47 protein-coding genes, 1 other RNA gene and 1 pseudogene (1 of these 49 cut by a window edge) are annotated in these 57,671 nt (G+C 50.9%); 24 read left to right on the forward strand and 25 right to left on the reverse strand.

The features are described from left to right. Positions 1 to 639: 639 nt before the first annotated feature. From AC286M_RS19225 to AC286M_RS19255, 7 genes are all read right to left on the reverse strand, one after another. Positions 640 to 2,043: a ferredoxin:protochlorophyllide reductase (ATP-dependent) subunit N gene (locus tag AC286M_RS19225; RefSeq protein WP_488205920.1), complete on the reverse strand. Its 1,404-nt coding sequence runs from the start codon at positions 2,041 to 2,043 to the stop codon at positions 640 to 642. A gap of 143 nt (positions 2,044 to 2,186) precedes the next feature. Then, on the reverse strand, positions 2,187 to 2,729 hold the full coding sequence (locus AC286M_RS19230; RefSeq protein ID WP_488205921.1) for a DUF5331 domain-containing protein: 543 nt from the start codon (positions 2,727 to 2,729) through the stop codon (positions 2,187 to 2,189). 65 nt (positions 2,730 to 2,794) lie between these two features. Then, positions 2,795 to 3,151 (reverse strand): DUF5331 domain-containing protein, encoded by a 357-nt coding sequence (locus AC286M_RS19235; RefSeq protein ID WP_488205922.1) that lies wholly within the window; start codon positions 3,149 to 3,151, stop codon positions 2,795 to 2,797. Between the two features lie 122 nt (positions 3,152 to 3,273). Next, positions 3,274 to 4,140, reverse strand: coding sequence for a ferredoxin:protochlorophyllide reductase (ATP-dependent) iron-sulfur ATP-binding protein (gene bchL, locus AC286M_RS19240; RefSeq protein ID WP_488205923.1), 867 nt, complete (start codon positions 4,138 to 4,140; stop codon positions 3,274 to 3,276). A 422-nt stretch (positions 4,141 to 4,562) separates the two neighbouring features. Next, a complete protein-coding gene (locus tag AC286M_RS19245) occupies positions 4,563 to 4,733 on the reverse strand; it encodes a hypothetical protein (protein ID WP_488205924.1) in 171 nt (56 codons plus the stop codon). Positions 4,734 to 4,901: 168 nt separating this feature from the next. Continuing rightward, a complete protein-coding gene (locus AC286M_RS19250) occupies positions 4,902 to 5,984 on the reverse strand; it encodes an alpha/beta hydrolase family protein (protein ID WP_488205925.1) in 1,083 nt (360 codons plus the stop codon). A gap of 65 nt (positions 5,985 to 6,049) precedes the next feature. After that, a complete protein-coding gene (locus AC286M_RS19255; protein WP_488205926.1) occupies positions 6,050 to 6,730 on the reverse strand; it encodes a response regulator transcription factor in 681 nt (226 codons plus the stop codon). 255 nt (positions 6,731 to 6,985) lie between these two features. On the opposite strand from AC286M_RS19255, the gene AC286M_RS19260 reads away from it, so the two are divergent. Beyond that, on the forward strand, positions 6,986 to 8,362 hold the full coding sequence (locus AC286M_RS19260; protein ID WP_488205927.1) for an IctB family putative bicarbonate transporter: 1,377 nt from the start codon (positions 6,986 to 6,988) through the stop codon (positions 8,360 to 8,362). Positions 8,363 to 8,637: 275 nt separating this feature from the next. Next, entirely contained in the window at positions 8,638 to 10,383 is a 1,746-nt protein-coding gene (locus AC286M_RS19265) for a cation:proton antiporter (RefSeq protein WP_488205928.1), read from the forward strand. A gap of 195 nt (positions 10,384 to 10,578) precedes the next feature. On the opposite strand, the gene AC286M_RS19270 is transcribed toward AC286M_RS19265, so the two are convergent. Further along, on the reverse strand, positions 10,579 to 13,029 hold the full coding sequence (locus tag AC286M_RS19270) for an endonuclease MutS2 (protein ID WP_488205929.1): 2,451 nt from the start codon (positions 13,027 to 13,029) through the stop codon (positions 10,579 to 10,581). Between the two features lie 154 nt (positions 13,030 to 13,183). Next, entirely contained in the window at positions 13,184 to 13,852 is a 669-nt protein-coding gene (locus AC286M_RS19275) for a Fe2+-dependent dioxygenase (protein WP_488205930.1), read from the reverse strand. Between the two features lie 88 nt (positions 13,853 to 13,940). Here AC286M_RS19275 and AC286M_RS19280 point away from each other — a divergent pair, with 88 nt between their 5' ends. Then, positions 13,941 to 15,194: a sensor histidine kinase gene (locus tag AC286M_RS19280; RefSeq protein ID WP_488205931.1), complete on the forward strand. Its 1,254-nt coding sequence runs from the start codon at positions 13,941 to 13,943 to the stop codon at positions 15,192 to 15,194. A gap of 50 nt (positions 15,195 to 15,244) precedes the next feature. Here the strand turns inward: AC286M_RS19280 and plsY are convergent, their stop codons facing one another. Beyond that, entirely contained in the window at positions 15,245 to 15,907 is a 663-nt protein-coding gene (gene plsY, locus AC286M_RS19285) for a glycerol-3-phosphate 1-O-acyltransferase PlsY (RefSeq protein ID WP_488205932.1), read from the reverse strand. 163 nt (positions 15,908 to 16,070) lie between these two features. On the opposite strand from plsY, the gene AC286M_RS19290 reads away from it, so the two are divergent. Continuing rightward, complete coding sequence (locus AC286M_RS19290; protein WP_488205933.1) at positions 16,071 to 17,408, forward strand: Na+/H+ antiporter NhaC family protein; 1,338 nt, start codon at positions 16,071 to 16,073, stop codon at positions 17,406 to 17,408. A gap of 6 nt (positions 17,409 to 17,414) precedes the next feature. On the opposite strand, the gene ffs is transcribed toward AC286M_RS19290, so the two are convergent. From ffs to AC286M_RS19310, 4 genes are all read right to left on the reverse strand, one after another. Then, positions 17,415 to 17,511: signal recognition particle sRNA small type (gene ffs, locus AC286M_RS19295), an RNA gene on the reverse strand. Positions 17,512 to 17,644: 133 nt separating this feature from the next. Then, positions 17,645 to 19,150, reverse strand: a complete 1,506-nt coding sequence (locus AC286M_RS19300) for a M16 family metallopeptidase (protein WP_488205934.1) — start codon at positions 19,148 to 19,150, stop codon at positions 17,645 to 17,647. Positions 19,151 to 19,244: 94 nt separating this feature from the next. Further along, the gene (locus AC286M_RS19305; protein ID WP_488205935.1) at positions 19,245 to 20,786 is read right to left on the reverse strand and encodes a M16 family metallopeptidase; all 1,542 of its coding nucleotides are present in this window, start codon (positions 20,784 to 20,786) and stop codon (positions 19,245 to 19,247) included. Between the two features lie 482 nt (positions 20,787 to 21,268). After that, complete coding sequence (locus AC286M_RS19310) at positions 21,269 to 21,508, reverse strand: hypothetical protein (protein WP_488205936.1); 240 nt, start codon at positions 21,506 to 21,508, stop codon at positions 21,269 to 21,271. A gap of 351 nt (positions 21,509 to 21,859) precedes the next feature. Here AC286M_RS19310 and AC286M_RS19315 point away from each other — a divergent pair, with 351 nt between their 5' ends. The 4 genes from AC286M_RS19315 (at position 21,860) to AC286M_RS19330 (ending at position 25,008) form a co-directional block, all read left to right on the forward strand. After that, complete coding sequence (locus tag AC286M_RS19315) at positions 21,860 to 22,663, forward strand: MlaE family lipid ABC transporter permease subunit (protein ID WP_488205937.1); 804 nt, start codon at positions 21,860 to 21,862, stop codon at positions 22,661 to 22,663. A 129-nt stretch (positions 22,664 to 22,792) separates the two neighbouring features. Next, complete coding sequence (locus tag AC286M_RS19320) at positions 22,793 to 23,209, forward strand: DUF3119 family protein (protein ID WP_488205938.1); 417 nt, start codon at positions 22,793 to 22,795, stop codon at positions 23,207 to 23,209. Between the two features lie 2 nt (positions 23,210 to 23,211). Then, the gene (locus tag AC286M_RS19325; protein WP_488205939.1) at positions 23,212 to 24,393 is read left to right on the forward strand and encodes a DUF3086 domain-containing protein; all 1,182 of its coding nucleotides are present in this window, start codon (positions 23,212 to 23,214) and stop codon (positions 24,391 to 24,393) included. Positions 24,394 to 24,396: 3 nt separating this feature from the next. Continuing rightward, on the forward strand, positions 24,397 to 25,008 hold the full coding sequence (locus tag AC286M_RS19330; protein ID WP_488205940.1) for an L-threonylcarbamoyladenylate synthase: 612 nt from the start codon (positions 24,397 to 24,399) through the stop codon (positions 25,006 to 25,008). A 68-nt stretch (positions 25,009 to 25,076) separates the two neighbouring features. On the opposite strand, the gene pgsA is transcribed toward AC286M_RS19330, so the two are convergent. Beyond that, complete coding sequence (gene pgsA, locus AC286M_RS19335; protein ID WP_488205941.1) at positions 25,077 to 25,619, reverse strand: CDP-diacylglycerol--glycerol-3-phosphate 3-phosphatidyltransferase; 543 nt, start codon at positions 25,617 to 25,619, stop codon at positions 25,077 to 25,079. 281 nt (positions 25,620 to 25,900) lie between these two features. Between pgsA and AC286M_RS19340 the strand changes: the two genes are divergently transcribed. Then, positions 25,901 to 27,235, forward strand: coding sequence for an ATP-binding protein (locus AC286M_RS19340; RefSeq protein ID WP_488205942.1), 1,335 nt, complete (start codon positions 25,901 to 25,903; stop codon positions 27,233 to 27,235). 241 nt (positions 27,236 to 27,476) lie between these two features. Further along, positions 27,477 to 30,518 carry an nSTAND1 domain-containing NTPase gene (locus AC286M_RS19345; protein ID WP_488205943.1) on the forward strand — a complete coding sequence of 1,014 codons (3,042 nt, stop codon included), beginning with the start codon at positions 27,477 to 27,479 and terminating at the stop codon, positions 30,516 to 30,518. On the opposite strand, the gene AC286M_RS19350 is transcribed toward AC286M_RS19345, so the two are convergent. Then, the gene (locus tag AC286M_RS19350) at positions 30,457 to 31,062 is read right to left on the reverse strand and encodes a pyroglutamyl-peptidase I family protein (RefSeq protein WP_488205944.1); all 606 of its coding nucleotides are present in this window, start codon (positions 31,060 to 31,062) and stop codon (positions 30,457 to 30,459) included. The genes AC286M_RS19345 and AC286M_RS19350 overlap by 62 nt on opposite strands. Before the next feature lie 35 nt (positions 31,063 to 31,097). After that, complete coding sequence (gene lgt, locus AC286M_RS19355) at positions 31,098 to 32,009, reverse strand: prolipoprotein diacylglyceryl transferase (protein ID WP_488205945.1); 912 nt, start codon at positions 32,007 to 32,009, stop codon at positions 31,098 to 31,100. Positions 32,010 to 32,157: 148 nt separating this feature from the next. Between lgt and rlmN the strand changes: the two genes are divergently transcribed. From rlmN to AC286M_RS19385, 6 genes and pseudogenes are all read left to right on the forward strand, one after another. Continuing rightward, on the forward strand, positions 32,158 to 33,273 hold the full coding sequence (gene rlmN, locus AC286M_RS19360) for a dual-specificity RNA methyltransferase RlmN (RefSeq protein WP_488205946.1): 1,116 nt from the start codon (positions 32,158 to 32,160) through the stop codon (positions 33,271 to 33,273). Positions 33,274 to 33,715: 442 nt separating this feature from the next. Beyond that, a pseudogene (locus tag AC286M_RS19365) lies at positions 33,716 to 34,614 on the forward strand (ISAzo13 family transposase). A 58-nt stretch (positions 34,615 to 34,672) separates the two neighbouring features. Next, the gene (locus AC286M_RS19370; RefSeq protein WP_488205947.1) at positions 34,673 to 35,278 is read left to right on the forward strand and encodes a CAP domain-containing protein; all 606 of its coding nucleotides are present in this window, start codon (positions 34,673 to 34,675) and stop codon (positions 35,276 to 35,278) included. A gap of 120 nt (positions 35,279 to 35,398) precedes the next feature. Next, the gene (locus AC286M_RS19375) at positions 35,399 to 35,644 is read left to right on the forward strand and encodes a UPF0175 family protein (RefSeq protein ID WP_488205948.1); all 246 of its coding nucleotides are present in this window, start codon (positions 35,399 to 35,401) and stop codon (positions 35,642 to 35,644) included. Beyond that, positions 35,641 to 36,135 carry a PIN domain-containing protein gene (locus AC286M_RS19380; protein ID WP_488205949.1) on the forward strand — a complete coding sequence of 165 codons (495 nt, stop codon included), beginning with the start codon at positions 35,641 to 35,643 and terminating at the stop codon, positions 36,133 to 36,135. Before AC286M_RS19375 ends, AC286M_RS19380 begins: the two co-directional genes overlap by 4 nt. Before the next feature lie 93 nt (positions 36,136 to 36,228). After that, complete coding sequence (locus AC286M_RS19385) at positions 36,229 to 36,588, forward strand: hypothetical protein (RefSeq protein WP_488205950.1); 360 nt, start codon at positions 36,229 to 36,231, stop codon at positions 36,586 to 36,588. A 75-nt stretch (positions 36,589 to 36,663) separates the two neighbouring features. Here AC286M_RS19385 and AC286M_RS19390 read toward each other — a convergent pair whose 3' ends face one another. After that, entirely contained in the window at positions 36,664 to 37,476 is an 813-nt protein-coding gene (locus tag AC286M_RS19390) for a hypothetical protein (RefSeq protein ID WP_488205951.1), read from the reverse strand. 637 nt (positions 37,477 to 38,113) lie between these two features. After that, positions 38,114 to 38,596, reverse strand: a complete 483-nt coding sequence (locus tag AC286M_RS19395; protein WP_488205952.1) for a GNAT family N-acetyltransferase — start codon at positions 38,594 to 38,596, stop codon at positions 38,114 to 38,116. Positions 38,597 to 38,750: 154 nt separating this feature from the next. Between AC286M_RS19395 and AC286M_RS19400 the strand changes: the two genes are divergently transcribed. The 7 genes from AC286M_RS19400 (at position 38,751) to AC286M_RS19430 (ending at position 48,415) form a co-directional block, all read left to right on the forward strand. Next, positions 38,751 to 40,619, forward strand: a complete 1,869-nt coding sequence (locus AC286M_RS19400; RefSeq protein ID WP_488205953.1) for an ABC transporter ATP-binding protein — start codon at positions 38,751 to 38,753, stop codon at positions 40,617 to 40,619. 205 nt (positions 40,620 to 40,824) lie between these two features. Then, the gene (locus AC286M_RS19405; protein WP_488205954.1) at positions 40,825 to 41,241 is read left to right on the forward strand and encodes a cupin domain-containing protein; all 417 of its coding nucleotides are present in this window, start codon (positions 40,825 to 40,827) and stop codon (positions 41,239 to 41,241) included. Between the two features lie 174 nt (positions 41,242 to 41,415). Next, positions 41,416 to 41,856, forward strand: a complete 441-nt coding sequence (locus AC286M_RS19410; RefSeq protein WP_488205955.1) for a response regulator — start codon at positions 41,416 to 41,418, stop codon at positions 41,854 to 41,856. Between the two features lie 223 nt (positions 41,857 to 42,079). After that, positions 42,080 to 44,458, forward strand: a complete 2,379-nt coding sequence (locus tag AC286M_RS19415) for an EAL domain-containing protein (protein WP_488205956.1) — start codon at positions 42,080 to 42,082, stop codon at positions 44,456 to 44,458. A 98-nt stretch (positions 44,459 to 44,556) separates the two neighbouring features. Next, positions 44,557 to 45,099 (forward strand): hypothetical protein, encoded by a 543-nt coding sequence (locus AC286M_RS19420; protein WP_488205957.1) that lies wholly within the window; start codon positions 44,557 to 44,559, stop codon positions 45,097 to 45,099. A 606-nt stretch (positions 45,100 to 45,705) separates the two neighbouring features. Beyond that, the gene (locus tag AC286M_RS19425; RefSeq protein ID WP_488205958.1) at positions 45,706 to 46,293 is read left to right on the forward strand and encodes a LemA family protein; all 588 of its coding nucleotides are present in this window, start codon (positions 45,706 to 45,708) and stop codon (positions 46,291 to 46,293) included. A 118-nt stretch (positions 46,294 to 46,411) separates the two neighbouring features. Continuing rightward, positions 46,412 to 48,415 (forward strand): M48 family metallopeptidase, encoded by a 2,004-nt coding sequence (locus AC286M_RS19430; RefSeq protein ID WP_488205959.1) that lies wholly within the window; start codon positions 46,412 to 46,414, stop codon positions 48,413 to 48,415. Here the strand turns inward: AC286M_RS19430 and AC286M_RS19435 are convergent. From AC286M_RS19435 to AC286M_RS19445, 3 genes are all read right to left on the reverse strand, one after another. Further along, positions 48,330 to 50,399: an adenylate/guanylate cyclase domain-containing protein gene (locus AC286M_RS19435; protein WP_488205960.1), complete on the reverse strand. Its 2,070-nt coding sequence runs from the start codon at positions 50,397 to 50,399 to the stop codon at positions 48,330 to 48,332. The genes AC286M_RS19430 and AC286M_RS19435 overlap by 86 nt on opposite strands. A 275-nt stretch (positions 50,400 to 50,674) precedes the next feature. Further along, positions 50,675 to 51,136: a DUF4079 domain-containing protein gene (locus tag AC286M_RS19440; RefSeq protein WP_488205961.1), complete on the reverse strand. Its 462-nt coding sequence runs from the start codon at positions 51,134 to 51,136 to the stop codon at positions 50,675 to 50,677. A gap of 241 nt (positions 51,137 to 51,377) precedes the next feature. Next, on the reverse strand, positions 51,378 to 51,962 hold the full coding sequence (locus AC286M_RS19445; protein ID WP_488205962.1) for a PEP-CTERM sorting domain-containing protein: 585 nt from the start codon (positions 51,960 to 51,962) through the stop codon (positions 51,378 to 51,380). Positions 51,963 to 53,121: 1,159 nt separating this feature from the next. Between AC286M_RS19445 and AC286M_RS19450 the strand changes: the two genes are divergently transcribed. Further along, positions 53,122 to 53,961 (forward strand): SDR family NAD(P)-dependent oxidoreductase, encoded by an 840-nt coding sequence (locus tag AC286M_RS19450; protein ID WP_488205963.1) that lies wholly within the window; start codon positions 53,122 to 53,124, stop codon positions 53,959 to 53,961. A 580-nt stretch (positions 53,962 to 54,541) separates the two neighbouring features. Here AC286M_RS19450 and AC286M_RS19455 read toward each other — a convergent pair. The 3 genes in view from AC286M_RS19455 to AC286M_RS19465 are tightly spaced (each overlapping or abutting the next) and all read right to left on the reverse strand, a layout consistent with a single transcriptional unit that may run on beyond the window. Further along, positions 54,542 to 55,714 (reverse strand): hybrid sensor histidine kinase/response regulator, encoded by a 1,173-nt coding sequence (locus tag AC286M_RS19455; RefSeq protein ID WP_488205964.1) that lies wholly within the window; start codon positions 55,712 to 55,714, stop codon positions 54,542 to 54,544. Next, a complete protein-coding gene (locus AC286M_RS19460) occupies positions 55,677 to 57,116 on the reverse strand; it encodes a GAF domain-containing protein (RefSeq protein ID WP_488205965.1) in 1,440 nt (479 codons plus the stop codon). The genes AC286M_RS19455 and AC286M_RS19460 overlap by 38 nt, the downstream gene beginning before the upstream one ends. Continuing rightward, positions 57,113 to 57,671 carry the 3' portion of an ATP-binding protein gene (locus tag AC286M_RS19465; protein WP_488205966.1) on the reverse strand. Its footprint extends 3,392 nt past the window's final position, so only the last 559 of its 3,951 coding nucleotides appear in the window; its start codon lies off the right edge, out of view; its stop codon occupies positions 57,113 to 57,115. Before AC286M_RS19465 ends, AC286M_RS19460 begins: the two co-directional genes overlap by 4 nt.

A 57,671-nucleotide genomic window follows, 5' to 3' on the forward strand; every position in this document is an offset into this window, starting at 1 on the left:
GCTACTGTTTCCCAAAAGCCATCTAGCCTATAGCTGGGTGAACTGCCCTTGCTCTTAGCTCCATCAGCACCTGCGACGACGGTATTCAGGCAGCTACTGGAATGCCTGACTCGTCAACGTTTTGAGTGGGTTGCAAGGTGCAATCGCACCTTGAAATCACCATATAAACTAGTGCAAAACGGGTGTATGAAAACTAGGTGGAGAAAACTAGCTCAAGGTAGATTTATATGAAACAAATATGAAAGTCATAATAAAACTATTGGCCAATTATCGAAAACAAAATATTGATTAGTCTATTGATAAAGTCTGTCTATTATTGTGTAGATAAAATCAGCATTTTTTCAAAAATGCCAAGTTGGCGGCTGCATTTATAGAATTTTATTGCTTGAAGGTCTTGCTGGATAAATTCTACGGAGCAGCCATTTTTATACTATTGGTGAAATGTGACAGCATGGTGGCATCAGTAATGCCTCGCTCATTGATGGAGAATGGGACAAGATGGCGACAGGTGCGACAGGTGCAACAGGTGCAATCGCAACTCAGCATCAAAAAATAGTATCAAAAAACCCCTGCCGAAGCAGGGGCACACGCATCAAAAGATAGTCTCAGCGAAACTTATAGAATCTGAGGTAGCAGGCTCTAAACCTTGGCTTCTTCCTTCACCAGCTTGTCCCAACCGAGTTCCTTCAGGTTGTTGTTGCGGCGCAGGGGACGAGTCACCAGTTCCAAAATGTCGCGGGCATTGGTGAAGCCGTGGATTTGGGCGAAGGTAAACTCCACCGACCACTTGGTGCTGATACCACGAGCCTCTAGCGGATTGGCATGGGCCATACCTGTGATTACCAGATCTGGCTGCATCTCCTTGATGCGCTGGAGCTGGTTATAGTTATCCGGCTTCTCGATAATCTTCGGTAGCGGCACGCCCATCTCGTGGCAGGTTTGCTCTAGGAACTGAAGCTCTGCACCTTGATAGCGCTTATCCATGTAGGGAATACCAATTTCGGGCACGGTCATGCCGCAGCGGACGAGGAAACGAGCCAGTGAAATTTCCAGCAGGTTGTCGCCCATGAAGAAGACCGACTTGCCGCGAATCAGAGAAACGTAATCTTCGAGTGACTCCCAAATCTTTTGCTCCCGCTCTTCTAAACCCTGGGGTTCGATCTCAAAAACCGAGCAGATTTTCTCAATCCAGGCGCGGGTGCCGTCGGGCCCAATCGGGAACGGTGCGCCAATCACCTTACACTTGCGGCGACGCATCAGGGTCGTAGCCGTGCGCGACAGGAAGGGGTTCATGCCAGCCGCATAGTAACCCTCGCCAATCACAGGCAGTTCTGTATAGCGCTTGGCGGGTAGCCAGCCAGATACTTTAATGCCCTGCTTTTTCAGCTCCAGGGTCATCTGGGTGACGATTGGGTCAGGTACAGAACCAAACAGCACCAGCGGTGGATGGTCTTTGTACTCGCTTTCCTCAGCCGCCACGTCTTCCTTCTTGCGGCCAAAGTTGAGCAGCTTGGTGATGCCACCGCGCTCTTCTTTCTCTTCTTCCTGAACCGGAGTTTCGCTGGGGCAGCGGTGCGCCATTGCTGCAAGAACGGTATCTTCCCCTTGGGTGAAGGCGTAGTCGAGACCGTTGGCCCGTGCAACCACGATGGGAATGCCGATTTCAGCTTCTAGCTTCGGCGCGAGTCCTTCCAAGTCCATCTTGATGATTTCGGTGGTGCAGGTGCCGATCCAGACAATCACGCTGGGGTTGCGATCGCGTTTAATTTGCTCACACAGCCGCTTCAGTTCTTCGTAGTCGTTCAACTGGGCGGAGATGTCGCCTTCTTCCAGTTCGGCCATTGCATAGCGAGGTTCTGCGAAAATCATCACGCCCATCGCATTTTGCAGAAAATAGCCGCAGGTTTTGGTGCCGATTACTAAGAAGAAGCTATCTTCAATTTTTTGGTAGAGCCAAGCAACGCAGCTAATCGGGCAAAAGGTATGGTAGTTGCCAGTGTCGCACTCAAACTCTAGTTGGGGTTGGGGATTCGCAAGGGTCATAGTGATTTTGATAGGAGTGTTCAGTAGTTGTGAAGAAGGGTAGGAACGTGGGTAGGGGCGGGTTTTGTGAAATCGTTTTGGTTTGAATGTTCAACGTGTCGGCTAAACCCGCCCTTACACAGGGTTATGTTTTATAGAGCGTTCTAGTCGCAGAAATCCTGCGATCGCGGATATCCTCCTGGCTCGGATTTTCCTTGGCGATGGACGCCTTGGCAGGAGTCATCATCGCGGGGGGAAGTGGACATGGCGACTGCCGAAACTTCCCAGTCCTGGACATTCTTCTGACTTTGAACCCTGTTTTGAACGTCTGCGTAAGCGACTTCTGGTACGGCTCCACTGGGCAGCATTTTGACCTCTTGCCCGTTGATCTGCCCATTGGTCTGGTGAGTGTTCAACAGCTCATCGGGATCAAAGTCTAATCCCAACGCCTCAACAACCTGATCGGGATCGTGGCTCAGTTCAACAATGAGCGGGAAAAGCTCCGCCAGTTGGGGTTCCAGTACCGAGACCGTCGCCAGAATGAAGCTAGAGGACGGACGGCGATAGCCGTCGTAGCTCACCCAGATCCCAAGCTTGACCAACCAAGACCGATTTTCGCGGTAGTAGTTGAGCCATTTACGCTTTAGGTTCCGACGCAGTCGTTCAATCTTCACGGTGTTGCCCTTTGCGATCGCAAATATCTCCATAAGAGATTGTGAGGATGAATTCTAAATCCGGCAACTAACTCAGATACAAGTGCATTAACCGTGACTTACATGTCAGATTCAGCATCCGGCAACATCGGTGAAGAGGATTCGCTGGTGGCGTCAATCGTGGGTCGCACATTGCCGCCATCCAGCACCATTTCCGGGTCAAAGTTTAGGCCCAGGACATCGACGAGGGCATCCTCATCCGAATTGAGCTTGTAGAACGGCACCATCAGGTTACCGAGCTTTGGCTCTAGGGCATTGACCACGCCCAGGATGAGATAGGAGGAGGGACGGCGACCCCCATCGGGGGTGCGAACAGAGGTGTTATTCATCTGGAGAGTGAGCCAGCCACGATTCGCTTGCACGTAGTCCAGCCACTTATCGCGAATAACGGTGGTGAAATTCTCGAAGAATGCCATAATCTGCTTCTTTCCGGTTGCGAAATTTAACTTACGAGTCTATCGGCTCGATGACGTACAGCATGATACTGCAAACTTTCGCAACCCAATCGCCATCCCAAGTGCGATCGCGTAAAGATTTCTTAGACCATCATCAAATCTTCCACCTCAGCCTGCTGCTGGGGCGCATCCGCAGGCGGATTGAGATAGAAGTCAGATAGCAAAGCAAACAGGTCGCGATCGGGCGAGTCATTGGGCACCACGCCTTCCGGATTGGCCAAAATCTGGTCGGCAATATTCAGGTAATACTGCGCCACAGGCTCCAGCATCGGATCGGTTTCCGCCATTTCAAAGATGGTCTTGCCTTTTACGCGCGAAATCCGAATATCTTCAATCAGCGGCAAAATTTCCAGCACGGGCATCGGCACCGCTTCAATGTACTTATCGATCAGATCCCGCTTGGAGGTGCGATTGCCAATTAGACCCGCTAAACGTAGAGGATGCGTCCGTGCTTTTTCCCGTACCGATGCCGCAATCCGATTGGCCGCAAACAGCGCGTCAAAGCCGTTATCGGTAACGATCATGCAGTAGTCTGCATAGTTCAGGGGAGCCGCAAAGCCGCCGCAGACTACATCGCCCAGTACGTCGAACAGGATGACATCGTATTCATCAAACGCATTCAGCTCTTTCAGCAGTTTGACCGTCTCACCCACCACGTAGCCGCCGCAGCCTGCCCCCGCCGGCGGACCGCCTGCTTCAACGCAATCCACGCCGCCGTAGCCTTTATAGATGACGTCCTCTGGCCAGACATCCTCATAGTGGTAGTCCTTCTCTTGCAGAGTATCGATGATGGTGGGAATCAAAAATCCGGTCAGGGTAAACGTGCTGTCGTGCTTGGGGTCACAGCCAATTTGCAAGACCTTTTTGCCTCGACGGGCGAGGGCGACGGAGATATTGCAGCTTGTCGTGGATTTGCCGATACCGCCTTTGCCATAAACTGCTAGTTTCACGCTTTTCCTCTCCTAATGAGTCTTCTTTTGATGCGTTGTTATGGGGTTAGGTGCTCGTCCGCGAATCAATATGGTCATTTAGATGAACTTGTTGCGTTAAGCAAAGCGTTGAACAGGTTGATGTGGATTCAGAGTTCACGCTGTTTTGATTCACGGGTCAGAGCCGAACAATCAAATTATGGGTGATACCTCCTAGTAACGGAAGGGTCGCAAAAAATAGATAAGAGCGTAATCAAGAGCTGTAGTTCTCTAAATATCAATATATGAATCAAAAGCCTATAGAAAACTTGCTAGCTAGCTTAAAATCCAAAAACAGACTTTTATCATCAAAGCTATATAAAAATAAGAACAAAAGACAAAAACGATATAAGCCTTGTTCTTTAGAGATTCCAAAGGTTAGCGGGTTGAGCCGAGTCTGTTTGCTATGTGCAGCTCTTGTAGGGTGGGCACTGCCCACCAGTATGAATATCAGCAGCAGAAAGTGCGATCGCACCTTTTCCACTCCTGTAGGTTGGGTTGAGCCACGCGAAACCCAACAGATTCAACCGTTCATCGGATAAACCCATCAACGATATGTAGGGGCGAATGGCCATTCGCCCCTACAGGTATCTGATAATTGCTGCTGGATTTCGTGCCGCAAACCAACCGACGGGTAGGTATTAGTTCCTGGTTGTGAAGTGCGATCGCACTTCAAGCCTCGATCTCTATTACGAAAGATAACGTTTTCGAGTTTGTATCAATTGCTTAACATGAGCCGCGCATTATGGGGTTTCGCCGGGATTTGAGATCACCTCAACTCGGTCGTCCTGAGCGTCGCCCATGTCATAGATGTAGTCAAACGCGGCTTGATCGTTCCACAGATGGGCCCGCAGAAATAAACCCGTCCAATCTGCGATCGCGCTAATACTAGCCTCGGATGAAATGGTGGGAGCGCTTTCGTCCGGCTGTGATCCAGTTGGGTTGTTGTCGTTGGTAATGCCGTAATGATTCGCGCCCTCTACGGTGACAAACACTTTGGGCGCATCAGCAATCTGCTCGTAGGTGGCAAGTCCTTCATCCGGCGTTGAGACACCCTCGGCACCACCTTGAATCAGCGCCACCGGAATGCCGTTATTATCAATTGCGCCAAACTCGCCCGTTTCCGGATTGAAGGTATTTACGCCGTAAAACGCTCCGGCCATTACGGCTTCCGGTCGCTCAAACTCGCCCACGCAAAAGGGAAACATGCAGATATCGCCGATGGCCATCAGTCCCACCGCGCCGCCGTGAGAGTGACCGAGCAGCGCCAGTTTGTCAGGCATGAGTCGTCCAGCCAGCGGCGAGTCTGGATCAGTCTGAGCCGCTGCCATGTAGTTCAGTACGCTGGTAATCTGAGCAGCTTCAGCCAGTTCACCTTCAAACCCAAACTCAGGTAGCGATCGCACATGACTGGGCACGACGACCACAAAGCCATATTTGGCAACCTGGCTGGCAAAGTCAGAATACTGATCCGGGTCAACCAGCGCACCAGGCAGCATCAGCGCAATCGGTAGCGATACCGCCACCTCGGTCTCAGCGACAGAACCAAAGTCGCTTTCAGGATTGATCGGAATATAAATATCGGTTGGATCGCCCGCAATATTGGTTTCGTACTGCTCAACATCGGTAAATAGAACCGGAGCCGCAGAGGGTGCTGCTTGAGTCGCATCAGACGGCAGCGCTGGCGGTAACTCGTCTGTGGCACTGTCGATCAGATCGGACGTGGTCGGAACTGGAGGCTGAGCGATGGCGGTGTTTGTTAGCCAAGGTGCGATCGCGCTGATGCTAATTCCAACTGCAAATCCGATGCCAACTTGACGCAACATGGTTCATCTCCGTACAGGTTTTCCATGTCTATTACTGCACAAAGTTCAGCAAACTGGACAATGTACTAATTGACTTCTTCCAGTTTGACTGGAGCTTGATGACCATGTTCAAATGCGTATCGAATGAGCTGCGAACGATTTTCGAGTTCTAGCTTGTTCAAAATATTGCTGAGATGGGTTTGAACAGTACGGGGACTAATGAAGAGATGCTTACCGATTTGTTTGTTAGTAAAACCTTGAATTACTTCCCAGAAAACCTTTTCCTCTGCTGGTGTCAGCGGCAAAGGAGCAGTGATTTCCGCTGGAGCTGGTGTAGCTGTACTGGACTGAGCAGGTTGAGCTGTCTGCATTAGGCGCAAAATTTCAGCATGGGTACGTCGCACTCGCTCCAAATGCGCTTCGATTTTGGCAATTAGCTCCTTGGGCTCAAAGGGTTTGACTAGATAATCGTCGCCGCCCATTTGATGACCCTGGACGCGATCATCGGTTTCAGTGCAGCTCGATAGAAAAATCAGCGGCACCAGCTGTCCCTGTCGAGTCGCCCGCAGCCGACGGCAAAATTCAAAGCCATCCATTCCTGGCATCATGACATCGGATACCACCAAATCCGGTGGATCTGCTTCAAACTGAGCCAGGGCTTTTTCCCCAGAATCGACACTTTGCACGAAGTAGCCTCGGTTTTCCAGATGCCGCTTGAGAACAATCCGCAGCGTAGCGTCATCATCTACAATTAGAATCTTTTTCATCAGGCTGCTCAACAGGTACAGACTACGGTTGGGCCGAATTTGTTGGCAAAAACAACTTTAGTTTGAGCAAACATACACAGCGCGTGCTTTTTGCTCAAACAGCCTAGAGTGTTCCAGCTTAATTCGGTACTAGGCTTAGCATTCCCGGTTTGGCTGACCAACGCTAAGGTGAGCCAAAAATTTTCGGGAAAATACGGAGAATCACCGCTAGAATCGGTGAAGTTTATTGGCTACTTTGCGGTACTCTGATTGCTTATGAACTCTGTCCTACAGCGGGTAACACTCTCAACGATTTCGCTGGAGCCGTGGCGCGGTGCGAGTCTCATCCATCGAGGCTTGTTCCCATTTCGGCAGTGGCGGCAGGGAAGCTGTTTGCTCCAGTGGGCCGATGCGATCTCAGTTCTATTAGCCGCCTGTGTATTTGGTCTAGCGCCCTATGTTTCCACAACACTGATTGGGGTGCTGCTGCTCTGCTGTGCGGCGTTTTGGGCATTGCTGACGCTGACTGACGAGGCGGAAAGCGGCTTGTCTACGCCAATTCACCTCCTCGTGCTGCTCTACTGGGGCGTGGCAACGGCAGCAACGGCCTTATCTCCTGTACGCTCAGCGGCAATTTCGGGCTGGGTTGAGCTGACCTTATTTTTAGTATTCTTTGCGCTGCTGGCTCGCTGTTTGCGATCGCAACCGCTCCGCACGGGGCTAATTGTCATTTACCTGCTGACAGCGATGATCGTCAGCATTTATGGCCTGCGGCAGTGGTTCTTTGGGGCAGAAGCTCTGGCTACCTGGGTTGATCCAGAGTCTCCCCTGGCTGAAACGACGCGTGTTTACAGCTATCTGGGCAATCCCAACCTGCTGGCGGGTTATCTGGTTCCGGCCATTCCATTTAGCATGGCGGCACTGTTTGCTTGGCGTAGTTGGCTACAGAAGGCGCTAGCGCTGCTGCTGCTTGTGGTTAACTCTCTCTGTCTGATCTTGACCTTTAGCCGGGGCGGTTGGTTAGGGTTCGTTGCCGCAGGCTACGTGATGACGGTGCTGATTGTTTGGTGGTGGTTGCCGCGAATGCCCTATTTTTGGCGACGGTGGGCGCTACCGATGGTGCTAGGTGGTTCAGCCGCCTTTATTGTCGTAGCGGTAGCCGCTTTAGAACCCCTGCGCGATCGCGTTTTGAGTATCTTTGCTGGCCGAGACGACAGCAGCAACAATTTCCGCATCAACGTCTGGATGGCCGCGATTGAAATGATTAAAGACCGTCCGGTGCTGGGCATTGGCCCCGGTCACGATGCTTTCAATCAGGTTTATCCGCTCTACCAACAGGCTCGCTACAGCGCGCTCAGTGCCTATTCAATTCCGCTGGAAATTGCCGTTGAAATGGGGCTGATTGGTTTAGCCGTGTTTGGCTGGCTGGTGCTGACGGCCATCATTCAAGGCTTTGTGCAGGTGAATCGGCTGCGCCAGTCGGGACAGATTCAGGGCTACTGGTTACTAGCTGCGATCGCAGCCATGATTGGTTTGTTGACCCACGGCTTAGTTGATACCGTCTGGTATCGGCCTCAAATCAATACGCTCTGGTGGCTCTGCCTAGCCATTGTCGCTAGCTACTGGCCCAAGTCAGAACCTCATAAGGTGTGATGCCCAATCAGTAGCAATCTTGAGTCTGTTGTGACTAGCCTGATTAGAGGTCTGGAGTTTCCCAGCAAATTAGTTCATTTCCAGTTAGCCTAATAATAGAAACTCCTTCTATGCCTCCGTAATATCAAGCTCTCGAAAGAAAATAAACGATGGGCTTTTAACCGGACTGCATATAAGTAAGGCTTCAGGTTTGCTGTGAGGGGCGAATTTCTCAAGAAATTCGCCCCTCACAGTGACTTTGCAGACCACTCGCTTTTTCCGGTAAACCCTAATCTATGGCCGCCGATACCCGCTTTATTCTTGACGTTACACTAGCTCTCGGCACGTCTGCCGTTGGTGGATATATCGCCCACCGCTTCAAACAACCTGCTTTACTGGGTTATCTGGTCACGGGTTTGCTGATTGGCCCGTTTGGCTTTGGATTGCTACAAGACATTGGCCAGATTGAAACCCTGGCCGAGATTGGCATTGCTTTTTTGCTGTTTGCTCTGGGAGTTGAGTTTTCCCTGACCGAACTGAAGCAAATGAGGAGTATCGCCCTGACGGGTAGCCTGTTGCAGATGGGTCTAACCACCCTACTGGTGACGGGCATGACCCTGCTGGTCGGTTGGGCTGCTTCTCCCCTAGAGGGAATCTTTTTGGGACTCGTGCTGTCCCTATCGTCTACTGCCGTGGTGTTGAAGACCTTAAACGACAAGGTTGAAACCACCACTGCCCACGGTCAAATTATGCTGGCTCTGCTAATCGCCCAGGATCTAGCTTTGGGAATTATCCTGGCTTTACTGCCAGTACTGGATCAGCCAGAGGCACTCTGGCCCACCCTGGGGCTGGCCCTGCTGAAGATTGCGATTTTTCTGGGAGGGGCCATTGTCCTAGGACGCTGGATTGTTCCTCGACTGATGCAGCATATTGCCGCCACTGAAAGCAACGAGTTATTTCTGTTAACGGTAATTGCCCTCTGTCTGGGGGTGGCCTGGATCACGTCTCAATTGGGCTTGTCCATTGCGATGGGCGCATTTGTAGCAGGGCTGATGATTTCAGAAGTTGACTATTCTGAACAGGCCCTAGGCAAAATTCTGCCGCTGCGAGATACGTTTGCCTGCATGTTTTTCGTCTCTATCGGTATGCTGATTGACCCCAGGCTGTTACTAAGCGAACTGTGGATTATCCTGGGGCTGGTCACGCTGGTGATGGTGGGCAAAGCCGTGATTATCTTACCGATTGTGTTGCGCTTTGGCTATTCCCTTAAAACCGCCATCCTTTCTAGCTTTGGACTGAATCAGATTGGGGAATTTTCCTTTGTATTAGCCCTAGTAGGCTTCGAAATGGATCTGATTTCAGAACAGCGCTACTCACTGCTGTTGGGCACCACCGCCATTACCCTGATGCTGACTCCCCTCTGGTTTAGCTTTGCGCCTAAATTTGTCACCTGGCTACAAAAGCGACCCACTCTAGCCCTATATCTGAAGCAGTTTGTCGAACCCAATCTATTTTCTGTCCCTGAAGTGATGAAAGATCACGTGATTGTAGCGGGCTATGGGCGAGTAGGACAGGTGCTAGTCAACATCTTGCTCAATCAGGGATACCCAGTCCTGGTCGTAGACAACAGCGAATCGGCGGCGCAGGGACTGCGCCATCGCGAAATCCCTTTTATCTTTGGGGATGCCGATAGTGAACTAGTCCTGGAAAAAACCTGTCTAGAAACCGCCAAAGCTCTTGCGATCGCACTTCCTGATCCCACCAGCACTCGCCTACTGCTCCAGCGAGCGATCGCCAAGGTGCCCGAACTAGATATCATTGCTCGCTCCCACAACGATGAAGAAATTGATTTGCTGACCCAACTGGGCGCAAGAGAAGTGGTGCAGCCTGAGTTTGAAGCGGCCCTAGAACTTGGCTCTCACCTGCTGCGTACTCTGGGCGAACAGCCTCAGGTGATTCAAGCTGAGCTAGAGAGCATTCGCAATGATCGTTACCACAGCATCTGGCCTCAAAGCCCGCTGAGTGAAGCACTCACTGTATAGGTATTAAAACCCAGTTGTTATTTTTGGTGAAAGTTAGGCATAGCCTAACTTTCACCAAAAATATAGCGGTTCTAGATAAAAAAAGAGAGAGGAGAGTGCCTCAGGATGAGGCACTCTCCTCTCTCTTTTTCTCACTTTTAACTGGAATCACTATAACAACTGGGTTTTAAGCGCTTGAAAAACGCTGTAGGGCGATTAATAGGACGGTAACGTCACGTATGCTACCGTCACGCCTTTGCCGCCATCGGACTGATCGGCATATTCAAACCGCTCCACCTGGGGATGGCGCTTGAGAAACTCATGTACGCCGCGCCGCAGCTTGCCCGTGCCGTGACCGTGAATTACCCAAAGTGGGCCTTGAGCAGATGCGATCGCATTTTCTAACACAGATTCGGCCTCAGACACGCGTTGACCGCGCAGGTCAACCGTATTGCGCTGGGTGCGAATTGCAGGTGCAGAGGGCGTTGCCACGGTGGTGGTTGCAGCTTGGGGTGCGGCTTTAGGCTCCGGCTTGCTGGGCATCTCGGCCTTCTCACCCTGGAGCGATTCCACATCCGCTAGGCTGACGGTCATTTTCATTAGACCAAAGCGGACATTGATTTCGCCGTCTTCATCCGGCTCGGTTAGCACTTCAGCGGTTTGGCCAATGCGCGGAATCCGCACCCGCTCACCCACCGTCGGTCGATAGCCTGGCTTGGGTTTGGCAGGCTGCTGACGCGAGGGCAGCTTTTTCTCAGCCAACTTGTCAATTTGCTCGGTAGCGGCTTGAGCATCCTGGGCCGTAGCGTTGCCGCGCTGCAATCGCCGAATCACTGCCGCAATTTCGCCCTTAGCTTGAGCAATTGCCTGCTGCACCGCCTGCTCCTGCTGCTGCTTCAGCTCCTGCTCCCGCTCCTTCAGTAGGGCCGACTTGCGCGACACCTCTTTGTAAAGCTGTTCCGCCTGCTGCAAGATTTTTGAGGTTTCGTCCGCAGAAGATTCCTGGCGGCGACGCTGTTCTTCTAGTCCAGCAATCACCTGGTTCACGTCTTGATGATTGGTTGCGCCAATCAGCGACTGGGCCTGTTCAACGACCTCTGACTCTAAACCCAAGCGCTGAGCAATGGTCAGCGCATTGGAGCGACCAGGAATCCCCCACAGCAAGCGATAGGTGGGCGATAGCGTCTGGTCATTAAACTCCACCGACGCATTTTCAAACCGCTCGTCTTCGTACTTGAGCGCCTTTAGTTCGCCAAAGTGAGTCGTGGCAATCGTCAGATGGGCTTTGGTCGCTAGATGGCGCAAAAGTGCGATCGCAAGGGCGCTCCCTTCTGATGGGTCGGTTCCGGCCCCAACTTCATCCAGCAGCACCAGCGCATTAGCTGATTGTTCGACATACTCGTCCACATTGGGAATTGCGTCTAAAATCCGGCTAATCCGCCGAATATGACCGGAAAACGTCGAGAGACTCTGCTCTAGCGACTGTTCATCACCAATGTCGGCCAATACTCGCTCGAACCAGGGCAGTTCTACAGGTTCGCGGGCAGGGATAAACAGTCCCACTTTGGCCATCAGCACCGCTAGGCCCAGCGTCTTGAGCGTGACGGTTTTACCGCCCGTATTTGGCCCAGTGATGGCGACAACTCGGATTTGGGGCTTGATCAGCAGGTCAATCGGCACGACGGGTTGCCCCTGCTCATGCTGTTCCTGCCAAACCAGCAGCGGATGCCGCAGTTGGCGCAGGGTAACGGTTTCCTGATCGACCTGTTCAATGAAGCGGGGTGGATTGCCCTCTAGCCAAAGCGAATAGCGGGCGCGAGCGGCAGCTAGATCCAGCGTCGTCACAATCGCCAGCAGTTGCTCTAAATCCGGCTTCACTTCGGCAACTTTTTCTGTCAGTTGCCGCAGGATAGTCTCAATTTCCGTTTGCTCCTGACGGTTGAGCTGCCGCAGGCGATTGCCCGATTCCACCACCCGATGCGGCTCAATGTACAGCGTTGCCCCACTGGCCGACGCATCGTGAACAATCCCCGGAATCGCGTCCTTTTGGGGCGCTTTGACGGGAATAACGAACCGATCGCCCCGCTGGGTAATCAACTGCTCCTGTACCGCGTGACCGTTGCGCTGCATCAGTCGCTGGAGCGTCTGATAAATCTGGTCGCGCACCTGCTTTTGCTTGCTGCGAATTTCACCCAGCTTCAGACTAGCTCGATCGGCCACTTCACCCCGATCGTCGATACAGTGGTGAATTTCCTGCTCTAGCTCAGGATAGGTACGCAGTTCTTCCACCAGCTCGGCCAGTACGGGCACATCTTCGGGTTCTTGGGCATCAATTACCCGCCGCAACTGGCGGGTGCTGGCCAGCGTCGTGGCAATACCAAGCAGCGATTCAGCCGTCAAAATCCCCTGGCGTTCGGCCCGTTCCAGGTCGTCACCAATGTCCTGAATGCCATTGAACTTCAGCCCAGAAGTGAGTCTAGCTTCCAGTTCATAAACCTCTTTGGTCTGCTGCAACAGCTGCTGGCTGTCGGTGACGCGGGTGGGAATGCGGAGCTGTCGCGCCACGCGTGCGCCCAGCTTGGTACTGGCAAACGTCGATAGGTGGTCACATAAGCGTGACCATTCCAACAAATTTAGCGTTTCGGATTGAATATCAGGTGCGCTCAAAGGTCTAAACAATTCTAAGAATTTGGTGCGATCGCACTGGCAAATCAAGACACCTCTTCATTCTAGATTGCCTTAAGATCTGTAACAGTCGGCTACCCGAAAATCTAACGTGGGAGTGAGCCGCCCATTAAGCGATACTACATATGCTACATTTTTACTCGCCCCACTTCCGCAAAAGATTTGAATGAGTTTTGGTCAGCAGGTCAAATTCATCGGTTTTACCGTCTTTGGCAAACAGGGCTCGCCGCACCGTATCGATTTCAAACAGGATTTCTCGCTCAGCCGGATCACGGATTAAACTCGCTACCCAGCCAACTACAACCCAGCGCTCTCCCTCGGTAACAGGCTTGACCTCGTGCAGTGTTGAAGAAGGATAGGCAAACGCCGATCCAGCTGGTAGCTTGATGCGGCGACCGCCGCCCACGTCATCAATTTCCAGTTCGCCACCCTGATACGATTCTGGGGCACTCAGAAATAGCGTAAACGATACGTCGGTGCGCAAATGTTGACTGCCACCCATGTAGGCATTGTCCACGTGGCTACCATAGGACATCCCCTTTTCGTAGCGACTAAACCGTAAGGAGTGAATGACTTTAGGGCGTATGGCCATTTGAAACAGCGGGTTGTTCCCCAAAGCAGAGGCTACTTTTTGCTGTAGGGAAGCCGCATGGGGATCGCTGGTATTCAACTGCAAATTATGTTTGACTAGTTTGGCATTCCAACCCGCTGTCGCTTTACCATCAATGAATTCAGCTTTACTCAACTGCTCCAGAATGTCGTCAACTTCTGCTGGGCTCAGCACGTTGGGAATTGTCAACATCATGGCGAGAATTAATAAAATCTAACGAGAATAATTTTCAAAGCTGCGATCGCACTCCTCATCCTGCCATAAATCAGCCTGAAATCACCGTATGCGGCATGAAATTACCATTCATAACCATCCATTTCCCTTCCTGCTGTACTTGGAATGGAGTCTGCTGGGGTTAGCTGTTTTGAGCGAGCTGCTGCCCGAACCCATTCCCCGGCCACCGCATCTCATTTTGTCTATTACAACGATCGGCTGCGTGTTGGGATTTGGCCTGATGGGACTGCGGATTCCGACTCGTCCTCTGTGGCTGAAGCTGGCCTATACCTCGTTAGAGTTTGGTCTGATTCTGCTGGTTACAATTGCTGGATTTCCAGGCCTGCGGCTGTTTCCGTTTCTGTACTTGATCCTAGTCATTCGCGGCTGCCTCATGTTTGAGCTGATGGGGCGACTCTTCGTAACGGGCACAACCTACCTCACATTCTTGGTGCTGCTCATCTATCGGCTGCAATCGCTGCGTCCGCTGCGCCGCCCTCCGCCCGTTATGCGGGATGGTATGCGGGACGGATCGTTTTCTCCATTTATTGTCAATTTCAGCTTCAACTTGGCAGCCTTGTTTGGCCTAGCGCTGGTTTTTGTGCTGTTACTCGTGAATGCGCTCCTGGCCGAACGCCGCAACCAGGAACAACTGGTAGAGGCGAATCAACAACTGCGGGACTATGCCCTGCGGGTGGAAAATTTAGCGATGGAACAAGAGCGATCGCGGATTGCCCGCGAAATTCATGACTCGCTGGGGCACTCTCTGACTGCCTTGAACATTCAGCTCGAAGGGGCACTAAAGCTCTGGCAGACCAATCCTGAAAAGGCGCAGCAGTTCCTGCGGGCATCCAAACAGCTTGGCTCAACCGCGCTGCAAGACGTGCGGCATTCGGTGTCTGCTTTGCGCACGAATCCTCTACAGGACAAGGGACTACAGGCTGCAATTAGCGAGTTGGCCCATGCCCATGCCCAAGCAACAGGTGTGACACCCACACTGGAGCTGGATTTGCCAGAACACCTGCCGACTGAACTGCAAACGGCTATCTATCGAATTATTCAAGAAGCATTAACCAATATTGCGCGTCATGCCAATGCTCAGCATGTGACGATTCAGGCCCGACTGGCATCAACTGATGTGCAAGCTGATATGAAAATTGCGATCGCAGATGATGGTCAAGGGTTTCAGCCTGAGCTAAACACCACTGGCTTTGGTCTTCAGGGTATGCGGGAGCGAACACTGGCCTTGCAGGGTGAGTTTCAAATTGAAAGCAAGCCTGGCCAAGGCTGCCGCGTGATGGCGCGATTACCGCTATCGGCATAATCGCTATCCGCTAATTTTCGTAGTTTTTGAAGGTTAAATTTTTGAGGCCGTTATCCCTGCGCTAATTTTTGACCGATCTTAGGCTCGGTGCCATCAAGAATGCGCTGGATATTGGTGCGGTGGCGCAGTATGACGTATAGACCCGCTGCGATCGCAAGTAGTAGATAGGGAATGGGTTGGCCAGTGGTAAACATCAAAATGACAGCAGTCAGCGCAGCGAGGATTGATCCCAGCGACACAATTCGCCACACGGCTAGGGTTAGAGCGAACACCACCAAGGCTCCTAATCCGACGGGCCAAGCCATCATGAATACGACACCGAGGCCAGTGGCAACGGATTTGCCACCCGTGAAGTTAATCCAGACAGAGCGGCTGTGACCTAGAATAGCCAATAGTCCCGCGAGCGTGACGATCCACGGTTGCCAGGATAACCAATCGGCTCCCGCTGCCCACGGTTGAGAGGCCATCCAGTTGTAACCTAGCGTAACTAGAAGAACTGCGATCGCGCCTTTGAGAATATCGACGACTAGCACGAAAAGAGCAGGCTTTTTGCCAAGGGTTCTCAGCACGTTGGTTGCACCTGTGCCACCGGAACCGTACTGGCGAATGTCAATTCCCTGTAACGCATAACCGACCAAATACCCAGTTGGCGTTGATCCCAACAGATATGCCAACGCAATAAACACAACGCTGATGCCGATCCCGACTCCCACAGTAAACCCTCTCTCAGTTGTCCACACTATTAGTCTACAAGGATACAGACTCGAAACAATATCCATGGATAGGGATTTAATTCGGGTTTAAAGATCTAGGCGAAAACTGGGGATCGCAATCAAGGGGATCATGACCTAGACCGGGATGCAGAGGTTGGCTGTAATGGATTTATTTGCCGCGCTGATTTGTTCGTTTACGCTGCTTTTGCTCAGCGTTTTACATGGCTATTTCATTGCTTATCCGCTGCTGGGATCGCTGCTGATTTTAATGGCCGTCTTTTGGCGGCGCGGTTTTAATCTGCGATCGCTGATCCGAATGGCCTACAGAAGCAGTCGCCAATCGTTTGGCGTAATTCGCATTCTGTTGCTGATTGGTGCCGTGATTGCCGTGTGGATGGCAGCGGGTACAATCCCGGCCTTGATGTACTACGGTTTGAAGCTGCTGCATCCTCGCCTGTTTATCCTGTCAGCGTTTGTCTTGACTAGCTTCGTTTCGGTGCTGCTTGGCACCTCGTTTGGCACGGCGGGCACAATCGGCGTGGCGCTGATGCTGATCGCCAAGGGCAGTGCTGCGAATCCGGACTGGGTGGCAGGGGCGATTATTGCAGGTGCCTATGTCGGCGATCGCTGTTCTCCCATGTCGTCTAGCGCGCATCTGGTCGCGACTTTGACGCAGACCGATATCTATCAAAACATTCGGCAGATGCTCCGAACAAGCGGCTGGCCATTGCTCCTATCCTGCGGCGTGTATTTACTGCTGTCGCTTTGGCAACCCGTCTACAGCGCAGAAAGTGACCTCACTGATCAGCTATCGCAGGTCTTTAATCTTCATCCGGTCGTTTTGCTGCCTGCTGTGCTGATTATGGTACTAGCGATCTGGCGCGTGCCTGTGCAGTGGTCGCTACTGCTGAGTATTGGCGTCGGAAGTGCGATCGCGCTTTTTGGGCAACAGCAGTCTGTTGCCTCGATTCTGCGCTGGCTGGTTCTGGGTTTTCAGCTTAATCCAGATGTCCCCTTGGCAGATTTACTACAAGGTGGCGGATTGTGGTCAATGGCGAAAGTATCGCTGGTTGTCGTTATCTCAACGGCTTTAGCTGGCATCATTGCTCAGACCAAAGCACTAGGGCAGATTGAGCAGTTTCTGCACCGTCGCTCATCCCGCTATGACCTGTTTTGCAGCACAGCGCTGATTAGTGTTGCCTCTGCCGCTTTTGGCTGCACCCAAGCCATTGCCATTCTGCTCACGCAGCAGTTGGTCACCGACCAGTACGATAAAGCGCTGCCTGTAGACGCTGCGGCTAGCCAACTCGCTGTTGATCTGGAAAATACAGCCGTTGTCCTATCGCCCCTCGTGCCGTGGAATATTGCGGGGCTGGTACCGGCGACCGTTTTAATGACTGATGCGGGATATATTCCCTATGCCGTTTATTTGTACCTGCTGCCGCTTCTGACGGGTATTAATCTGTATCGTCGAAAGCATACCCGTGAGAAAAGCCTTTAAAACAAAAGCGACCCGGAGGCCACGCCTATTACGAGCATCCCGTATTGCTGCTACCTTCCGGTCCTGACAAGATTTGGGCGTCGTAATCGCGTGGATCCGAGTCATTTCTACATTAACACTCTGTCTGACTTCTGTGTAGGGGAATTTCCATAAAACTCAAAGCGGACTGGTTATTGCTGTGTCACAGCAATAACCAGTCCGCTTTGAGTTTAGATCCAGAAAATATAGACTATGAACTAGTTAGCTGCCCCCACGGGTTCCGGAATGGAAACATCAATCGTTGATACCGTTCCATCGGGCGCTAGCGTACTCAGAGCGGGCTGAATTTGGGCTGAATTACCCACCACTAAAGTAACAATGTCCTCTGGATTGAGATAGGTCTGTGCCGCCTGTAGAACATCTTCTACCGTTGTCTCTTCAACCTCTCGCTGATACTGGAAGACAAAGTCCGCCGGATAGCCATAGTATTCATAGCGAATCAGACGAGATAGCGTTTGACTCGGATCTTGGAAGTTAAAGACAAAGCTGTTCAGAACCGAATCCTTCGCATATTGCAGTTCTTCGGCTGAAACTGGCGTTGTTCGGATCTGTTCAATTTCCCGCATCATCGCCTGGATAAACGGCACAGTCGCCTCCGACCGCGTTTGTCCACCACCGATAAACACGCCAGGGTAATCATAGCGAGCTGACCACACTCCATAAACGGAATAGGCTAAACCTTGGCGCGATCGCAACTCGTTAAACAGCCGTCCACCAAATCCATTTAGCACTCCGTTGAGGACGGACATGGCGGCATAGTCAGGGTTGTCAAACCGTCCGCCCAGATGTCCCATCTGAATAGAGCTCTGCGTCAGTTGGGGCTGATCGACAAAGAAGATACCGCCTTTCTTCGCTTGGGTAGCGTCGGGAATCTCGGGCAGCGGTTGATCATTAGTGGGTTGCCAATCACCCAGCTTCTCCTCAATCAGGACCTTAACCGCAACCGGATCGATATCGCCCACAACGCCTAGAATCATTTGATCCGGCTGCACGTAGCGGTTGTAGAACGCAATCACATCTTCACGGCTGATATTGCCGAGCGTTTCATACTCTGCTGTGCGGGCGTAGGGGCTATTCTCGCCGTAGATCAGCTTATAGAACTCGCGGCTAGCAATGTCGTCTGGATCGTCATTACGACGAGCGATACTGCCTTGGTACTGATTGAGGGATAAGGCAACCTTGTCGGGTTCAAAAGCTGGTTGCCGCAGAACTTCCACAAACAAATCAAAAACTTCATTCAGATCTTCACTAAGGGCACTGAAGCTGGCGCTGCCTGCGGTGCTGTCAATACCCGTTTCCACCGAAGCGGCCCGCTGTTCCAGCAGTTGATTCAGTTCATCGGACGAATGATTTTCGGTGCCGCCAGTGCGCATCACTTCCCCGACCACGCTGGCCAGTCCAACCTCATTGGCAGGTTCCCAGCGATCGCCACTGCGGAAGGTAACGCTGCCGCTCACTAGCGGTAGCTCGTGATCTTCCATCAGATAAACCACCATGCCGTTATCCAATTCAAATCGCTCGTATTCGGGAATTTGAATTTCGGGCAGCGGTGGAAATTCTAAATCGGCGTAAAACTTGGGCGTGACGGCAGCGGCTGGGGAGTGGGAATCAACCGCCAGTAGAATACCGCAGGTGACCAGCGCCAGCGTGAGAAACCGCATGACGCGGTGCCCCCACGACTGACCTAAACCAAACCATCCCATGAAGCTTGAGCCTCCTAATCGTTTGCGTTGCATCTTTGGCGTGAATTGCTTGGGTTGACTTGCTGTTGAATTGACTCTGTTCACGGTTGGCCTCCTATTCTGCTGCGTCCGACTTGGACAGCAATCGACCAACGGTTCGGTTCTCGGGGACGAATGTCGATTGGGCAACTCGCAGGACATCCTCGGCTGTCACTGCTTCGATGGCAGCTAATTCTTCGAAAACGTTCCGCCAACTGCCAGTTTTTACTTCAAATTCGGCTAAAAGGCTAGCCATCCCCTGATTAGATGACAGCGTGCGCAGTAGCCCAGCTCGAGTTTGCGTTTTGACGCGATCCAGATCTTGCTCGGAAACGGGTTCTGTCTTCAGCCGAGTCAATTCCTCATCCATTGCGGCGGCAATTTCATCAACCGTATGTCCTGGAGCCGTCAGCGCATAAAGCAGCATCATATTGGGAAACTTATCGCCAGGGAAGCCTGTGCTGCTACCAATATCAAGCGCAATCTGCTGGCCTTCAACCAAAGACTTATAGAGTCGAGCCGTGCGTCCCCCGGTTAAAATGCCGTCGATAATGGAATACACGGCATTGTCCGGATCGGTAACGGCGGGGCGGTGATAGCCCTCTAGATACCAGGGTTCAGAGTCCAGTTCAAGCGTATATTCGCGTTCTTCCGTCTGGACAGGTTCGTTGATTACCAGTTCAGCCGGAGCGGGTTTGGCTTCTAGTCGCCCAAAGTAAGCTGTCGCCAGTTCCTGTACTTGAGCTGGATCAACATCGCCGACAATGGCAATCACCAGATTGTTGGGAACGTAGTACTGATCAAAAAAGGTTTGAATATCTTCGCGCGTCGCTTGATACAAATCCGCCTCATAACCAATTACAGGCCGACGATAGGGATGTTCTGTGAATGCGACTTCCAGAAACTTCTCGATCATTTGGCCAATGGGCGAGTTATCCACCCGCATCCGCCGCTCTTCGAGAATCACTTCTTTCTCAGTGAAGAATTCGCGGAAGACAGGCTTGGAAAAGCGATCGGACTCAATCGACATCCATAACTCTAGCTTGTTGGAGGGAAAGCTGTAGAAATAGCGGGTGGCATCAGCTCCAGTGGTGGCATTCAAGCCCACTCCGCCAGCCTGCTCAACGATTTGGCCAAATTCATTTTGCTTGACGTACTGAACGGCTTCTTCCTGTAGCGATGCCAGCTCTGCTTGTAGCGCCTCAACGGCAGCTTCATCTCCTTCAGCTTGAGCGGCCTTGAGCTGATTGAAGACCACGTCCATTTCGTCAAGCAGTGGTGCTTCGGCAGCATAGTTCGTCGTGCCGATTTCGGTCGTGCCCTTAAAGGCCAAATGCTCTAAGTAGTGGGCGACGCCAGTTTTACCGTCCTCTTCATTGGCAGCTCCGACATCGGCATAGGTCATAAACGAGATGACGGGCGCTTGATGCCGTTCAAGCACAATAAACTTGAGGCCATTCTCTAGCGTGAATTCAGTAACGGCTTCCGCTACTCGATCTAAATAGGGCTGAATTGATTGGGCTGCAGTAGTTGTACTCGGCGATTCTGCGTCTTGGGCAAAAGCGGCTGTAGGAGTACCCACCCAAACCAGCAGACCGACCAGGAGAACGCTAATCAACTGCTGCCAGCTTCGTTGTGGAGCTGTTTTTTGAACTGAAGGGAAGAGTTGCAATTCTTTACGAGACGACACAGCCGAAAATACATTTCGCACATTTCGCAATCGAGTTTGAACGAAAGAGCAACCATCAGAAAAGAGAGGTGTTAATCGGGGCAAATTAACCCGACGATTCCCATAGCAATCAGGACGCATGAATCGTTACAGACAAATAAACGCCAATCTTCAGGATAGTCACTTTTTCTGCGAACGTCCGGGGAAAGCTGCGGACTTGTAACACAAGGAGTTGTGGGTAGATGGGTGGGAGGGTGGATGGGTAAGGGAGTGGATGGGTAAGGGAGTGGATGGGTGGATGAGTGATGGAGTGGATGGGTAGGAGGATGGATGGGGAAGGGAGTAGGTGGTGTTGAAAAGCAAATAAGCCCTATAGCTGACGTATGAGTCAACCGTAGGGCCTGTTTTAGAGATTTTGCATATTTTGTTTTTTAAGGATCGAATCCTTTGAAGCGCTGGTGTCGATAAAGGGCAAATGTATCGAAAAGTCCGCCAACTAGGCCAAAGGTAATGCCAATGATCACGACGCCATGAACTGGGTTGCCGCTGCCAAATACAGAAAGGAAATCATAAATTTGCTGTACCCCAATCTGGCTAATCATGTCCAAATCGGGAATGTAGCGAATCCCAAATGCCAAGGCAAAAATACTGGCGACGCTAATGACTGGCATCAAGAAGCTCAGCACAGTGGAAACAAAAAGAGATCGAATAAAATGTGAAGCAGTCATAAGATGACAGGTCTGTAGAAGATGTCAAAAGCTGCGATCGCATCTGTCGCAACTGTAACAGGCACTCTGTAACAAGTACTCTGACGAGCATGAAACAAGCATGAGTGGCAAGACTTCTCTATCCAGCATAGGAGTAATTTCCTAGTTGCGTTGTTCATCCGTCACAAAGATTAAATTTTCCTAAAAAAACGAGAAATCTCGATAGAAGTCGATGAATTTGCCGCTTAACATTCTGTGGCGTGTGGACGGAATCTCATCCAGAATGGCTTGAATATCACTATCGCGAAGAGAACTATGCAGCTAAGAGAAGTCATCCGGCAGTCGAGTCTAGGGCTGTGGTTTCATCGGTTACTGGCAGCCGTGTTACTGGCAGGACAAGTTGTCATCCATTTAATAGGCGGTAAAATTCATCGACGCAACACGCTCGATCAAATGGCTGCTGTTGGCCCCGAATCGCTGCTAATTGCTTTGGTGACGGCTGGCTTTGTCGGTATGGTGTTCACGATTCAAGTGGCCCGTGAGTTCATTGCCTTTGGTGCTGGATCAACTGTGGGTGGGGTACTGGCGCTGGCTCTCGTGCGTGAACTGGCTCCGGTTTTGACCGCAGTTGTGATTGCAGGTCGCGTCGGTTCGTCCTTTGCGGCAGAAATTGGCACCATGCAGGTCACAGAGCAAATTGATGCGCTCCACATGCTCAAAACTGACCCGATTGATTACCTGGTGATTCCCAGAGTGCTGGCCTGCGGATTGATGATGCCGTTTTTGACCATGCTGTCCTTTGTGACTGGGATGGTTGGCGGATTAATTGTGGCGATTTCGCTCTATGGACTGTCTCAAAACCTATTCTGGGATTCAGCCCAAGGATTTTTGAGCATCTGGGATATTTTTGCGGCCATGTTCAAGTCGGTTGTGTTTGGTGCCATCATTGCCGTGATTGGCACCAGCTGGGGCTTGACGACCACGGGAGGCGCGAAGGGAGTTGGGCAGTCTACAACAACCGCTGTGGTTACATCCCTGTTAGCCATTTTTATCAGCAATTTTTTCTTGTCCTGGATTATGTTCCAAGGTCAGGGCAGTGCATTTTTGCAGGGATTGTAGTTGGTTGAGGTTTTTACTGACCATAATCCGGCAACGCTACAGCCTTTAGGCATTACAGTAATATGAAACTGTGTCAAAAATCTGGTTGTGCTAATCGGCAACTCCAGGATGAATTCAAGGATTTTACCCGTGACTTCTGTTCAATCATCTGAATCCTCAGCCAAAGGAACGGTGCAGCTACCGCCGGACTATCGATTGCCGATCGCAGTTGTATTATTTGCCATTCCTTTTGCGTTCATTAAGTGGTGGGTCGGTTTGCCAATTGCTCTGTTTGGCGTGTTTCTGTTGGTACAGACCGCAACGCTGCGACTCAAGTTCACGGAGACGGATCTAGACATTTATCGGGGCGAAACGCTGATTTGTCGCTTTCCCTATCAGGAGTGGGAGCATTGGGAAATTTTTTGGTCGCCCGTGCCGATTTTGTTTTACTTCCGTGAGGTGAAGAGTATTCACTTTTTGCCGATGCTGTTTAATCCCACGGCTCTGCGAGATAGCCTAGAAGCGCGGCAACTTCCCCAAGTGACTGAAGCAGAAACGGACAGCTAAACATGAATCCTTACGAATCTCCCAATCCAGAATCAGACGCAGAAGACCGCATGACGGATGCCCAACCTGCAAACTCGCCCGATCGGACAGAATCCGGCAAGCCGCTTAACCTATCTCAAAGCAGCACTGATTCCTCTCGTCGGCTATCCCGGACGTTTTCGGTTACGGAGTCGGCTGCTGAACCTGTCATGCCAGAGCGCGATCGCACATCTCCTTCTCCTCCCTCTGAAACTCAAAACCTGGTCAACCAGCTTCTCCGAGACAGCCTCAAGGAATTGGAAAAACGGCGTAACACCCTGCGGCTAGAGGTTGAGCAGCTTGAGCGGCGGCGCGATCGCATTCAGACTGAAATGCGCCAGAGCTTTGCTGGAGTTTCCCAGGATCTGGCAGTGCGGGTGCAGGGCTTTAAAGATTACCTCGTAGGCAGCTTGCAGGATCTTGCGATCGCAGCCGAGCAGCTTGAATTGGCTCCACCTCAACAGCCAGCCCCCAAGCCAGCGCCGCCTTCTCCCATACCTCAACAGACTCGACAACCAGCCCCCGCTGCCACTACAGCTGAAGCAGAGGATATGCAGCCCCGCTTCACGGATGAGCGATTTCAACGGCAAATTCGGCGGATTCGAGCGCTCTTGGATCAGTACCGCACTCGGCCCGAATACTATGGTCCCCCGTGGCAACTGCGCCGCACATTTGAGCCAATTCACGCCGAGCGGGTGTCGAACTGGTTCTTTAAACAAGGCGGTCGTGGCGCGGTGCGCAGTATGGGCAGCCGCCTGCAAAACGTGCTGGTCACGTCGGCGGTGATTTCGATTTTGAAAGATATCTACCAAGATCGCTTAGGCGTTTTGATTCTGACCGATACGCCGGAACGCTTGGGTGAGTGGCGACGGGGATTGCAGGACTGTCTCGGTATTGCCCGTATGGACTTTAACATTGAACAGGGTGTCGTGCTATTTGAAGCGCCCGAACCGCTGGCTCAGCGGGCTGAGCGGATGATGGAACGAGGCATGCTGCCGCTGATTGTGGTTGATGAGGCCGAGGGCAAAATTGACCTATCGATTTTGCAGTTTCCGCTGTGGCTGGCGTTTGCACCCAATCCAGCGCCCCTTTCTTCCAATCGTCCCCCAGAACGCGATCGCTATTTTGATCGACCTTCTCCCGATCGGTTTGGCAGCAGATTCTAGACCATGTACGTATTATTCGACGCTTTAATTCAAGCCGCGCAGTCCGGCCGGCTAATTAGCTTTCCCACGGATACCGTCCCCGCCCTCGCCGTTCGTCCGGAGCAAGCGGCAAAAATCTATGAGGCGAAGCAGCGCAGCTTTGACAAACCACTGATTCTGATGGCGGCAACACCAGAGGATTTATGGCCCTACGTGTCAGGGACGACTGAAGAACAGGCTACCTGGCAACAAGTCGCTGAAAGGTACTGGCCAGGAGCGCTCACGTTAGTTTTACCCGCCAGTGAGCAATTACCGGAAGGAATTAATCCAGCGGGTACACAAACCGTAGGAATTCGCATTCCTAATTCTGCGATCGCACGCCGTGTCCTGGCTCAAACTGGCGTTCTAGCCACCACCAGCGTTAATAAATCCGGCCAGCCACCGCTGCTGACCGCCAAAGATATTGACACTTTTTTTCCTGAAGTCAACGTAATGCCAGATGACCTCTGCGCTCAGTTAATGGCTGAAACTCAAGGTTCACAGGCTGCTGATCCGGGTGGTGTCCCTTCAACAGTGGTGCTGTGGCAGGGAGATCGCTGGCAAGTTTTACGCCAGGGCGGTGTGCAGTTCTCGTAGGGACACGGCAATGCCGTGTCCCTACAATAGGCGATTGGTAGATTGAAAATTTTGACTCAACTGCCGATCTATTGAACAGATGTCTTTGCTGAAGGTGTGGCAGGCCAGAGGTAGATTGCGCCGGAGATGAGGGTGAGGGCGACGGCGGCCCAGAAGAACCAGATGCCGATGGTTAGAGTTGGAGCGGGTAGGGGGGCGATTAGAAGTGCGATCGCAGCAATTTGGGTGACGGTTTTGAGCTTGCCCCAGATATTTGCGCCGGAGATGCTGGTTTTGCCCTGTAACGAAGGATTGACGCGCCAGCCTGCCACGGTAAGCTCTCGTGCCAAGATTAAAAATACGCCCCAAGCGGGTACGAGCTGCTGTTCAACCAGGACTAACAGCGGTGCTAGTACAAGTAATTTATCGACCAGCGGATCGAGAAATTTGCCCAGATCCGTGACTTGGTTCAAGCGGCGGGCCAGGTAGCCATCCACCCAGTCTGTTAGCGAAGCGATTAGGAAAACGACTAAGCTAAACCACTGCCAAAACGGATCGGGCAGGAACAGCGTGACCAGCAGAATTGGAGCAGCGAGCAGTCGCGAAACGGTGATCCAGGTGGGCAAATTCATAGCAAGAGCCAAAATTCCGACGGATACAACATCGGGTGATTGTATTACATCAAATTTTACTGACATTTGCGGAGAGGTTGAATCTGCCGGATACCGGATATGTAGATGGGGGCAGGGGGGCAGGGGGGCAGGGGAGCAGAAGGGGCAGGGGAGCGGGGGAGCAGGGGGGATTTTGCGATCGCAACCACTAGCCATCACCTCATCGTCCATGAGCCGATGGCATACACTGAAACAAAGCAAAACCCAATCCAAAATCCAAAATCGCCAATCCAAAATCTCCCATGCCTCTCGACGCCACAACGTTCTACCAAGCCTGTAATCCGGGTCGCCCGCTGGAAATTCAGAACAACCGCGATCTCGATTTTTATGTGGATTTTTCGGCAGTGCGCGGTGGCGATGTAATTCACGAACTGACGCGCACGATTACGCGCCTGTCGCCGGATGAGCCGACCTGTCAGCTATTTACGGGGCATATTGGCTGCGGCAAATCGACGGAGCTGTTTCGGCTCAAGTATGAGTTGGAGCAGCAGGGCTTTCACGTGGTCTACTTTGAGTCCGATCGTAATTTGGAAGTGGCGGATGTAGACATCAGCGACATTCTGCTGGTGATTGCCTATCAGGTGGATCAAAGCCTGATCGCGCAGGGGATTCAGCTTAAGTCGAACTACTTTGGCGATCTATTTGAAAAATTGAAAAGCTGGCTGCAAATGCCGTTTCAGATTTCCGAAGTTAGCTTCTCAATGGGCATCGCCGAAATCACTGCCGAAGCTAAAGCCAGTCCAGAACTGCGAAGTCAATTGCGGCAATATCTGGAACCCCGCACTAAAACGATTATTGATGCCATTAATCGTGAGCTACTCGTACCTGCGATCGCAACGCTCAAGGCCCAGGGAAAGAAGGGTCTAGTCGTGATCATGGACAATCTCGACCGGGTGGAGAGTACGAAAAAAATTAGCGATCGCACCCAGCCTGAATACTTATTCATTGACCGAGGAATGCAGCTACGGCAGCTTAGGTGTCACATGGTCTACACAATGCCGCTGTCGCTTATTTTCTCGAACGATCAGGCGCGACTGACCAGCCGCTTTGGCAGCAATCCTAAAGTATTGCCGATGGTGCCCGTGCAGACTCGCAGTGGCGAACCGTTTATCAAAGGACTGGCGCTGATGCGGCGAATGGCAATGGTGCGGGCGTTCCCGACCGTAGATTTTGATGTCGATCCGGATCAGTTTCCGGCCTTGCTGCCTGAGGTGTTTGACAATTTAGCAACATTAGATCGAGTCTGTCAGGCCAGCGGCGGACATGTGCGGAACCTGTTGCGATTAATCACGGGTTGCCTGCAAAAGCAAGATCCACCGATTCAGCGCTCCGTCCTTGAATCGGTGATTCGCGATGAGCGGGACAATCTGAGTGCGCCACTGTCGAATGAAGAATGGCAACTTCTATTCAATGCCGTCGAGCAGCGCTCGATTCAGGGCGATGAGGACTATAATCTGCTGCTGCGGGGTTTGTTTTTATTTGAATATCGCGATCAGCAGGGCCGCTGGTTTGATATCAATCCGATTTTGGCCGAGGCCGAACCGTTTAAGCAGTGGGCACAGCACAATAGATTGTAGAAAGGATATGCAAAGAAACTGGGTTTCTTTGACGCATTTAGCGTAGGTGTACGATCCCCCGCTGTCGCCGCCCCCTTAAAAAAGGGGCTATTCCAACTCTGGCTCAAAGTTCCCCCTTTTTCTAAGCGAAGCCATGCCCGAAAGGCTATAGGGGGATTTAGGGGGATCTATGCAGAGTGTCGCGCTAAACAAGTACGTTTGAAACCGGGTTTCTTAACCCCTAGCGAGAGCTGAGTGAATTATGTCTGTCGTTCGAGGACATACTGCTGAAGAGATTGTGGCCCATAATGCGGAGTCACTGAATCAGCTTGTGCGATCGCTCTTATTTAGCCAGGGCGATTTTTCACTGATTCTTGTGCGCTGTAACTATGTCCGGCTGCGAAACATCCTGATTGAGTCGCTACAGGCTGACGAGCAGATGCGGGATTTGCAGGTGGTGCAGCTAGCGGCGGATGCGGACGGATTACGAGTTGCCATTCAGCAGCAGGTTCAAACCAGTCCCAAGTCCGTGTTTGTGACTGGGCTGGAAACGGTCAAATCGCTGACCGGATTTCTAGCCTCGGCCAATCAGATTCGCGACAGTTTGCGGCAGGATTTTGCCTTTCCGATTGTCCTCTGGGTCAATGACCACGTACTGCAAACCTTCAACCGCACCGCACCCGACCTGAAAACCTTTGCACCAACTCCCATCCAAGTTGGCTATCCGCCCGGAGAACTGCTGCATTCGCTGCATCAGGAGGCCAATCGCCTGTTTCAAATTGCGCTGAATGCGGGTAGCGATCGCTTTTTGCCGGATTCAGAATTTGGCATTGAACCGGGTTCGCGCCGACGATATGAGCTGGAATTTGCCCTGAGTGATATCCAGGCGCAGGGTGAAGCACTGGATGCAGAGTTGCAGGCCAGTCTGGACTTTGTGCAGGCTCGCGATGCCCATGCCAATGGCGAAATGGAAGCGGCACGGCGGCTATACGAGCAAAGCTTGGCCTTTTGGCAAGCAAAAGCAAAACAGGCGGAGCAACTTTTGACGCTGCCCAACCCTGACTCAGATATCCAGCAGTTAACCGATCAAATTCATCAGGCTTGTCATGCTGGTCACACCGCCCATGCCCCGATGATTTCGGCGGCTGAACGCTACGGCTGCCTGCTGTTTTACTTGGGCCTCTGGTGGCGCAGCTACGCGGTGTTGCAGCGCAGCACCTACCGAACCGCCTGTGAGCAGGCACGGCGCTATTTTGTCGAAAGTCTCACCGTCTTTCAGCAGGCGAATCGGCTGGACGTGGTGGCGCGATACGTACTCGCCTTGGCCGAAGTGCTGCAAAAGCTGGGCCGACTTCCCATGCCCAATCCTGAAATTTGGCACGAACTGGAAGAAGTTTCCCTGGCGGCACTGGAGCTGCACGCGCTCTATGATGACCCGATTCGTCGCGCCCGCGATCGCGGATTTTTGGCCGAGATCAACCTAATTCGGGAAGAGTGGAAACTGGCCATTCGGGAAGGCGAACAGGCTCTAGCGCTGTTGGACAATGTCGAGATTCCCGCCGAACAGGTTTGGATTGTCCAAGCTCAGCAGGGCTGGTATCACTACCTAATCGGGGCCGCCCAGATTCACCTGCGCGATCGCAACCAGGCGATCAAAAATTTGGAAATCGCCAGCCAGCAGGTCAACCCCCGCTATGATTTGACTCTGTACCGCTTGGTGCTGGATACGCTGCACGACCATTACTACGACAAAGGCAGCTACCACAAAGCCTTCCAGGTCAAGCAGCAGCTTGAGCAAGTCGAAAGCAGCTTTGGCCTGCGCGCCTTTATCGGTGCCGTCCCCATTCAGCCCTGGCAATCTCCCAGCACAGTCGGCGTACCAGAAGATGAGATCGCACCTGCCCCCGATCAGATCTCCAACCCAAAAGCCAACGCCATCGTCATCTCCAGTCGCCAACAGGACGTAGATCGCCTGCTCGCCCGCATCGAAGACGACCAGTACAAGCTCACCGTCATCCACGGCCAATCCGGCGTCGGCAAAAGCTCCATCCTCAAAGCCGGACTCATCCCCCGCCTTCATCAACAGAAATTCTTAAAAGGACGGAGAATACGTGCGATCGCACTCAACAACTACGTTGACTGGCCCACTGACCTCACCACGCAACTGAATTCTGCTCTCCCCTTCTCCCCCACCCCAGACATCCTCGATTCCCATCCACCCATCCACCCATCTACCCATCTACCCCTCACCCCTCACTCCTCACCCGATTCCCATCCACCCATCCACCCATCTACCCATCTACCTCTTACCCCTTACTCCTCACTCCTCACCCTCCTCAACCAAAACCACTTCCTAATCTTGATCTTCGACCAGTTTGAAGAATTCTTCTTTGAATGGCCCGACCTGCAAGAGCGCCGCGCATTCTGGCAATTCCTGAGCGACTGCATCAATGAACCGTTCGTTAACGTGATTTTGTCGCTACGGGAAGATTACCTGCACTATTTGCTGGAGTGCGAACGGCTAACGGATTTAGAGATCATCAATAACGACATCCTCAGTCGAGACGTGCGCTACTACCTGGGCAACTTCTCGCGACAGGATGCCCGCACGGTGATTGAAACGTTGACGCAGCGATCGCAGTTTGAGCTGGATGCAGATTTAGTGGATGCCTTGGTAGCCGATCTATCGGTAGAACACCAAGACGTGCGACCGATTGAACTTCAGGTCGTGGGGGCACAGCTTCAGCGGGAAGAGATTACGACACTGGCGCAATATCGAGCTTTGGGCGACTCGCCCAAGCAGGTGCTAGTGGAGCATTTCCTGCATGAATCGGTGCAAGACTGTGGCCGCGAAAATCAGGAGTTAGCCAATCTGATTCTGTTTTTCTTGACGGAAGAAGGCGGCATTCGTCCGCAGAAGACGCGGGAGGAACTGGAAACCGATGTGGAAGGTCTATTGCTCCAGGATGCGACAGAGCGAGATTTTGCGCTGGTGCTGGAAATACTGGTCGGCTCCGGCCTAGTATTTGAAATTCCAGCTGCGCCAGAGCCACGCTATCAGCTTGTGCATGACTACCTGGTGGACTACATTCGCCAACAGCAGTCACCGGGACTGGTACAGCAGCTCAAAACGGCCCAGGCCAAACGTCAGGAAGCAGAGGATGCCAAGCGCTTAGCCGATGAACGGCTGAATCAGGTTTTGCAGAAGCAGCTCACTCAGGCCAGACGCGCTGTGGTTGTGGTCACGATTTTTGCCGTGTGTATGGTGAGCTTAGAGCTGTTTTTGTTGTTGGCGCAGCTGTAGATGACGCAACCCAAGCGCTAATTTGCTGCACAATTTGAGTGAAATCGGTCAGGATCGCTGCTTGATTATCGGTAGTCAAAACCGGGACATGTACGAATAGGCAAGGCGACGACAGTCGTTGACTATGGACGTGTTTCAGCACTGAGTAGTAGGTGTGGTTGCAGACAAAGCTGCCCGCATCGTGGCTGATATCGGTGAAGGTGAGATCCTGAACGAGCTGATCAAGCGGCAGCGGCGTGTGATAGATATCGTCTCGGTTATGGCGATGAGTGCCGCGTGATTCAACGCTGAGCCGAGGACGGGTTTCGGCCATGCCGCAGCAGATGATGCTGTGGGGTTGCAGATGATTGACGGTTTCAATAATCCGAGCCGGAGCGTGATCATAGTCCACCGGGAGCTGGCGTAAATAGTGGAGTTGAGTGCTGAAGCTAGGTATTATCCTGTCGCACTCTTGCGTCATTAGTTCCAGCAGATCGTCAGCGGAGTTGGACTGATGATGATCTTCCCAAATCGTGAAAGACGTGAGCAAAATTTTGGGCGACATGGGCAATGGCTTGTGGTGTGAAGGGACGAAGTCGGTTACAAATCAGACGATTCTGAATACTTGCGTTTAGGGTCAGGCCGATTGGGATCAACCACATCCGGTAGCGATCGCTTGGCACCGTAGAGCCACCAGAGACCGAGTAGGCCAACTGCGATCGCAACTAAACTAATCACCTGCGCCATACGTAACGGGCCAAGCATCAGGCTATCTAGCCGTAAACCCTCAATCCAGACCCGACCGGAACTATAGGCTGCCATGTAGACCATTGCTAGCGTACCCACCTTCAGCCGTCCCGGACGCCGCAATCCCCAGAAAAACAGCCCCAGCAGCAAGACCAATACGCCAATATTCCACAGCGATTCATAGAGAAACGTCGGGTGATAATAGGCCACATCGCCTAATCCCGGTGGACGCCGATTCGGTGGAATATACAGCCGCCACGGCAAATCCGTCGGTGCGCCAAAGGCTTCTGAATTGAAGAAGTTGCCCCAGCGACCAATCGCCTGTCCCAAAATCAGCGACGGAGCCACTAAATCCGCCATCTGCCAAAACGAGACTTTACGGATTCGACAAAAGATCAGTGTGGCCAATGAACCGCCAATAATCGCGCCGTGAATGGCAATGCCGCCCTGCCAAATGGCAAAGATACTGGCCGGATCGTCGGCATACTGCGACCATTCAAACAGCACGTAGTAGAGCCGCGCTCCCGGCAGCGCCCCAATCACCAGCCAAATCGCCAAATCACCCAGCAAATCGGGATCAACATTGCGCCGCTTGGCCAGATACTGCGACAGCGTCACGCCGAGCAGCACCGCACTGGCAATCAGTAGGCCGTACCAGCGAATGGTAAATGGCCCCGCTTCGAAGGCAATTGGCCCCGGCGATTGAAATTGAGCCACAATTATCAGCGGCAGATAAAACCCAGCAGTAATCAACAGTGGCAGCATAAAGGTACGACGATAACGACAGGGCGAATGCCCAAATTCTATCGAAATCTAGCGTAGTGCAAATTGCCGCCAACCTGAATGTCTGAGGCTACAACGAATCTGAAAGTCTGCTCTAAGATAGAGATCCGTTGCAACGCATTCCTTTACTATGGCTGTCCCTCCTGTTTCGGCTCAATCGGACTCTCCTGAACTCGATTTTGCCGCCCTTTCTCAGACTGAAACCGCATCCACTTCAGCCAATGAACCTCCACTACTGGGTCAAACCCTGGATGAACTTACTGCTTGGATACAAGCGCAGGGACAGGCTGCCTATCGCGGTAAGCAGCTTTACCAGTGGATTTATCAGCAGGGGGCGCGATCTCTAACCGAGATTTCGGTCTTTTCCAAGCAACTGCGATCGCAACTGGCGGACTATCCCGTTGGCCGCTCCGAACTGCACTATCGTTCGGAAGCACCGGACGGCACGATTAAGTTTCTGCTCAAGCTTCAGGACGGTCACATCATTGAAACGGTGGGCATTCCCAGCGGCAGACGGCTGACGGTGTGCGTCTCGTCTCAGGTGGGCTGCCCGATGGCCTGCGATTTTTGCGCCACGGGTAAGGGCGGATTCATTCGCAATTTGGCGACGCATGAAATTGTCGATCAGGTGCTGACGGTACAGGAAGTTTTTCAGGAGCGGGTATCCAACATTGTGTTTATGGGCATGGGTGAACCGCTGCTGAATATTGATGCCGTGGTCAATGCCGTGCGCTGTTTGAATCAGGACATCGGCATCTCTCAGCGCTCGATCACAATTTCAACCGTTGGTATTCCGGGTCGAATTCGCCGTTTAGCGGAACACCATTTGCAAGCAACTCTCGCTGTAAGTCTCCATGCTTCCAACCAAGCGATTCGGGAGCAACTTATTCCCAGCGCAAGGCAGTATCCCCTCAAGACTCTGCTGGCCGAATGCCGCGACTATGTGCAAATTACAGGGCGGCGGGTCACGTTTGAATATATTCTGCTGGCGGAACTAAATGATGAGCCAGAACATGCGGCGGAACTGGCACAGCATCTGCGCGGTTTCCAGAGTCATGTGAATCTGATTCCCTATAACCCGATTGAAGAGGTGGACTACAAGCGGCCCAGTCGCCAGCGGGTGCAGCAGTTTGTCGATACGCTGAAGGAACATCACATCGCCGTCAGCGTGCGCCAAACACGCGGTTTAGAGAAAGATGCCGCCTGCGGGCAGCTTCGCGCTTCCCGTGTAGCGACTCCCGCGTAGGGTGCCGTTAGTGCAGCGCAGCGAAACGTAACGTACCACTCCATACTAAGGATCGTGGATTAAATAAGATGTAATTTTACCGTCTGTATTTGTAAGCTAGAGCAATAGAAGATGAAGCAGAACCTGAATGCAACCCTACCCTGCGCCAATTGAAGCTCAAATGCAACGCTATTATCAATCGTTGTCTGAGAAGGATCGTCGTCGCTATGCCGCCATTGAAGCGATCAAACTCGGATATGGTGGGCAAGCCTATATCCGAGAGTTGTTCGGATGCCATCATGCAACCCTAGCGTTGGGACTGGCAGAACTGGATGATGAACCTGCTCTCAAACGGGAACGGATTCGTCAAGTGGGAGGTGGACGGAAGTCAGCATTTGAGACCATTGAAGGGCTAGATGCGTCATTTCTGCAGGTGTTGGAGCAACACACGGCGGGTTCACCCATGGATGAGACGGTGAAGTGGACTAATCTCAAGCGCCATGAGATTGTGGCCTTGCTGAAAGAGGACGGAATTGACGTGAGTGTGACGGTGGTCGATCAGTTGTTGGAGCGGCACAACTTTCGTAAACGCAAAGCGGTGAAAAGACTGGCAACTGGGGAGAGTGAACATCGCAATGAACAATTTGAGCGGATTGAGCAGTTGAAAGGCACCTATCAAGCTGCTGGCAATCCCGTCATGAGTATGGACACAAAAAAAGAGAATTAATTGGCAAGTTGTATCGAGCGGGGCAACTGTACACTCAAGAGCAGGGAGTCGAAGTGTTTGACCATGATTGGGCAACGCTCGCAGAAGGCGTCGCTATTCCCCACGGACTGTACGACTTGAGCGATAATATTGGCTACATCCAGATCGGCACGAGTCATGATACCAGTGAGTTTGCCTGCGAATCGATTCGCTACTGGTGGAACACCTATGGCAAAGCACGCTATCCCCTAGCTGGCTCGATTTTGCTGCTTTGCGATGGTGGGGGCAGTAACAGTTCTCGCTACTACATCTTTAAGCAAGACTTGCAAGCATTGGTCAACGAGTTAGGGATTGAAATTCGCATTGCTCACTATCCCCCCTATACCTCCAAGTACAATCCAATTGAACACCGCTTGTTTCCTCACGTCTCAAGCAGGTGTCAAGGGGTAATTTTTGAGAGTGTCCAGATGGTAAAAGAGCTGATGGAAAAGGCAACCACTCGCACAGGTCTCAAGGTCTTTACGACGATTCTCGATAAAATGTATCACAAGGGTCGTAAAGTTGCTGAGGACTTCAAAGCCAACATGAAGATTGTCTTCGACGAGCTTCTGCCGCAATGGAATTACACAGCAAAACCAGAATTACAGGTTATTTAATTCACAATCCTAAGCAAAAACGGGAATCCTAGTAAAGTTGCGCTGAGTTCATACCTATATGGTTCGACGACATCGGGCGAGAGCGAAGACTGGCTATCTGTTGCCTCAAAAATGGGCGATCGGGCTGATTACTTCAGTTTTCCTACTGGCTGCTTTGGTGGACTCCAGGGAGCTGTTCTATTTCTCCAATGGCAGTGGTGAGGCCGACTGGCGCATCGGCGAGCCAACCGTGACGGTGTGGACAGCGCATCAAACGCGATCGCAAGATGAACTGAAGCAATTTGCGCTGGAGTTGGCCAATCGCGATCGCACTTTGAACGGCTTGTCTGCTCTTGTTGAAGATCCACTCTTATCACAAGCTGCTCAGGGACATGCCGAAGACATGCTCAAACGAGACTTTTTCGATCACGTTTCACCGGAAGGGAAAACACCGACGGATCGATACGTTGCAGCGGGTGGCGAAACCGGAGCTGGAGAAAATATTGCTTATTTCTGGTTCAGTATGGGTGCTAATCGCACCTATGGCTTAGCAGAAGAGTTTCAAAAAGGCTGGATGTACAGCGACGGACACCGCGAAAATCTGCTCCGGCCTGAATATACGCACTTCGGCTATGGCATCTACGTTGATTCCGGCAAAGCCTATGCGGTGCAAATGTTTCGTTGATTATTGCTAGGTGCGATCGCATCTTTCACTTTAGATAATTGCGATTTCCTGGAATTCCTTGTATTCCTTTCAGATCGCTTATCCTTATATCACAACAGCCTATTCTTTTCAGTTAAACCCATGAGTGTTGTAATTCCTGATGACATCCTGCGAGCGGTCAAAATGACTGAGGATGAATTGACGCTAGAAATTGCCATCATGCTCTATAAGCAGCAAAAAATTAGCAGTGGCAAAGTTCGATCTTGGACTGGGTTAACCGTGCTTGAATTTCAAAGCGAGTTGGCAAAGCGGGGATTGTGCATCAACTATGATGTGGAAGATTTTCAAGCAGATGTTGAAACGCTACAGTCGTTAGATTTGTTGTGATTGTTGTCAGTGATACCTCGCCGATTACGAATCTTGCAGCTATCGGTCAGTTAGATCTGTTGCGTCAACTTTACTCAACTATCGTCATTCCCTTGGCCGTTTACAACGAGATGGTAGCTGTTGGGCACCCTGTCCCTGGAACGGTTGAAGTACAGGCTTTCGCTTGGATTCAAACTCAAACAGTGGCTGATGCACAAAGAGTTAGTGATCTTCAAAGTGGACAAGATGATATCGATTTAGGTGAAGCTGAGGCAATTATTTTGGCTTTGGAACTAAAAGCTGAGTTACTTTTGATGGATGAGCGACGTGGTCGAGCATCGGCTGTAAATTATGGACTTAACGTAACTGGGCTACTGGGTATTTTATTGCAAGCTAAACGTAATGGTTTGATTCCAGCTATTAAACCTCTGATTGATCAATTGATTGAGGAAGCGAACTTTCGAGTGAGTAGTCAACTCTATACAACTGTCTTGAAGACTGCGAATGAGTAGGATTATGTTTCAGGCTCTACGGAAAGTGGAATAAGAAAATGGTACAAAATCCAGGAAATACTGCAAGGTCAGCGGAAACACATTATCCAGCTTTTGCAACAGTTGACCGATGATTGTCTGACCAATAATTATCAAATGCTGAAGCCGGAAATGAAGCAAATTGCTGAACAGTATCCGGGTTCGGATGATGAGTTTGCGTTTGTAGAAGAACTTAAATTATTGATTGCCAGTATTTCAGGATATGCAAAGCAAACTCAGGCAACAGGGGATACGAGGCAAATTGAAGCGGCTATTGCTCACTTACACCAGCTACAAGTGTTTACAAATAGCGCAGTAGCTCGGCTTTATGCGGAAGCGAGAGAGCAATACCCCAAGGTGCAGGCTTATCTACAATTATTGGATTATTTACGGTTTCTGATTTTGGAGTATTTGCAGCTTCAACAAACAATATAGCCAGTTTATACATAAAATCCTAATAACATGTTTGTTTGTCAGAAACATAGTCTTATAAGTATATAATTTCGCGAATCAAGTTGTTGAGTTTGGATAAAAAATTGTTTCTCTTCTAGGCAGTTGACTTGTTATGTATCCTTGAATACAGTTCTCATATTGAGCCACTGATTTTTCAACAAGAGCCATTTGAGCTGAATCATTTCTACTAAATTCATATGACTGTGCTGTAGTATTAAAGTATCTATTAAGCTCAAAGACTGTAGGATTTTTATGTACAAAGCCATGAGCGATGAGATTCCGGCTGGCTTTATACAGTGCTTCTACTTGAATAGCATCATGATGCTCATGATTGATTAGCTCGACTAAAGATGCAAGTCCTATTAGCCTGGTAACAGAGTCTTTCAAGGCCAATACGTCGGTATATATTTCTATGTACTTGCCTATATTTGGCATTTCACTATAAACGTGTTCAAATCTATCTTTCGTTAAAAAGTGAATTTTCTGGAAGCTTGATTGCGACGATGTATTTATTAAGTCAGAGTATTTATATATGTTTTCTTCTCCAGAAGAGACATTTCTTTCAGTCAACTGGGACTGCCATAACATCAATCTGGCAGTGTCAATATATGAAACATATCTGACAGCATAGAGACAATTATTTAACTCTGTACTCAATTCTTCAAAGAGACACTTTATATCTTCTTGTTGCTCATCATATCTTTGCTCCAAAACCAGCGCATCAAGCAGTTCAGCTTCAACTTTACCCAGCAAATCATGATTTCTGGCGCTATTATGATGAATGTGCCACAGATTTTCTCTCCACTCGCTTTCGGAAGTCGCTACGTTAATTCTGGCGCTCAGTGGTACTTCTAGCTGATATCTATACATTTGTTACTTCATAAAATATAAACAATGGCTGAAATTCATTGCTACTTAACTTAGTTGAGTGATATGCCTCTAATCTGGTTGAACTCTCTTTGAAATATTTACTAAAAGCTTCAGATAAAATCCAAGAAACTCCACTGTATCTTGTATGATTAATATCTCAAATTCCACAAATTGCTTTGCAAAAGCACAACCTGTTTTTGTATAAAATTTTTGCCAGTAATCTAATTTGCGATGCGGTTCAGGGATCGCCTTTGGCAGATCTGAAAGCCCTGGTAGATTTGACTTGAATACATTGTAGACGGTTTCAATATAATCTACAATGCACCATTTTGCTTCTCGAAAATAGCTTGTTCAATCGTAGCGCAATCGCAGATCTAGTAGGTTAGATTGAAGCATGAAACCCAACATCAGCATGGAGTATGTGTCGCCAATCTGACTTGCAAAAGCTAATTGTCTAAAACGCGATACAGTTCTGCGATCGCAAAGTTCAGAGCAATGCTTTTTAGTCAAATCAAATCATCTGCCTTATAGACGACGACTTCCCAGGTGTTTTCAGATGTACGGTGGCGTGGGCTGATGTAGTGTGGAACGGCAATCATTGTGGTTTGCCATTAGAGACAGTTAGATTGGCTTTATTTTAGCGAGTAACCTCTTGTCTCAAATGCAGCACGCCGACCCAGTTCCCTTTTGGCGTTTGGGCTAGATCCATTGCGTAGGGCTGAAACCCCAATCGGGCATAGAGCAACAGTGCAGGCGTATTGGAATTCATCACCGAAATATGGATTTGCGGGAGCTGATGGTGTTCGGCGACTCGCGCCATCATGTATTGCAGCAATTGCTTACCCCAGCCGCGTCCGCGATAGTCGCGATGGATAATCACATTGCCAATGAATGCCCGCTCTCCTGGCACAACGTTATAGAGATTGGCAAACCCAACGACGGTATTCTCATGCTCTGCCACCGTTAGGTCATGCCGCTCACATTCAATCTGCTGCATCTGCTCAACCGTCAGCGGAAACTTGCTGCGGGGGCAAACCAAGAATAGCTCATCAGCATCGGCAAACAGATGGCAAACAGCAGGATAGTCAGTAGCAGTGGCAGGGCGTAACTTGAGTTCCATCGCGTGGGTAGGGTGGGTAAAAGATATATGGCAGTATAGATGTTTGCACCTTTTGGTGATTCAAACATGCTGTTTGTATTGGGAAAGAGTGCAGCCTCTATCCAACACAAACAACAGCTCAAGCACACTTTGCACCTTTTGATGGCGTTGAAGCATGAAAATTTCAGGGAATGGTCATCGTGCCGCCGCGAGTGCCGCGCAAATCCGAGTGCGATTGCAACAGCGCAACTATAAACCGCTGCCCTCATCAGCGCATCCGCTAAAGCGGCTCATGTACTACGGGCGCTCCTATCGCCGCTGGATGGGGCTGGCCAGCCTCTGTTCGGTGTTGAACAAGATTTTTGACCTAGCTCCCCCCGTGCTAATTGGTGTGGCCGTGGATGTGGTGGTGCAGCAGCAGGATTCGATTATTGCTCGCTGGGGCGTCACCGATGTCTTCAGCCAATTGGTGATTCTGTCGATCCTGACTCTGATTGTTTGGGGGCTGGAATCAGTGTTTCAGTATGCCTACGAGTGGCTGTGGCGCAATCTGGCCCAGACGATGCAGCATGACCTGCGACTGGATGCCTATAGCCACTTGCAAGACCTGGATTTGTCCTACTTTGAATCCCGCAGCACGGGCAGCCTGATGGCGGTGCTGAACGACGATGTCAACCAGCTAGAGCGGTTTCTGGATCGGGGTGCCAACGACATCTTGCAGGTGACGACAACGGTGATCATTATCGGTGCCGCCTTTTTTAAGCTGGCTCCTAGTGTCGCCTGGATGGCCATGTTGCCGATGCCGTTTATCTTCTGGGGTTCGATTGCATTCCAGAAAAAGCTGGCTCCTCGCTATGCCGACGTGCGCGAACGGGTTGGCCTACTCAATAGCCAGCTTGCCAATAACTTGGCGGGTATCACCACCATCAAAAGCTACACGGCTGAAAACTACGAAATCGCCCGAATTCGCGACGAGAGCAATGCCTATCGGAAAAGTAATCGAAATGCGATCGCACTTAGTGCGGCGTTTGTCCCCCTCATTCGACTTGTCATCCTCGTAGGCTTCACAGCTACGCTGCTCTATGGCGGTCTGGAAGCGACTCGTGGCAATCTGTCGGTCGGTACGTACAGTGTGTTGGTGTTCCTCACTCAGCGCTTACTGTGGCCACTGACGCGACTGGGCGAAACGTTAGACCAGTATCAGCGAGCGATGGCGTCTACCAACCGAATTATGAATCTGCTGGATACGCCGTTTGCTATCCATCCCGGCAACAGAGCGTTGCCGCTGGCGGATGTGAAAGGCGAAATTCAGCTGCGCGATGTCACGTTTGCCTATGACACAGGCGCACCCGTGATCAAGCATCTGACGCTCAGTATCCCAGCCGGACAGACCATTGCCGTGGTTGGCTCCACCGGATCGGGCAAGAGCACGCTGGTGAAACTGCTGCTGCGCCTCTATGAAATTCAGTCCGGCAGCATTACTCTAGACGGGCTGGAGCTTTCAGACATTCATCTGGACGATCTGCGCCGCTCCATTGGCCTGGTTAGTCAGGATGTGTTTCTCTTTCACGGGACGGTCGCCGAAAACATTCGCTACGGCAGCTTTGATGTCACGCCAGCAGAGGTGATGCAGGCCGCTAAGATGGCTGAAGCCCATGATTTTATTGAACAATTGCCCAGTGGCTACGACACCATTGTCGGGGAACGGGGGCAGAAGCTCTCCGGTGGTCAGCGACAGCGTTTGGCCATTGCCCGCGCCCTGCTGAAAGATCCGCCGATTTTGATTCTGGATGAGGCGACTTCTGCGGTTGATAACGAAACGGAAGCTGCCATTCAGCGGTCATTAGATAAGATTACGCAGCACCGCACCACAATTGCGATCGCACATCGCCTCTCCACGATTCGCAACGCCGACCGCATTTACGTCATGGAATACGGCGAAATTGTCGAACAGGGCACCCACGAGCTGCTGCTAGAGAAACAGGGTATCTACGCTGGTCTCTGGCAAGTTCAAATGGGTTTGCACAAACAGACCCGCGTTTAAAAGCTCTCGCCTCAATGAACGGTGATGTAGGGGGAAATGGCCATTTGCCCTGGCCTGATTGCCCCTCTTTCATTCTCATCTACTCATATCAAGTCTGTGTATAAGAACCCAATTTATAGTTTGAGAAAAGCTGACCAAGTCAGCTTTCCTCAAACTATAAATTATCGGATTTTGCACCATAGCCAACACTAAAAGAAGGTCTCTCATGCACCCACCTAATCTTCAGCCTAACTTCGATGCCGAACTTGTCACCATTCGCCCTGAAGCTGAAGTGATGACCCGTCAGCGGCTGCCGTACTTTCTAGGCATTTCCGGCTCAACTGCAGACACCACTGGCCTGTCGATGCACTTGGTTGTGATTCCGCCTGGAGCAACCGCTGCACCCCACTTTCATCAGGGCTTCGAAACGGGAATTTACGTGCTAGAGGGTGAAGTCGAAACCCGCTATGGCAAAGAGTTGGAAAAGTCGAGCATCAATCGGGCCGGAGATTTCCTTTACATTCCGCCGGGTGTGCCGCATACAGCCAGAAATCTCAGCCAAACTGACCCCGCTCGCGCCATTGTCGCCCGCAACGATCCCAATGAGCAGGAGAACGTTGTGCCTTATAGTATTCCATCTTGAATTGATTTGATTGGCCAGATTAGAGGGATATAGGCGTTGTCAGGTGCGATCGCAGATTAGCAAGTTTAAACGCTTGCCAGATAATTTACGTGTATACACTGATCTTTATGTTATAAATAAGACAATGGGTGCTGCGTTGTGCAGGTAATTTATCTCATCCATATGGTCTTAAACATGGTCATTAGTCCGTCCCGTCTGTTAGTCGTCGAAGATGATCCGAACGATGTTGAGCTGATCCGCTTAGCACTTGAGGATTATCCCTTCATTAATCAAATGGATGTTGCGGAAGATGGAGAGCAAGCCTTGCTGTACCTGTTTGGTCAAAATGGCGATGTTGCCCCATCCCGTCCGCTGCCTCGGATGATTTTGCTGGATTTGAAGCTACCCAAAGTTGACGGCATTCAGGTTTTAGAAGCGATTCGCCAACATCCCCGCACCCAAAACCTTGTCGTTGTTGTCATGACCTCTTCAGCCGAAAATCAGGATATCGAAGCCTGTTACGAACTGGGTGTCAATAGTTACGTGATTAAGCCACTCGATTTTCAGCGATTTCAGGAGGTGTCTCAACAGGTTGGCCTCTATTGGATGCAGATCAATCAAACGCCCCGACTCTAACTCGCGTTTGCCTTGTATCCAGAGGGATCGTGTGGCTGCTCTATTGTGGCGACAATTTGTTACAACAAAGGGTGGCGAAAATTTGTGACGACAAAATTACCCTCTTAGGGGCTTGGAACACAACTCAATAATGAGCTATAAGACATGAAGTTTACATTCAGTTTGGTACTAGCTGAATGATTTAAGATGTAAAAATTGGCGGCAGGATAAAACGGAACCATCCATGATGAGTGGAGATGCGCCGAGTAACAGCCTCGTTCAACCCTCAGTACAAGCAGTACAAGGCGTGACAGTACAGGAAGCCTTGCCCTCTCCACTCAACGTGCTAATTATCGAGGATGTTCCTGAAGATATTGAACTCATTGTGCTGACGCTAGAAGCCGCGCAGATATCGTTTACATACGATGCTACGACTGTTGCCAGCCAGTGTCAGACGCTTTTGTCTACGCAAACCTATGATGTGGTGCTGTCCGATTATCGGTTACCGAATCTGAACGGGCTGCAGGTGTTTGAGCTGTTGAAGGCATCTAGGCAGGATATTCCATTTATTTTGGTAACGGGCAGCTTGGGCGAAGAGGCTGCCGTTGAATGTATTAAGGCAGGCATGACCGACTATGTGCTCAAGGATCGGCTGTTTCGGTTGCCAACAGTGCTGAAGCGAGCGCTCCAAGAATTTGAGCTGCGTCGTCAACAAAAAGCTGCGATCGCACAAATTGAGCAGCAGGCCAAGCGAGAAGCCATTGTCAATCGCATTGTGCAGGCCATGCGGCAAACCTTGCTGCTAGAAGAGGTGCTGCAAACAACGGTTGATCAACTGCATGAAGTGCTGCAAGTCAATCGGTGCGGCATTTTTCAGCCTAATATTGAGCTATCCGCTCCCTCAATCATCGGGTATTTGAGTTATCTCAGTGACGATCGTGAGTCGCTGCTAGGGAATACCTGTGCGCTGTATGAGCATTATCGCAACGCATTGAATACCGACCAGCCAGTTGTCATTCATGACATTTACTGTGGCGAGATTCCGCCTTCGATTCAAGCGATCTCACTCTCCTACGGTGTCCGTTCGACCATCATTGTGTCTCTGCTGTATCAGCAAACCTATTTGGGCGGCATTTGCCTACAGCAGTGTGACCGTCAACGCCATTGGACAGACGATGAAGTGGCGTTGGTCAAAGCGATAGCCGATCAATGTGCGATCGCAATTCATCAAGCAAAGCTCTATCAGCAGGCTCAAACTGAACTGGCTGAGCGGCAGCGGATTGAAGCCCAACTGCGCCACGATGCCTTTCACGATGCCCTGACCGGACTGCCCAATCGAACGTTACTCATGAGTCGCTTGGAACATGCGCTGCATCTGATGCGGCGACGGTCGCTTCGTCAGCCAATAACGGATTGCTTACAGTTCGCGGTGCTATTTCTTGATCTAGACCGTTTTAAGGTGATCAACGACAGTTTGGGGCATTCTGTTGGTGATCGGCTATTGAAGACGGTGGCTCAGCAGCTACAGTCTTGTCTGCGTATCGGTGATACCGTTGCGCGCTTGGGCGGCGATGAGTTTGTGGTGCTGTTAGAAGATATCCAGTCGGCCACTGATGCTATTGAAGCCGCCCACCGCATTCATACGGTTTTAAAAGCTCCGATTGTGCTGAATGGGCACGAAATTTTTATTACTTCTAGTATTGGTATTGCCCTGAGTGCAGAACACTACACGAACCCCGATCAGCTTCTGCGCGATGCTGATATCGCCATGTATCGTGCGAAAAGACGAAACCGGGGGCAGTATGCAATATTTGATGTCTCTATGCATGGCCATGCCCTCAACCAGCTTCAGTTGGAGAGTGATCTACAGCGGGCCATTGAGCGTCAAGAACTGCGCGTTTATTACCAACCGATTATCTCTTTGGAAACAGGACGTATTACTGGATTTGAAGCGCTTGTTCGCTGGCAGCATCCTGAGCGCGGCATGATCCAACCCGATGAATTTATCCCGGTCGCAGAAGACATCGGGTTAATTACGTATATTGACTTGTGGGTGCTACAAGAATCCTGCCGCCAGCTCCGCCTTTGGCAACAAGAATTCGAGCTGTCAGTTCCGCTAGCGATTAATATTAATCTGTCGGGTAAGCAGTTTTCCAATCCTAAATTAATCTCGCAAATTGATCAGGTTCTGAGCGAATTTGATATTGCGGGATCTCAATTAAAAGTTGAGATTACCGAAAGTACTCTAATTGAAAATGCAGAGGTTGCTGCCAGCATTCTCGATCAAATCCGTGCGAGACAAATCGATGTTTGTCTAGATGATTTTGGCACAGGTTATTCGTCACTGAGCTATCTACATCGCTTTCCAATTGATATCCTCAAAGTTGATCGATCGTTTATTACGCTGTTGGAAAGTGACGTAGAAAAATTGGAGATTGTCAAAGCAATTGTCAATCTTGCGCTCAATTTAGACCTAGATGTCGTTGCCGAAGGAGTTGAAACGCCACGGCAGCTTTCCTACTTACAGTCGATCCAGTGTAAGTTTGGCCAAGGCTACTATTTTGCCCCGCCATTAGATAGCAGCGCAGCTTCAGCCTTATTACAACAGCAGCAGGTTACTTAGGTGACTGCGTCTCAACGAACTAAACCCTCTGGGTTTTGGTACCCGATGTGAGTATAGTTGTTGAGGTGAATATTTCTGACAGCAACGTAAGAATGACCATGACAGCATCGGTATTCACACCTGCAGAACGATTTGAATCTCTCAAAGCCGGACTTCTCGGTGGTGCGATCGCACTGTTTATCTTCATCTCACTCCTAATTCTGCATGAGGAATTTGCTGATTCAATCTCTACCACCGTCGCAAAGCTGATAACTACGCTTCAGGCACCAACTTCGGCTGAGCCCATCATCATCATGTTGTGGCCCCGACTGACGAGAACGGTCTGGATTAGTGGTGCGATCGCAGGTTTTAGCGGTTTTTTATTTGGCGCAACCTATCGCTACATCCTGCGACAGGATACCAACACGCATCTGAAATCTGGTGCGGTACTGGCATTTGGTTTGACTCGCGGTTTGGCTCAAGCCGATCTGAGCTATCAGTGCAGCGATGCATGGCTCAGCGCCACCGTTAGCGCCGGACTCTTTGCCCTGGAGGGAATCCTATTGTTTGCAGCAATTCGCGTTGGTCTAGACTGGGCATTTCGCTCAAAGTGGATTAGACCGTTTCCTTCGGAAGTGAGGAGTGATATGAAGTCCGGTTGAAAACCCATGATTTATTTTTCGTGAAGCGCTTGCGGAGCAAGCGCTTCACGAAAAATAAATTGAGTTCTGATACACGGATCTGATACGAGGAGTGAGGCGAATTTTCTATCTATAGCCTTGGTTGTTTTGGTGTCATTTGTAGGTTTAACGTTTGAACATTTAAACGTTGGAACGTTTCTAAAGTTTTCAATGTCCTGACCAATTTGACTACTGCTATACCTCAAGCACTCAGTCCCCAGCACCTAGTACCCAATACCTAAAGCTCACCTCCCATCTGTCGCCTACCTTACACTAGACCTTATCGGAAATTGTTTTGTAGCGTGGCTCCGCCGCGCTACAAAACAATTTCCGACCCCAAAAACTTTATTTCCAATAAAGTCTACTTACATAACAAGGATCTGGATTCACCTTTGACATTGTTGTAGATAGAACTATCGCTGTGGAGCTGTGCTGGTTCTCATAATGCTCTTCTAAAGGAATATGAACATCATGTTCTGATTTCAACCAAACGGGCATCCTAGAGGCATCAAGATTTTGCCTTCAAGCAAAGCAGCATTCGAACCCTGTTCAAATAGCAATGAATCAAGTGAATCAAGAGGAATATTCATGGGCTTGTTCATTTTTCTAATTGTCGTAATTGGCGTCGTAGCTGCGATCGCAATTGGCGGCTACAACAGCCTTGTCACCCTGCGTAATCGCTACCAAAATGCCTACGCTCAAATCGATGTGCAGCTCCGTCGCCGCTACGATCTGATTCCCAATCTGGTCGAAACCGTCAAAGGCTACATGAAGCATGAGCGGGAAACCTTGGAAGCCGTGATTCAAGCTCGCAATATGGCTGTATCGGCCAGCGGTCAAGCGGCACAAGCACCGGGTGATCCCCAAGCAATGCGCCAGTTGGGTCAAGCGGAAGCGGCGCTGACGGGTGTGCTGGGTCGCTTCTTTGCTCTGTCGGAAGCTTATCCTGACCTGAAGGCCAATCAAAACATGGGCCAGCTGATGGAAGAGCTGCGCTCCACTGAGAATAAGATTTCCTTTGCTCGCCAAGCCTTTAACGACGCGGTCACGCTGTACAACACGAAGCGAGAAGTCTTCCCTAGTAACATCATTGCGGGCATGTTTAACTTTGGTACAGCTGAACTCCTCGAAGAAAGCAGCCCCGAAGTTCGTGAAGCGCCCCGCGTTTCGTTCTAGTCACAGTCTGGTTGAAAATCTGTAATTCTTGCCAAACGCTTGCACGGCAAGCGTTTGACAAACTTAACGATTCTCGCGTGCGGATTTAACATAAATCGCTGTCAATCGGCCATTCACCATGAATTTTTTTGAGCATCAAGACCAGGCCCGCCGTAATACGGTGCAGTTGCTGCTGCTATTTGCCCTGGCGCTCAGCAGCATGATTGCAATTGTCTACCTGGCCGTTGTTTTTACCGTGATGACGTCTCATACAACGGGCGGCTTGCTGCCGCTGTGGGATCCAGGCTTGTTTTTCACAGTGGCGAGTGCTGTATTGGCTACGGTTGGGTTTGGGAGCCTCTGGAAGATTCAGGCGCTCAAAGCGGGCGGGGTAGCCATTGCTCTGGATTTGGGTGGCCAACTGGTTACGGTCGAAACACAAGATCCAAACGAGCAGCGGTTGCTCAATGTGGTCGAAGAAATGGCGATCGCATCTGGCATTTCAGTGCCGCAGGTCTATGTGCTACAGAATGAGGCGGGAATCAATGCCTTTGCCGCTGGTTTCAGTCCCAATCAAGCCGTCGTGGCCGTTACCCGTGGCTGTCTGGATAACCTGACGCGGGACGAGTTGCAGGGCGTGATCGCCCACGAGTTTAGCCACATTCTGAACGGTGACATGCGGCTGAATATTCGGCTAATTGGCGTGTTGAACGGGATTTTGGTGCTCTATATCATTGGTCGCGTGCTGCTGCGGAGTTCTGGTAGTTCGCGACGCGGCAAGAATCAAGGCGGCTTTGCCATCTTGGGCCTGACGCTAGTGGCGGTTGGCCTGATCGGCGTTTTCTTTGGCCGACTGATTAAAGCTGCCGTTTCAAGGCAGCGAGAGTTTTTGGCCGATGCCTCAGCCGTTCAGTTTACCCGTGATCCAAGTGGCTTGAGTAGCGCTCTATCAAAGATCAATCAGCTATCCACCGGATCGCGAGTGATGTCCCCGGCAGCAGAAGAAGCCAGCCACATGTTTTTCAGCAATGCGCTGGCTAACGGATTATTTTCATTGGATTGGTTTGCCACCCATCCACCACTGGCGACCCGAATTAAGCGGCTTGGTGTTGTGGGTCAGTTCCGAGCAATAGCAACGACTCAGTCATCTGGAATTGAAACCGTTGTTAATCAAGCAAGTATTGCCCAATCTGAAGCCGCAGTCATGGGTTTAGGTGGGACAGTAACTCCACCTGTAGCTGCGGTAGCGACTGCTGCTAACGGGATAACCGCAGCTGGATCGGCCTCCGGTTCGGCGACGGTACAAGTGTCTGCTAATCAGGTCGTCAATCAAGTAGGAACAGTCGATCCTGAGCATTTGGCCTATGTTCAGCAGACGATGGCCAAGATGCCGGAGGAACTCCGCCAAGCGTTGCGACATCCCCATGGTGCGATCGCAGTTGTCTATGGTCTGCTGCTCGATCCGGACAGCGAAGACGTCCGTCAAAAGCAGTTAGCGCTGCTGGAGCAAAACGAACCCGAAGATATCGTCAATGCTGTTCGTCAGTTCCAGTCGTTGATCTTGAACTTGAATCCCCGGCTGCGTTTACCGTTACTGGATTTGACGATTCCGGCTATTCGCACTATTTCGACTAAACAGTGCGGTCGCGTGTTCAACACGATTAAGGCTTTGGTACGAGCTGACGGTCGGCTCTCGCTGTCGGAGTATGTGCTGCAAATCGTGCTACAGCGACGGCTAATGCCCTACTTTAAGCCGGAGCAAAACAATCGCGGTCAGGTGGAGTACACCCAGGTTGAACAAATCTGGTCAGACTGCGTCACGGTTTTAACCGGACTGGCACGAGTCGGTCACAGCAAAACGGAAGATGCCGCTTATGCCCTACGTTCCGGCCTGTTTTGCTTACCCAATGCCGCTACGCAAGAATTACCCCAAACGCCGCCCAACTGCAGTATTTATGACATTGGCAACAGCTTAAATCAGCTTGAAAAGGCTGCGCCCAAACTGAAGCAGGCCATCGTTGATGCTTGCGCGCATACGGTCATGGTCGATAACACCGTCACGATTCAAGAAGCGGAACTGCTGCGGGCGATTGTGATTGCGCTGGATTGTCCGCTGCCGCCGTTTTTGGAGAAGGCTGCTTAGCCGTTTTGCCCCGCAGCCAGTAGGTGTGCATTTTGCCTTTGCCTTTAATCGCGATTTCGCCTCGGGGTTCAAAGACATACTGGTCTTTCAGCAATTCGTAAGTTGCGGCTGTTACCTGAATGCCTCCGGCTGTACCGTGGGATTCCATGCGGCTGGCCGTATTCACCGCATCGCCCCACAGGTCATAGATAAACTTCTTCAGGCCAATTACGCCTGCCACCACTGGGCCAGTGCTGATGCCAATTCGAATGGCAAAGGGCTGACCGTCTGGTCGATTCAGTTCTTGTACAGCCTGCTGCATGGCGATCGCCATTTCAGCAATTGACTCGGCGTGATCCTGGCGCTGTTTGGGTAAGCCACCCACCACCATGTAGGCATCGCCAATGGTTTTAATTTTCTCTAGACCATAGTGCTCAGCTAGATTATCAAACGTTGAGAAGATCTGATTGAGCAGATTGACTAATTCCGTCGGCGGAATCTGCGCCGCCAATCCGGTGAAATCCACGATGTCAGCGAACAAAATCGTCACGGACTCAAACCGATCGGCAATGCAGTGGGTATCCTGCCGCAGCCGTTCGGCAATCTCTTCCGGCAGGATATTCAGCAAGAGTTTCTCGGCGCTTTCCTGGGCTTCCCGCGTTTGGGCATAGAGTTCGGCCTGACTAATTGCGATCGCAAGTTGGTCGGCTACGGCTTGAATTAACTCCACTTCATCCTCCTGCCATATGCGCTCTGAACAGTGGTGACTGCACTGCAACAGGCCCATTGCGCCTGACCGTGTTTGGATCGGGATCGCGAGGAGGGCGTTCCACTGACCGATAGGAGTGACGGACTGAAGTAGAGACGTATTTGCTGGATGGGTGCGATCGCAGCGGAGTACGGAAGCTGTTGCGAGCCGAGCTTGTAGTTCCTGTACGTCAATGGCCGGATCAATGGCATACTGCCCCAAAATGCTGGCGCGTGAGTCCGCTTTCGATTCGGTGACGACGTTCCAAAAGGCACCCTTTAGCTCAAAATCGCAGGGTTCTCGGCCCGTATTGGGACAAAACCACATAAACTGACAGCGATCGACTTGGAGTAGTTGGCGAATTGCAGTCACGGCAGTGGCTAAAACCAGATCCAGATCCAGGGAATTGCGAATTTCAGTTGCGAGTTGATTAAGCAAATTCTCGCGCTGGAGCGACAGGCGTACCTGCTGCTCCGATTCTCGCAGTGACTGCTCAGCCTGCTGCCGTTCGGCAATTTCCTGTGTCACCCGCTGAAACATCTGCTCAAAGGCGGTCATCACCTCGCCCAGTTCATCGCGACGCTGAAACTGGAGAGACTGAAACTGAGCGGCTTTTCCGTCTTGTTGAATTGCATCGCCCACCATCAGCAAATCATTTCTCAGGGCCAAAATTGCCCGCACAATCATGCGCTCCAGTCCTAAAAAAGTGGCAAGCGTCACAAAGCTCGCAATAATCACAATCAGCCCCAGTAGGCCCAGTAAGTAAAGATACAGTTGTCGCTGAACGGCTGATGTGTCGTGATGAATGACTAACGTATATTCTTGATCCGCCGATTCAAGTACCCATGACACGTCATAGCGATCGCCATTCTGCGATCGCACTCGCATCATTTGCGGCTCTTGCATATCCGCCAGCGTCAGAATCGGCGGCTTGCCAAACGTCCCCACAAGCCGTCTCATATCATCCGTCGTGACGTAGAGCGCCCCACCGAGAATAGACGGCTCATCTTCCAGCGTTGCGATCGTATCCAAGATAGTTTCTTCAGAAGCGCCTTGCAGGCTCAGTAACGGAATCGCTTTTGCCGCCGCTGCCGAAATTTCCTCACACTGCTTCAGTAACGCTTGCTCTTTTCGGTAGTAGGTCGGAATCAGCAAAATCGCCTCAATTGTCATGAGGCTCAGAAAAACCCAAAGCGTAATTTTACGTGAGAGCTTCGACTGAAACGATTTGAAGAAGAGCGGCGCAGCGGGTGCCATAGGTCTGATGTTCAGCTAAGAATCATGAACTCGCAGTGGCTTGCAGTCAGGGTCGTGATGAGCAGCCATGCGTTAGTGGCTAGACAAGTTCTAGCACAGCACCCTTACTAGCTCATTATTCATGCTCTGACTCGGTTGAACCTGAGAGTAGGCTGAGAATTTAATGAATCTATGTGCAATAGCCTGCATTTTGCACAAAAAAACAGAGAGGTGGTGTCGCGTCGCGATGCAACACCACCTCTCTGTTTTTTCGTCTACGTGAATGAGCTGAGTAATTAAAAGTTGCTGAGAATTTTCTGTACAATTTGCATGCCGGTTACAGCTTGCCAGCCAAACAGCCCAACCAGCGCCAGATTCAAGCCGATGTGTGTATAGCGAGCCACATCGTTGCCTTTCTGCATAAATGGCACTAACGCAGCCGCCGATGCAATCAGTCCCGTCATCGCCAAGCCAACCAGCAGGTGAGGCCCAACGAACAGCTTGCCGTTGTTGATGTAGGTGACCGCCATGCCGCCGATGGAACCCAAGATCATAAAGGCCAGCAACGCCGAGCCGATTTGATGATGACGGATGTTGAACTTACCCTTAATCAGCTCTTTTTTCTTATCGCCTTCGGCTTTGCGCGTGCGGCGAATCTGGAAGCCCAAGTAGAGAGCGTAGACGGTTAAAGCAAACAAAGCCCACATGATGACAGGATGAAAAAAATTAAGCCAGGGCTTGATGGTCTCTAAATTCATAGTGCGCCTTGGAACGGTAATAATTAGTTACAAAACACACCTTAACGCGAAAATAACTGGCAGGGAACTAAATCTGCGATCGCACTTTAAAACCCTCTTTGGTCACTGACCAAAGAGGGTTTCTAGGAGATGCACCATGCGCTACAAACGTTTAGCCTGCCAGCGGCGAACAGGATTGGCAGCACCCTAAGCCGATCCTTGCGCTAATGTCGCCAGAAGGCTGGCAAGACTAGATCACAGGTTAAGCTGACTGGGTGCTGCGACGTAGGCTAACACCGCTCAGAGCAACCAGTGTCAGTAGGCCAACAATCGTTGCAGGCTCGGGCACTTTGGTTGGATCGCTGACGATAACGCTACCCGTGGTCGAAAAGGGATCTCCGGCAGAAAACTCAAGCACATCACCGGACGCGATCGTCTCAATGGTTAAAAATTCAAAGTCAATAATGTTTTCGCCTGCGTCACCACCAACAAAAACGCCCTGATCAGTGCCGTCAAAAAAATTAGGTAGGTTAGGGGTTCCATCGACAAAGAAACCGCCATCAATAAACTGGATTTCTGCTGCTGAATCTTTGGAAGAGATATCAAATGCCGAAGCGAAATCATTGCCGCTCCAGTTCCAAGACCAGCTTTTAATCTCATCGCCAGAGATAATGCCGTCAGCCGCATCAGCATCATTGGCAACGAAGGAACCAACGACAGAGCCACCGCCCTCAGCATCCCACCAGCCAGTGTACTCAACATCCCAGCTAAAGAAGGCTGCATGAGCCGGAGCTGCGATCGCGCCCATGCCCAAACCTGCGACTACCCCAAGGACTAAGTGCTTCATAGTATCACCTATTTCATGACCATTACGGAATTTACGTAAGCAGCCTATAATGAAATAGCTCAAAAAACAGGTATAGAGCAATACGTTGAATCTTTGTTTTTCGTGAATTTCTAATCAGTAATTATCCGTAATTATTTATCTTGTGTCTCATTTATAGCGCGATTAATAAGGGTTTATGTAATCATTAATTCGAGCTTTAATTGAGGTTATCTAGAAATCTTAATCTGTTCATAATCAACCCAGTTCATCAGCCATTCCATAGAACTAGATATAGAGCTACATCTAAAAACGAGGGTCGATATGTGCGAGTTCCAAAGCTTTCTGCTGCTTTATTAAATTTGCCATCATCTGATGAAGCCAGCGATATTTACAAATGTATTTACAAATGTATTTACAAATGTATTTACAAATGAATGAGTAGTGACACTCATGCTTCGATCCAGATGTCCATAGCCTTTCCTGGGCTACTGAGGTACAAGTTATTGTTTGGAAGCCGTGCTGCGCGCGGCTTCCAAACAATAACTCCCCCTTTATTAGCGCAAGAAGCGCTATACGGACACGAATGACTGGATTGTAAGCTTGATAACAATTCGCTATTCTCAGCCATTCTCAGTTTCCTGAGTGACTGATTTGATTCTTTCAGAAAGTGCCGTCCGATTTCTTAGCTGGTTGAACGACTCGAAGCGCTAAAACCTTAGTACATCGCTGGTGCTTGTTCGGCCAAAGTTGAGAAGTTGTGAATCTGAGTGTGGCATTAAGGAATGTAACAGTTTGACGAATTCACTAAGTTATGTTGCCGCGTTTTGATCCCGTTGCTAACGTCAAAAGTGTGTTCTCGGATCCGGAACCACCCAAATGCGTTCAGGAGGCTTAACGCTTATGTCGGCCATCATCTCAAGTTCTGTAAAGCAAATCTAAGGTTTCAGATGACGAAACTGCTGAATACGCCAATCGCCTTAATTGCTGGCTCCCTGAATGGCTAGAGACATCATTTACGTTTCGAGCTCGAACGTTTACGCACGAAATATCAGAAATCGTCCCAAATTTGTCTGACACGTTGATCATTATCACTAGCGTGCCACTGCCTTAACTTGTGCTTTCTGGATCGTCAAAAGGCTGGCACGGTTGAGAGCAGTGTGCAGGCAAGGAGGATCTTGCAATGATAGATTTTCATGGCAAAACTGCCCTAATTACTGGAGCATCACGCGGCATCGGTCGTGCCATTGCCTACACTTTAGCGGCTCAAGGCATTCAAACGCTGTTATTGGTCGCCCGCGATCAGCAGCGCCTAGAGGATGTAGCCAATTCGATTCGCCCGCTTGGGGTTGAGGTGATTGTGCTGCCGCTTGATCTGACTGACCCGGTGACGGTTAATGTACAAATGGCGAGGGCTTGGCGCGATTTTGGCCCGATTGACTTGCTCGTCAATTGTGCTGGGGTGGCTCATCAAGCGCCATTTTTGCAGACTCGTTTGCCCCAGGTGCAGGCCGAAATTGCCCTTAATTTGGTTGGTCTTTACACCGTGACCCGTGCGATCGCACGTCGGATGGCAGTGCGCCGTCAAGGCTGTATCGTCAATGTTTCTAGCCTGATGGGTAAAGTTGCGGCTCCTACGATGGCAACCTATTCGGCCACCAAGTTTGGCATTTTGGGCTTTACCCAAGCTCTGCGCAGCGAACTGGCAGCCTACAACGTGAAGGTGATTGCCTTGCTCCCCTCGCTGACTGACACCGATATGGTGAAAGATTTTCAGTGGTTTCGCTGGATGCGTCCGGCTTCACCCGATCAGGTGGCGCAGGCTCTGGTTCGCGGTTTAAAGCGAGGAAGCGCTGAAATCTTGGTTGATGTCCAAAGTCACCTAGCGGTTTGGTGCTCTTATCTGGCTCCGGCTTTGATGCAGCGGATTCTCCAATTGGCTGCTCCCAAGATCACCGCACCGCATATCTCCCAACGGCCCAAGGCTGAATCCATGCATGTTCTGCCGATTGGCCTGCGGTGATGCACTTGATAAAAGCCAGGTTGATTTTGTGACCGTTGGCCGTGCCGGGTATGCGTTTGGCGTAGGCGTGTGAGGCCCTCATTCCCCCAGCCCCTTCTCCCACAGGAGCTACTGTTTATACATAAGTCTCCTAGACTTCGTTTCGACATTGAGATCCCCCCTTAGCCCCCCCTTAAAAAGGTAGGGCTGATTCTCTAAAAAAAGAAAATGCTCGTAAGTCCTATTTCCTCGTTCAACCCGTTTTGGCAAAGAACCATAAATTGGGAGTTACAGAATTATTATTCTGCTAGAGAATCAGCCCTACCTTAAAAAGGGGGGAATTGGCTCAAAGTTCCCCTTTTTTAAGGGGGATTTAGGGGGATCAGTCCGGGGTTTATAAAGACTATTCAGAAGTGTATAAGCAGTAGCCCACAGGAGAAGGGGAGCCGGATCGGAGAGATTGCTGATTTTAAGTATGAATTGTGATGTGGGGGCACCGCCCCCACATCACAATTCATACCCAGATTAAGCAGCGCCGGATCGGAAATCCCTCTCCCGCAGGAGAGGAATTTTGGCTGAGGACGTGACTACTGTGGCGCAACTACTGTGAGGTTGGCAGAGCGAGCTCTGCGATCGCAGCTATTAGCTGTTCTGGTTCTATTGGTTTAGTGATATGGCGTTGGAAGCCACGCTGTAAGGTGCGTTGATGATCTTCCTCACGGGCGTAGGCTGTGACTGCGATCGCAGGTACGTCGCGACCTTGTTCGAAGGGCAAGGCCCGAATTTGCTGGATGAGGTCGCAGCCGTCCATTTCAGGCAGACCAATGTCGCAGACCAGCACATCTGGCTGAAAGGTTTCTAAATGAGCTAGAACTTCATGACCCGATGCCACAACTTCCACCTCTGCTCCGTACTGGTTCAGCATGATTGTGAGCAAGTCGCGGGCATCTTCCAAATCATCAACGGCCAGCACTTTTATTCCCATTAGATCTAAGTCCACTGGAGCCTGGGATTCAGATGACGAGTGGGCGGCACCAGCTTTTAGTAAGGGCAGTTGAACAGTAAACGTCGCGCCCTGTCCTTCACCTAAACTATTGGCCATAATTCTGCCGCCGTGGGCATCGACCAAGTTTTTCACGATGGACAGTCCCAAGCCTAATCCCCCATATTGACGGGTCGTAGACGAATCGGCCTGCCGGAAGGATTGAAAGATATAGGGCAGAAAGTCAGGGTTAATGCCTCGGCCTGTATCGGTGACGGTGATTTGGGCGTAGGAGGGTGAATGGGTGGACGGGTGGATGGGTGGATGGGTTGGAGGATTGGAGGGTTGATGAAGCGATGGCAACTCGCCGATGTTCTCACCCTCTTCTCCGCTGACCTGTTCCAGCTCCACCTCGACTCGGCCACCATTCGGCGTAAACTTGACGGCATTTGAGAGCAGATTCCAGACAATTTGCTGTAGTCGGGCTCCATCACCTTGGACTTGGCAAATGTCGATCGGTTCAAACTGGAGCGAGATCGATTTGGCTTCGGCGGCTGTCCTTACCACTTCCATTGCGGAGCGTATAACCGACGCGAGATTGACGGGCGCAATATTGAGCTTGAGCTTGCCGCGCAGGATTTTGGCGACATCTAGCAGATCGTCAATCAGCTGAGTTTGGAGCCGGACGTTGCGCTCAATTGTGTTGAGACCCTGCTTGATTTTAGCTTCATCCAGTTTTTTAATTTGGAGCAGTTTAGACCAGGCCAGGATGGGATTCAGGGGCGATCGCAACTCGTGGGAGACGGACCGCTAAAAATTCGTCTTTGATGCGGTTAACCTGTTCGGCTTCTTCCCGTGCTGCCTGTTCACGCTCTAGAAGTCGCTGCCGTTCGGCTATGGCTTGTCGATGTTCAATCAGATCAGCCGCTTGACGAGCCAGCAAATCCAGAAATCGCAGTTCTCGCTCGCTGGGTCGGTGATGCTTACGCCAATGGGTTGACACCATGCCTATAGGTTGGCCTGAACGAGTAATGAGCGGGGTAGACTGAGCTGAAAGATAGCCAGCATCGACATGAACTTGCATAGAACCGTCAGGATCTTTGCTTTCGGGATCGTCAAAATCGATCAAGGCACGCTGTCCACTGCTTAAAGCTGCACCACAGGAGGTATTGGAGCTGGCACTAACGATTTGAAAATGCCGAATGACATCGGGGTCAAAGCCCTGAGTCGCCAATAGCACCAAATCCTGCGTGGCAGGATCTAGAATTTGTACCGTTCCGGCATCGGCTTTGGTCAATGCGATCGCAGCCGCCATAATTTCGTTGTAGAGAACCTGAATATTCTCTTCAGACGTGAGGCGGGCACCTAGTTCCTGCAAGAGTCGGGTATCGTGCAGGTCGGCGGTGATCGTCGCTTCGGCCTGTTTGCGATAGCTAATATCTTCAAAAAGAAGAGCAACCTTATGCTCATGGGGCTCCCCTATCCGGAGTGCATAAACGTCATACCAGCGCTGTAACTGTGCCGCTTGATTTTCAAAGCGAATGGGTTCGCCAGTCACCGCAACTTGACCATAAATTTCAAACCAGTAGGATTCATGATCTGGAGCCAGTTCGCGCATGCGCTTGCCTGAGGCATTGACTAGCCCTGTGTGTCGTTCAAAGGCAGGATTAACCTCCAGAAAGCGATAATCAACGGGATGCCCATTGTCATCGAAGATCATTTGGATAATGCAAAAGCCTTCGTCTATTAACGTGAACAAGCGACGATAACGCTCTTCCGAAACTTCTAAAGCCGTTTCAGCCGCTTTGCGATCGCGCTGCTCTTGTGCTTCCCGCAAGGCTCGCTCCACGCAGGGCACCAACCGTCCAAGTCGCTGCTTCAGGATATAGTCCGTCGCGCCCATTTTCAGCGATTCAATCGCCAATTCCTCCCCGATACTGGCCGAGACGAAAATGAAGGGGATATCTGGGCACTGATGCTGAGCAATTTCTAAAGCCGTCATGCCGTCAAACCCAGGCAGAGCATAGTCGGCCAAAATGAGATCCAATGCCTCAGATGCGATCGCAGCTTCAAATTTGGCGCGGGTATCCACGATTTGTAAATCGCAGTCAATGCCGCCTTCACTCAGCGTCAGTTGCACCACTTCCGCATCTAACGGAGTATCTTCTAGCAGGAGAAATCGCGGCGTTGTCACTCAATCACCTCCTGCTTCGGTAGCGAAAAATAAAATGTTGAACCCTGATCAACCGCGCCTTCGGCCCAGACGCGCCCGCTGTGTCGATGAATAATCCGTCGCACATTTGCCAGTCCAACCCCAGTGCCAGCGAACTGCTCTTGCGAATGCAAACGTTGAAACAGGCTAAACAGGCGATCTTGATATTTCATATCGAACCCTGCTCCGTTGTCCTGCACGAAGAAAATGATTTCATGGTCGTAGGCATTACTACCGATGGTAATCGTGGCAATAGCGCGATCGCGCGTGTACTTAACAGCATTTGACAATAGGTTTTGCACGACTAACCGTAATAAATCGGGATCGCCCTCCACCTCTGGCAATGGTTCAATCTGCCAATCAATCGATCGGTCTATGGTTTCCGGCTCCAGGTGCGATCGCACCTGCTCCACTAGCTCATTCATCGCAACGCGGGCCATGTTCAGTGGCGTTTTGCCCATGCGTGAAAACTGCAGCAGGTCGTTGATCATCTTGTGAGCTTGACCTGCTGCTGTCTCAATAATCTTGAGATAGCGC

It is taken from the genome of Thainema salinarum CENA647 (assembly GCF_057732415.1).

Bases quoted from the DNA above. Each gene is read 5' to 3' on its own strand.
- AC286M_RS19450 (WP_488205963.1), top strand. From the start codon at position 53,122: ATGATAGATTTTCATGGCAAAACTGCCCTAATTACTGGAGCATCACGC.
- AC286M_RS19290 (WP_488205933.1), top strand. From the start codon at position 16,071: ATGGATTTATTTGCCGCGCTGATTTGTTCGTTTACGCTGCTTTTGCTC.
- pgsA (WP_488205941.1), bottom strand. From the start codon at position 25,619: ATGAATTTGCCCACCTGGATCACCGTTTCGCGACTGCTCGCTGCTCCA.
- AC286M_RS19235 (WP_488205922.1), bottom strand. From the start codon at position 3,151: ATGGCATTCTTCGAGAATTTCACCACCGTTATTCGCGATAAGTGGCTG.
- AC286M_RS19340 (WP_488205942.1), top strand. From the start codon at position 25,901: ATGCCTCTCGACGCCACAACGTTCTACCAAGCCTGTAATCCGGGTCGC.
- AC286M_RS19350 (WP_488205944.1), bottom strand. From the start codon at position 31,062: ATGTCGCCCAAAATTTTGCTCACGTCTTTCACGATTTGGGAAGATCAT.
- AC286M_RS19400 (WP_488205953.1), top strand. From the start codon at position 38,751: ATGAAAATTTCAGGGAATGGTCATCGTGCCGCCGCGAGTGCCGCGCAA.
- AC286M_RS19330 (WP_488205940.1), top strand. From the start codon at position 24,397: ATGTACGTATTATTCGACGCTTTAATTCAAGCCGCGCAGTCCGGCCGG.
- AC286M_RS19395 (WP_488205952.1), bottom strand. From the start codon at position 38,596: ATGGAACTCAAGTTACGCCCTGCCACTGCTACTGACTATCCTGCTGTT.
- AC286M_RS19315 (WP_488205937.1), top strand. From the start codon at position 21,860: ATGCAGCTAAGAGAAGTCATCCGGCAGTCGAGTCTAGGGCTGTGGTTT.
- lgt (WP_488205945.1), bottom strand. From the start codon at position 32,009: ATGCTGCCACTGTTGATTACTGCTGGGTTTTATCTGCCGCTGATAATT.
- AC286M_RS19410 (WP_488205955.1), top strand. From the start codon at position 41,416: ATGGTCATTAGTCCGTCCCGTCTGTTAGTCGTCGAAGATGATCCGAAC.
- AC286M_RS19420 (WP_488205957.1), top strand. From the start codon at position 44,557: ATGACAGCATCGGTATTCACACCTGCAGAACGATTTGAATCTCTCAAA.
- AC286M_RS19310 (WP_488205936.1), bottom strand. From the start codon at position 21,508: ATGCCAGTCATTAGCGTCGCCAGTATTTTTGCCTTGGCATTTGGGATT.
- AC286M_RS19225 (WP_488205920.1), bottom strand. From the start codon at position 2,043: ATGACCCTTGCGAATCCCCAACCCCAACTAGAGTTTGAGTGCGACACT.
- AC286M_RS19250 (WP_488205925.1), bottom strand. From the start codon at position 5,984: ATGTTGCGTCAAGTTGGCATCGGATTTGCAGTTGGAATTAGCATCAGC.
- AC286M_RS19345 (WP_488205943.1), top strand. From the start codon at position 27,477: ATGTCTGTCGTTCGAGGACATACTGCTGAAGAGATTGTGGCCCATAAT.
- AC286M_RS19230 (WP_488205921.1), bottom strand. From the start codon at position 2,729: ATGGAGATATTTGCGATCGCAAAGGGCAACACCGTGAAGATTGAACGA.
- AC286M_RS19425 (WP_488205958.1), top strand. From the start codon at position 45,706: ATGGGCTTGTTCATTTTTCTAATTGTCGTAATTGGCGTCGTAGCTGCG.
- AC286M_RS19435 (WP_488205960.1), bottom strand. From the start codon at position 50,399: ATGGCACCCGCTGCGCCGCTCTTCTTCAAATCGTTTCAGTCGAAGCTC.
- rlmN (WP_488205946.1), top strand. From the start codon at position 32,158: ATGGCTGTCCCTCCTGTTTCGGCTCAATCGGACTCTCCTGAACTCGAT.
- AC286M_RS19390 (WP_488205951.1), bottom strand. From the start codon at position 37,476: ATGTATAGATATCAGCTAGAAGTACCACTGAGCGCCAGAATTAACGTA.
- AC286M_RS19375 (WP_488205948.1), top strand. From the start codon at position 35,399: ATGAGTGTTGTAATTCCTGATGACATCCTGCGAGCGGTCAAAATGACT.
- AC286M_RS19265 (WP_488205928.1), top strand. From the start codon at position 8,638: ATGGCCGCCGATACCCGCTTTATTCTTGACGTTACACTAGCTCTCGGC.
- AC286M_RS19300 (WP_488205934.1), bottom strand. From the start codon at position 19,150: ATGGGATGGTTTGGTTTAGGTCAGTCGTGGGGGCACCGCGTCATGCGG.
- AC286M_RS19260 (WP_488205927.1), top strand. From the start codon at position 6,986: ATGAACTCTGTCCTACAGCGGGTAACACTCTCAACGATTTCGCTGGAG.
- AC286M_RS19440 (WP_488205961.1), bottom strand. From the start codon at position 51,136: ATGAATTTAGAGACCATCAAGCCCTGGCTTAATTTTTTTCATCCTGTC.
- AC286M_RS19255 (WP_488205926.1), bottom strand. From the start codon at position 6,730: ATGAAAAAGATTCTAATTGTAGATGATGACGCTACGCTGCGGATTGTT.
- AC286M_RS19275 (WP_488205930.1), bottom strand. From the start codon at position 13,852: ATGATGTTGACAATTCCCAACGTGCTGAGCCCAGCAGAAGTTGACGAC.
- AC286M_RS19370 (WP_488205947.1), top strand. From the start codon at position 34,673: ATGGTTCGACGACATCGGGCGAGAGCGAAGACTGGCTATCTGTTGCCT.
- AC286M_RS19405 (WP_488205954.1), top strand. From the start codon at position 40,825: ATGCACCCACCTAATCTTCAGCCTAACTTCGATGCCGAACTTGTCACC.
- AC286M_RS19280 (WP_488205931.1), top strand. From the start codon at position 13,941: ATGCGGCATGAAATTACCATTCATAACCATCCATTTCCCTTCCTGCTG.
- AC286M_RS19245 (WP_488205924.1), bottom strand. From the start codon at position 4,733: ATGGCCATTCGCCCCTACATATCGTTGATGGGTTTATCCGATGAACGG.
- AC286M_RS19430 (WP_488205959.1), top strand. From the start codon at position 46,412: ATGAATTTTTTTGAGCATCAAGACCAGGCCCGCCGTAATACGGTGCAG.
- AC286M_RS19445 (WP_488205962.1), bottom strand. From the start codon at position 51,962: ATGAAGCACTTAGTCCTTGGGGTAGTCGCAGGTTTGGGCATGGGCGCG.
- AC286M_RS19415 (WP_488205956.1), top strand. From the start codon at position 42,080: ATGATGAGTGGAGATGCGCCGAGTAACAGCCTCGTTCAACCCTCAGTA.
- AC286M_RS19325 (WP_488205939.1), top strand. From the start codon at position 23,212: ATGAATCCTTACGAATCTCCCAATCCAGAATCAGACGCAGAAGACCGC.